The sequence below is a fragment of the Marininema mesophilum genome, from assembly GCF_900106775.1.
GTDB lineage: Bacteria > Bacillota > Bacilli > Thermoactinomycetales > DSM-45169 > Marininema > Marininema mesophilum.
Genome location: NZ_FNNQ01000016.1, coordinates 1 through 57322 on the forward strand (window position 1 = coordinate 1; position 57322 = coordinate 57322).

60 protein-coding genes (1 of these 60 cut by a window edge) are annotated in these 57322 nt (G+C 44.0%); 42 read left to right on the top strand and 18 right to left on the bottom strand.

The features are described 5' to 3' along the window. The 13 genes from BLV90_RS13585 to BLV90_RS13640 all read left to right on the top strand — a co-directional run. On the top strand, window positions 1–129 hold a 129-nt coding region (locus BLV90_RS13585; protein WP_143035061.1), incomplete at its 5' end, for a zinc ribbon domain-containing protein. Window positions 130–322: 193 nt separating this feature from the next. Beyond that, the gene (locus BLV90_RS13590; RefSeq protein ID WP_143035062.1) at window positions 323–706 is read left to right on the top strand and encodes a hypothetical protein; all 384 of its coding nucleotides are present in this window, start codon (window positions 323–325) and stop codon (window positions 704–706) included. 94 nt (window positions 707–800) lie between these two features. After that, on the top strand, window positions 801–1802 hold the full coding sequence (locus BLV90_RS13595) for an acrylyl-CoA reductase family protein (protein ID WP_177168074.1): 1002 nt from the start codon (window positions 801–803) through the stop codon (window positions 1800–1802). Between the two features lie 191 nt (window positions 1803–1993). Further along, window positions 1994–2758: a hypothetical protein gene (locus BLV90_RS13600; protein ID WP_091742153.1), complete on the top strand. Its 765-nt coding sequence runs from the start codon at window positions 1994–1996 to the stop codon at window positions 2756–2758. A gap of 460 nt (window positions 2759–3218) precedes the next feature. Then, the gene (locus BLV90_RS13605) at window positions 3219–3986 is read left to right on the top strand and encodes an ABC transporter ATP-binding protein (protein ID WP_091742341.1); all 768 of its coding nucleotides are present in this window, start codon (window positions 3219–3221) and stop codon (window positions 3984–3986) included. Beyond that, the gene (locus tag BLV90_RS13610) at window positions 3958–5898 is read left to right on the top strand and encodes an FtsX-like permease family protein (RefSeq protein ID WP_177168075.1); all 1941 of its coding nucleotides are present in this window, start codon (window positions 3958–3960) and stop codon (window positions 5896–5898) included. Before BLV90_RS13605 ends, BLV90_RS13610 begins: the two co-directional genes overlap by 29 nt. A 231-nt stretch (window positions 5899–6129) precedes the next feature. Then, complete coding sequence (locus tag BLV90_RS13615) at window positions 6130–6981, top strand: ComEC/Rec2 family competence protein (protein WP_245726363.1); 852 nt, start codon at window positions 6130–6132, stop codon at window positions 6979–6981. 290 nt (window positions 6982–7271) lie between these two features. Next, window positions 7272–7406 carry a hypothetical protein gene (locus tag BLV90_RS16720; RefSeq protein WP_281242042.1) on the top strand — a complete coding sequence of 45 codons (135 nt, stop codon included), beginning with the start codon at window positions 7272–7274 and terminating at the stop codon, window positions 7404–7406. A 210-nt stretch (window positions 7407–7616) separates the two neighbouring features. After that, on the top strand, window positions 7617–7994 hold the full coding sequence (locus tag BLV90_RS13620; protein WP_091742159.1) for a hypothetical protein: 378 nt from the start codon (window positions 7617–7619) through the stop codon (window positions 7992–7994). 413 nt (window positions 7995–8407) lie between these two features. Next, complete coding sequence (locus tag BLV90_RS13625) at window positions 8408–8980, top strand: RNA polymerase sigma factor SigX (protein ID WP_245726367.1); 573 nt, start codon at window positions 8408–8410, stop codon at window positions 8978–8980. Beyond that, window positions 8941–10104, top strand: a complete 1164-nt coding sequence (locus BLV90_RS13630) for a DUF4367 domain-containing protein (RefSeq protein ID WP_091742161.1) — start codon at window positions 8941–8943, stop codon at window positions 10102–10104. Before BLV90_RS13625 ends, BLV90_RS13630 begins: the two co-directional genes overlap by 40 nt. Window positions 10105–10165: 61 nt before the next feature. After that, on the top strand, window positions 10166–11104 hold the full coding sequence (locus BLV90_RS13635) for an ABC transporter ATP-binding protein (RefSeq protein ID WP_091742164.1): 939 nt from the start codon (window positions 10166–10168) through the stop codon (window positions 11102–11104). Next, entirely contained in the window at window positions 11101–11952 is an 852-nt protein-coding gene (locus BLV90_RS13640; protein ID WP_091742166.1) for an ABC transporter permease, read from the top strand. Before BLV90_RS13635 ends, BLV90_RS13640 begins: the two co-directional genes overlap by 4 nt. Before the next feature lie 352 nt (window positions 11953–12304). Here BLV90_RS13640 and BLV90_RS13645 read toward each other — a convergent pair whose 3' ends face one another. Both BLV90_RS13645 and rraA read right to left on the bottom strand, forming a co-directional pair. Then, window positions 12305–13054, bottom strand: a complete 750-nt coding sequence (locus tag BLV90_RS13645; RefSeq protein WP_091742349.1) for a TylF/MycF family methyltransferase — start codon at window positions 13052–13054, stop codon at window positions 12305–12307. Between the two features lie 399 nt (window positions 13055–13453). Then, window positions 13454–13933 carry a ribonuclease E activity regulator RraA gene (rraA, locus tag BLV90_RS13650; RefSeq protein WP_245726364.1) on the bottom strand — a complete coding sequence of 160 codons (480 nt, stop codon included), beginning with the start codon at window positions 13931–13933 and terminating at the stop codon, window positions 13454–13456. 175 nt (window positions 13934–14108) lie between these two features. On the opposite strand from rraA, the gene BLV90_RS13655 reads away from it, so the two are divergent. From BLV90_RS13655 to BLV90_RS13665, 3 genes are all read left to right on the top strand, one after another. Continuing rightward, window positions 14109–14801 carry a uracil-DNA glycosylase gene (locus tag BLV90_RS13655; RefSeq protein ID WP_091742169.1) on the top strand — a complete coding sequence of 231 codons (693 nt, stop codon included), beginning with the start codon at window positions 14109–14111 and terminating at the stop codon, window positions 14799–14801. Window positions 14802–14917: 116 nt separating this feature from the next. Further along, a complete protein-coding gene (locus BLV90_RS13660) occupies window positions 14918–15487 on the top strand; it encodes a DUF420 domain-containing protein (RefSeq protein WP_091742173.1) in 570 nt (189 codons plus the stop codon). Window positions 15488–15577: 90 nt separating this feature from the next. Further along, a complete protein-coding gene (locus tag BLV90_RS13665) occupies window positions 15578–16183 on the top strand; it encodes a class I SAM-dependent methyltransferase (protein ID WP_091742176.1) in 606 nt (201 codons plus the stop codon). A 57-nt stretch (window positions 16184–16240) separates the two neighbouring features. On the opposite strand, the gene BLV90_RS16305 is transcribed toward BLV90_RS13665, so the two are convergent. Further along, on the bottom strand, window positions 16241–16417 hold the full coding sequence (locus BLV90_RS16305) for a hypothetical protein (protein ID WP_177168076.1): 177 nt from the start codon (window positions 16415–16417) through the stop codon (window positions 16241–16243). A gap of 233 nt (window positions 16418–16650) precedes the next feature. Here BLV90_RS16305 and BLV90_RS13670 point away from each other — a divergent pair, with 233 nt between their 5' ends. Further along, window positions 16651–17520 carry a gamma-glutamylcyclotransferase family protein gene (locus BLV90_RS13670; RefSeq protein WP_091742179.1) on the top strand — a complete coding sequence of 290 codons (870 nt, stop codon included), beginning with the start codon at window positions 16651–16653 and terminating at the stop codon, window positions 17518–17520. 8 nt (window positions 17521–17528) lie between these two features. On the opposite strand, the gene BLV90_RS13675 is transcribed toward BLV90_RS13670, so the two are convergent. The 3 genes from BLV90_RS13675 to BLV90_RS13685 all read right to left on the bottom strand — a co-directional run bounded on the left by BLV90_RS13675 (window position 17529) and on the right by BLV90_RS13685 (window position 21163). Next, a complete protein-coding gene (locus BLV90_RS13675) occupies window positions 17529–18242 on the bottom strand; it encodes a hypothetical protein (RefSeq protein WP_091742182.1) in 714 nt (237 codons plus the stop codon). A gap of 170 nt (window positions 18243–18412) precedes the next feature. After that, entirely contained in the window at window positions 18413–19360 is a 948-nt protein-coding gene (gene manA, locus BLV90_RS13680; protein ID WP_091742185.1) for a mannose-6-phosphate isomerase, class I, read from the bottom strand. A 477-nt stretch (window positions 19361–19837) separates the two neighbouring features. Next, the gene (locus tag BLV90_RS13685; RefSeq protein ID WP_091742188.1) at window positions 19838–21163 is read right to left on the bottom strand and encodes a helix-turn-helix domain-containing protein; all 1326 of its coding nucleotides are present in this window, start codon (window positions 21161–21163) and stop codon (window positions 19838–19840) included. 592 nt (window positions 21164–21755) lie between these two features. Here BLV90_RS13685 and tpx point away from each other — a divergent pair. The 9 genes from tpx (at window position 21756) to BLV90_RS13735 (ending at window position 28536) form a co-directional block, all read left to right on the top strand. Beyond that, window positions 21756–22274 carry a thiol peroxidase gene (tpx, locus tag BLV90_RS13690; protein ID WP_091742191.1) on the top strand — a complete coding sequence of 173 codons (519 nt, stop codon included), beginning with the start codon at window positions 21756–21758 and terminating at the stop codon, window positions 22272–22274. 189 nt (window positions 22275–22463) lie between these two features. Then, window positions 22464–23033: an RNA 2',3'-cyclic phosphodiesterase gene (gene thpR, locus BLV90_RS13695; RefSeq protein WP_091742194.1), complete on the top strand. Its 570-nt coding sequence runs from the start codon at window positions 22464–22466 to the stop codon at window positions 23031–23033. A 221-nt stretch (window positions 23034–23254) separates the two neighbouring features. Further along, window positions 23255–23731 carry a 6-carboxytetrahydropterin synthase QueD gene (gene queD / locus BLV90_RS13705; protein WP_091742356.1) on the top strand — a complete coding sequence of 159 codons (477 nt, stop codon included), beginning with the start codon at window positions 23255–23257 and terminating at the stop codon, window positions 23729–23731. Continuing rightward, window positions 23724–24452 carry a 7-carboxy-7-deazaguanine synthase QueE gene (locus tag BLV90_RS13710; protein WP_091742200.1) on the top strand — a complete coding sequence of 243 codons (729 nt, stop codon included), beginning with the start codon at window positions 23724–23726 and terminating at the stop codon, window positions 24450–24452. The genes queD and BLV90_RS13710 overlap by 8 nt, the downstream gene beginning before the upstream one ends. Before the next feature lies 1 nt (window position 24453). Then, window positions 24454–25131 (top strand): 7-cyano-7-deazaguanine synthase QueC, encoded by a 678-nt coding sequence (queC, locus tag BLV90_RS13715; protein WP_091742203.1) that lies wholly within the window; start codon window positions 24454–24456, stop codon window positions 25129–25131. A gap of 156 nt (window positions 25132–25287) precedes the next feature. Continuing rightward, window positions 25288–25488 carry a hypothetical protein gene (locus BLV90_RS13720; RefSeq protein ID WP_091742206.1) on the top strand — a complete coding sequence of 67 codons (201 nt, stop codon included), beginning with the start codon at window positions 25288–25290 and terminating at the stop codon, window positions 25486–25488. Beyond that, a complete protein-coding gene (locus BLV90_RS13725; protein WP_091742210.1) occupies window positions 25485–26090 on the top strand; it encodes a Fic/DOC family protein in 606 nt (201 codons plus the stop codon). Before BLV90_RS13720 ends, BLV90_RS13725 begins: the two co-directional genes overlap by 4 nt. Window positions 26091–26287: 197 nt before the next feature. Then, the gene (gene pabB, locus BLV90_RS13730; protein WP_091742213.1) at window positions 26288–27667 is read left to right on the top strand and encodes an aminodeoxychorismate synthase component I; all 1380 of its coding nucleotides are present in this window, start codon (window positions 26288–26290) and stop codon (window positions 27665–27667) included. A 5-nt stretch (window positions 27668–27672) separates the two neighbouring features. Further along, window positions 27673–28536 (top strand): aminotransferase class IV, encoded by an 864-nt coding sequence (locus tag BLV90_RS13735; protein WP_245726369.1) that lies wholly within the window; start codon window positions 27673–27675, stop codon window positions 28534–28536. A 4-nt stretch (window positions 28537–28540) separates the two neighbouring features. Here BLV90_RS13735 and BLV90_RS13740 read toward each other — a convergent pair whose 3' ends face one another. Further along, on the bottom strand, window positions 28541–29032 hold the full coding sequence (locus tag BLV90_RS13740; protein WP_091742220.1) for a GNAT family N-acetyltransferase: 492 nt from the start codon (window positions 29030–29032) through the stop codon (window positions 28541–28543). 127 nt (window positions 29033–29159) lie between these two features. On the opposite strand from BLV90_RS13740, the gene BLV90_RS13745 reads away from it, so the two are divergent. The 4 genes from BLV90_RS13745 to BLV90_RS13760 all read left to right on the top strand — a co-directional run bounded on the left by BLV90_RS13745 (window position 29160) and on the right by BLV90_RS13760 (window position 32051). Beyond that, complete coding sequence (locus tag BLV90_RS13745) at window positions 29160–29750, top strand: DeoR family transcriptional regulator (RefSeq protein WP_177168078.1); 591 nt, start codon at window positions 29160–29162, stop codon at window positions 29748–29750. 46 nt (window positions 29751–29796) lie between these two features. Continuing rightward, complete coding sequence (locus tag BLV90_RS13750) at window positions 29797–30237, top strand: FixH family protein (protein WP_177168079.1); 441 nt, start codon at window positions 29797–29799, stop codon at window positions 30235–30237. 35 nt (window positions 30238–30272) lie between these two features. Next, on the top strand, window positions 30273–30923 hold the full coding sequence (locus BLV90_RS13755) for an SCO family protein (RefSeq protein WP_091742225.1): 651 nt from the start codon (window positions 30273–30275) through the stop codon (window positions 30921–30923). 225 nt (window positions 30924–31148) lie between these two features. Beyond that, window positions 31149–32051 carry a metal ABC transporter solute-binding protein, Zn/Mn family gene (locus tag BLV90_RS13760; protein ID WP_091742227.1) on the top strand — a complete coding sequence of 301 codons (903 nt, stop codon included), beginning with the start codon at window positions 31149–31151 and terminating at the stop codon, window positions 32049–32051. 50 nt (window positions 32052–32101) lie between these two features. Here the strand turns inward: BLV90_RS13760 and BLV90_RS13765 are convergent, their stop codons facing one another. Beyond that, window positions 32102–33388: an NCS2 family permease gene (locus tag BLV90_RS13765; RefSeq protein WP_091742229.1), complete on the bottom strand. Its 1287-nt coding sequence runs from the start codon at window positions 33386–33388 to the stop codon at window positions 32102–32104. A 685-nt stretch (window positions 33389–34073) separates the two neighbouring features. On the opposite strand from BLV90_RS13765, the gene BLV90_RS13770 reads away from it, so the two are divergent. Then, window positions 34074–34949 (top strand): lipoate--protein ligase family protein, encoded by an 876-nt coding sequence (locus BLV90_RS13770; RefSeq protein WP_091742231.1) that lies wholly within the window; start codon window positions 34074–34076, stop codon window positions 34947–34949. A gap of 102 nt (window positions 34950–35051) precedes the next feature. On the opposite strand, the gene BLV90_RS13775 is transcribed toward BLV90_RS13770, so the two are convergent. Beyond that, entirely contained in the window at window positions 35052–35456 is a 405-nt protein-coding gene (locus BLV90_RS13775; RefSeq protein ID WP_091742233.1) for an acyl-CoA thioesterase, read from the bottom strand. A gap of 227 nt (window positions 35457–35683) precedes the next feature. Here BLV90_RS13775 and BLV90_RS13780 point away from each other — a divergent pair, with 227 nt between their 5' ends. After that, window positions 35684–36337, top strand: coding sequence for a GOLPH3/VPS74 family protein (locus BLV90_RS13780; RefSeq protein WP_177168080.1), 654 nt, complete (start codon window positions 35684–35686; stop codon window positions 36335–36337). 161 nt (window positions 36338–36498) lie between these two features. Here BLV90_RS13780 and thiC read toward each other — a convergent pair whose 3' ends face one another. Next, entirely contained in the window at window positions 36499–38259 is a 1761-nt protein-coding gene (gene thiC / locus BLV90_RS13785; protein ID WP_091742239.1) for a phosphomethylpyrimidine synthase ThiC, read from the bottom strand. A 455-nt stretch (window positions 38260–38714) separates the two neighbouring features. On the opposite strand from thiC, the gene BLV90_RS13790 reads away from it, so the two are divergent. Together BLV90_RS13790 and BLV90_RS13795 are read left to right on the top strand one after the other, a co-directional pair. After that, window positions 38715–39536 (top strand): ATP-binding cassette domain-containing protein, encoded by an 822-nt coding sequence (locus BLV90_RS13790; protein ID WP_091742261.1) that lies wholly within the window; start codon window positions 38715–38717, stop codon window positions 39534–39536. Between the two features lie 188 nt (window positions 39537–39724). After that, window positions 39725–40648 (top strand): sulfite exporter TauE/SafE family protein, encoded by a 924-nt coding sequence (locus tag BLV90_RS13795; protein WP_091742264.1) that lies wholly within the window; start codon window positions 39725–39727, stop codon window positions 40646–40648. 93 nt (window positions 40649–40741) lie between these two features. Here BLV90_RS13795 and BLV90_RS13800 read toward each other — a convergent pair whose 3' ends face one another. Continuing rightward, window positions 40742–41107 carry a VOC family protein gene (locus BLV90_RS13800; protein WP_091742362.1) on the bottom strand — a complete coding sequence of 122 codons (366 nt, stop codon included), beginning with the start codon at window positions 41105–41107 and terminating at the stop codon, window positions 40742–40744. Between the two features lie 3 nt (window positions 41108–41110). After that, on the bottom strand, window positions 41111–43828 hold the full coding sequence (gene acnA / locus BLV90_RS13805) for an aconitate hydratase AcnA (protein WP_091742267.1): 2718 nt from the start codon (window positions 43826–43828) through the stop codon (window positions 41111–41113). Between the two features lie 275 nt (window positions 43829–44103). Between acnA and BLV90_RS13810 the strand changes: the two genes are divergently transcribed. The 3 genes from BLV90_RS13810 (at window position 44104) to BLV90_RS13825 (ending at window position 46165) form a co-directional block, all read left to right on the top strand. Beyond that, on the top strand, window positions 44104–44865 hold the full coding sequence (locus BLV90_RS13810; RefSeq protein ID WP_091742270.1) for an IclR family transcriptional regulator: 762 nt from the start codon (window positions 44104–44106) through the stop codon (window positions 44863–44865). 62 nt (window positions 44866–44927) lie between these two features. Further along, a complete protein-coding gene (gene msrB, locus BLV90_RS13815) occupies window positions 44928–45386 on the top strand; it encodes a peptide-methionine (R)-S-oxide reductase MsrB (protein WP_091742273.1) in 459 nt (152 codons plus the stop codon). Window positions 45387–45754: 368 nt separating this feature from the next. Further along, the gene (locus BLV90_RS13825) at window positions 45755–46165 is read left to right on the top strand and encodes a CHRD domain-containing protein (protein ID WP_245726365.1); all 411 of its coding nucleotides are present in this window, start codon (window positions 45755–45757) and stop codon (window positions 46163–46165) included. Window positions 46166–46193: 28 nt separating this feature from the next. On the opposite strand, the gene BLV90_RS13830 is transcribed toward BLV90_RS13825, so the two are convergent. From BLV90_RS13830 to BLV90_RS13845, 4 genes are all read right to left on the bottom strand, one after another. Continuing rightward, window positions 46194–46907: an MBL fold metallo-hydrolase gene (locus tag BLV90_RS13830; RefSeq protein WP_091742279.1), complete on the bottom strand. Its 714-nt coding sequence runs from the start codon at window positions 46905–46907 to the stop codon at window positions 46194–46196. A 120-nt stretch (window positions 46908–47027) separates the two neighbouring features. Beyond that, window positions 47028–48977 (bottom strand): glucose-specific PTS transporter subunit IIBC, encoded by a 1950-nt coding sequence (gene ptsG / locus BLV90_RS13835; protein WP_091742281.1) that lies wholly within the window; start codon window positions 48975–48977, stop codon window positions 47028–47030. 146 nt (window positions 48978–49123) lie between these two features. After that, window positions 49124–49423 (bottom strand): cytochrome C oxidase subunit IV family protein, encoded by a 300-nt coding sequence (locus BLV90_RS13840; protein ID WP_091742284.1) that lies wholly within the window; start codon window positions 49421–49423, stop codon window positions 49124–49126. 121 nt (window positions 49424–49544) lie between these two features. Beyond that, window positions 49545–50273, bottom strand: coding sequence for an arylamine N-acetyltransferase family protein (locus tag BLV90_RS13845; RefSeq protein WP_177168081.1), 729 nt, complete (start codon window positions 50271–50273; stop codon window positions 49545–49547). A gap of 108 nt (window positions 50274–50381) precedes the next feature. Between BLV90_RS13845 and BLV90_RS13850 the strand changes: the two genes are divergently transcribed. The 3 genes from BLV90_RS13850 (at window position 50382) to BLV90_RS13860 (ending at window position 52632) form a co-directional block, all read left to right on the top strand. After that, window positions 50382–50822: a BrxA/BrxB family bacilliredoxin gene (locus BLV90_RS13850; RefSeq protein WP_091742293.1), complete on the top strand. Its 441-nt coding sequence runs from the start codon at window positions 50382–50384 to the stop codon at window positions 50820–50822. Between the two features lie 91 nt (window positions 50823–50913). Then, window positions 50914–51576: an AIM24 family protein gene (locus BLV90_RS13855; protein ID WP_091742296.1), complete on the top strand. Its 663-nt coding sequence runs from the start codon at window positions 50914–50916 to the stop codon at window positions 51574–51576. 339 nt (window positions 51577–51915) lie between these two features. Beyond that, window positions 51916–52632: a Gmad2 immunoglobulin-like domain-containing protein gene (locus tag BLV90_RS13860; RefSeq protein WP_091742299.1), complete on the top strand. Its 717-nt coding sequence runs from the start codon at window positions 51916–51918 to the stop codon at window positions 52630–52632. Between the two features lie 60 nt (window positions 52633–52692). On the opposite strand, the gene BLV90_RS13865 is transcribed toward BLV90_RS13860, so the two are convergent. Next, window positions 52693–53421, bottom strand: a complete 729-nt coding sequence (locus BLV90_RS13865; RefSeq protein ID WP_091742302.1) for an alpha/beta hydrolase — start codon at window positions 53419–53421, stop codon at window positions 52693–52695. A 64-nt stretch (window positions 53422–53485) separates the two neighbouring features. Beyond that, entirely contained in the window at window positions 53486–54184 is a 699-nt protein-coding gene (locus BLV90_RS13870; protein ID WP_091742305.1) for a peptidase E, read from the bottom strand. 214 nt (window positions 54185–54398) lie between these two features. On the opposite strand from BLV90_RS13870, the gene BLV90_RS13875 reads away from it, so the two are divergent. Then, window positions 54399–56339 carry an AMP-binding protein gene (locus tag BLV90_RS13875; protein ID WP_091742308.1) on the top strand — a complete coding sequence of 647 codons (1941 nt, stop codon included), beginning with the start codon at window positions 54399–54401 and terminating at the stop codon, window positions 56337–56339. A 332-nt stretch (window positions 56340–56671) separates the two neighbouring features. Next, window positions 56672–57322, top strand: the 5' portion of a protein-coding gene (locus tag BLV90_RS13880; protein ID WP_091742311.1) for a sigma factor. Its footprint extends 105 nt past the window's final position; the window shows 651 of its 756 coding nt (coding positions 1–651); its start codon is at window positions 56672–56674; the stop codon falls past the right edge of the window.

A 57322-nucleotide genomic window follows, 5' to 3' on the forward strand; every position in this document is an offset into this window, starting at 1 on the left:
GTGAAGAACCTGAATCTTCGCTCATGGATATGCCCTACGTGCCACTCTCACCATGACCGAGACATCAATGCATCCAAGAACATCTTGCAAGAAGGACTAAAGATTTTTGCGGTTGGGCAGACCGTTTAAGCTTGGAGTATATCCTGTCAGTAGACGGGAGTTCCCAAGAATCCCACTGCTTCAGCTGTGGGAGTGTCAAAAGCAAGTCTATGTAGTTTGGAAGGGTGGGCAGGGGTTCGTGGATGTGAAAAAAAAGCAGTTATTTAGACTGCAGCTTTGATAGAAAGGAACGGTCTTCACGGTGTTCAGTGAGAAAACATTGTTGGCAAATGAGCGGTTTGCGCCGATGGATGCCGACACTTTCGACGACCGGGGCCCGTATTGGCAAGAATGTGCAGGAGATTACTGTACCCGTTCGCTAGTGTTGGAGAAGGGTTGGTATACGGTTACTTGGTCTCTAATAACTATGGAAGATCATGAGGATATACCCATATTTCGAACTAAACTTTTCGGCGAAGATGGACAGCTAGTGATGGGGTTGCCCTTAGACGAGGATAGTGAGGCAGTTGGCTATCATACGATGACGGTAAACGTACCCGCAGATGGTTTCTATTTTTTTCAAATACATGCGGAGAATGTTACTTGGAAGCTGGCTCTTTTGCGTATCCCTGTTCGGAATAGCATCAGCAATGATCCTGATAGATAATTCTCGAGGAACTCCCTTTCAGGAGGGGGTTTTTTTGTGTCATGGTACAATGGTTAAGGTGGTCTAGAATTTTGCTACTGAGGAGGACTTGATCATGGTGGAGCAATTTCGTGGATATATGGTAGAAAAGCATGAAGATTCATTTTCTAAAGGAATTAAGGAATTGAATATGGATCAACTTCCGCAGGGTGAAGTCATGGTGCGAGTTGCTTGGTCAGGAGTAAATTTTAAAGATGGGTTAGCAAGTACCCCTACTGGTCGAATTATAGAATCTTACCCTATGATTCCTGGGGTCGATCTAACAGGAACAGTGATCCAATCAGATGATCCCCGATTTGCTAAAGGGGATGAAGTGATTGTAGCGAGTGCGGAACTAGGTGTTTCCCATTTTGGTGGTTTTAGTGAGTATGCCCGTGTGCCAGCAGATTGGATCATTCCGCTTCCGGATGGACTCACTTTACGTGAAGCAATGATCCTTGGTACAGCTGGATTTACCGCCGCTATGTCCATTCAACGAATGGAGGAAAATGGACTAACCCCTGATGCAGGGAAAGTTCTTGTAACAGGCGCTACCGGGGGAGTGGGAAGTACCGCTGTAGCCATGCTGGCGCAACAAGGGTATCGTGTTGCCGCAGGGACAGGGAAAGCATTGGAACATGATTATTTAAATAAACTAGGTGCAACAGAAATTCTAGCACGAGAAGAACTACTTAATCCAAATAAACGGCCGCTTTTGAAAACACGTTGGGCAGGTGCAGTAGATCCTGTTGGTGGAGATATTCTTTCTTACCTACTTTCCACTGTCTCCTTTGGTGGCTCTATTGCTCTGAGTGGCTTAACGGGAGGAGCTAGTTTTTCATCGACTGTTTATCCTTTTATTCTACGAGGGATCAATTTGCTTGGTATTGATTCAGCTCATATTAGCAATGAGTATCGAAGGCAAGTATGGAAGAGGTTAGCTACCGATTTAAAACCAGAAACTCTTTTGGAAAGCATCGGTAGTACAGAAATCACCTTAGACGAGTTGCCTCATGCGTTGAAGAGGATTTTACAGGGTGGTGTGCGAGGGCGCATCCTGGTGAACCTACAAGGGTAATGAGATTGGGGTCGTGACTGTAAGGAAGTCCTGGTGAGAAGTAGTTTCTTAAGATTCTGCTTCCTTAAGTGAATCTATCATGATATTTGTCTAGTGATAGTTTGTGTGACAATATTAAGATATACTTATTTAGAGAATAACGGAAATAAGAGGGGAAAGATGAAGGAAATAAAAAAGAGGAGCGTGGTAGAGTGAATCTATGGATACGAAGTGGAGTTGGTCTGCTCTTAGGGGTTTTGCTATTGACGGGATGTCAATCCGCTGATGGTGATAATGCGGAAAAACGAGCCAAAATGGCGAAGGAAGAAAAGGCCGCAAAAAAGGAAGAAAAAGAATCCCTACGTGTTGCGGTCAATGAAGAAACAAGTAAAGCCTGGCGAGATAAGAAGGGAAAAGTGAAGGCCATCGGTGCGGCTGCAATTCGTAATACGGGAAAAAAAGCGGTGGAATTGGACTCGGTTCAGCTTTATTTCCTAAGCAAAGACAAGAAACTACTAGCCAAAAAGGAAGTACTAGCTGTTGTACCTAAAATACTGAAACCCGGTGAGACTGCTTATGTAGGTGGTGTCCATGAGCTAACTTCCCTAAAGGAACCAGATGAGCTGGACCGAGTCTCTGTGAAGCCTCATGTGATTCCTGCTCTTAAATCAGTACCAGAGATAAAGTTGGTAGATATCAAGGGGGATAAGGATCGTAAAGGGAAGGTAAGTGTGAAGGGTACTGTTAAAAATGAGAGTACAAAAGAGATGAAAGATATACTTTTATCCGCGGTACTTAAGGATAAACAGGGAAGATTACTTGCGGTTTTACACGATTATCTCAATGTGAAGATTCCAGGAGGAAAGAGCGCCTCCTTTACTGCGGAAGATCATACATTACCGAAGGAATTAATGAAACAGGTGGATGTCAATCAATCAGAGGTAGAAGCATACCCACTAGTGAGTGGTAAGCAGTAATAAATAGTGTGCAGTAGACCTCCTAGGTAGATTCTTTCCATGCCTGCCTTTACAGATCTAGGCTCATTTTCTTGCGTAATAAAGAGCTGCAATTCTCTTTTATGAGATTGTAGCTCTTTATTTAAAAAGTCCATACCCTATAAATGCTTCTGTGTCCCTTCTTATATCTTTTGTTTGATCAGATGTGTAGGATGGTAATTCGGCTTACCATATTTCCCCTTTGTATCATATTCGTTAAAATAAGTTTCCGCAAAACCCGCAAAACCTTCATCCAATACTGGATTACAGCATTCCGCAAATAAGCAGGTATTTAGGGAAGCCCTGCGTTGTAGTCTTACAAAAATGTAAGGTTTATGTAAGGTAAATACATAGAAGGAGACCGATTCATCCAGTAAAGTATGAATCAAAGAGATCTGTTGGTCTAACTTACATGAATGAAGGGAGACATAGCACAGTGGAAATGTTAAAAGTACAAGGATTAAGTAAATTATATGCAGGGAAAGTATCGACGCGTGCTTTAACCGATATTCAGTTGAGTGTGGAACAAGGGGAGTTTGTTGGGATTATGGGTCCCTCGGGTAGTGGAAAAACCACTCTTCTCAATATGGTAGCCACCGTGGATACCCCGACTTCCGGAGAAATCATTATTAATGGTAAAAATCCTCATACCTTTAAGAAAAATAAATTAGCGAAGTTTAGACGAAGACATCTCGGTTTTGTATTTCAAGACTTCAACTTACTAGATACCCTAACGATTGCCGAAAATATTGTCTTGCCCCTTACTTTAGACAAGGAAAGTGTCAAAGAAATGGATCGGAAATTAAACGCCGTAGCAGAGAAATTAGGAATCGTCGAGATTCTAAAGAAACGAACCTATGAAGTCTCGGGAGGACAACAACAACGGGCGGCTATTGCACGTGCTGTGATTCACTCGCCGTCTCTTTTATTAGCGGATGAACCGACTGGGGCTTTGGATTCTAAATCGTCTCGTACCGTTATGGAAATGATCGAGATGATTAACGAAACGGAAGGAACCACTACTTTGCTGGTGACGCATGATGCACAGGCTGCTAGTTATTGTCACCGAGTGGTTTTTATTAAGGATGGCCAATTACACAGCGAAATTCATCGTGGATCCAATCGGCAAGCATTTTTCCAAGAAATTATCGATATGCTTTCTTTTTTAGGAGGGAATGATCATGAACTTTCGTCAGTTCGCGTTAAATAACGTCAGACGAAATGCACGGGCTTACTCCGCCTATTTCTTAAGTAGTGCCTTTGCGGTCATGATCTTTTTTACCTATGCGGTCTTTATCTTTCACCCTGATATAGTTAATAATCCTATGGGTACGACAATTAAACGAGGAATGAATGTTGCCGAGTATGTGATTTTTGCGTTTTCCTTTCTTTTTGTGCTCTACTCCATTAGTGCATTCCTTAAAGTCCGGAAAAAAGAGTTTGGCATTTTAAGTATCTTAGGTTCAGAAGGCAAGCAGTTAAATTGGCTGATCTTTTTGGAAAACATGCTCATTGGTATAGCTTCCATCCTTATAGGACTCGCTAGTGGACTGCTTCTGTCTAAATTATTCCTGCTAATTGGGGCTCGGGTGGCGGAGATGAAGGAACTTTCCTTTTATTTACCATGGAAAGCGATGGCACTGACTACGATTTGTTTTTTGGCACTCTTTTTCGTGATTTCTTTGCTGACCTTATTCCTCGTGCGTCAAAACCGAGTCCTTGAATTAATACAAGGATCGAGTAAGCCAAAATCAGAACCCAAAGCCTCCGTCTGGCTCTCTTTCTTATCCATGGCTTGTTTTGTTGGAGCTTTCTATTTGATGAAGCAAAAATTTGACCCTGACAATTTGATTTTCATTGTACTGTTAGGGACGATTGCGACTTACTTCTTTTTTACACAGCTCAGTATTTTTATCATTCGTTTATTAAAGAAGAATCGGCCCTTCTTTTGGCGGGGGACCAATCTTCTCTGGGTTTCGGAAATGGCGTATAAAGTCAAAGATAATGCGCGGATGTTTTTTATGATTACTATTGTTATCGCCATGTCATGCTCGGTGATAGGAATCATTCTTAACGTAAATGGGCAGATGGCGCAAGCATTTAAGAAGAGTGAATTTGCCTATAATTATGTGACATCTCAGGATGATAAGTGGAAATTCGACTTCACTCAAATAAAAAAAGATACCACGAAAATAGACCAAGAGTTGAAGAAAGCAGGTATCAAATATAAAAAAATAAGGTATTCTACGCTCAGTCCAGGTACCAAAGAAATCGAGGGCTCTACAGAAGTGATGAAAGTATCTAGCTTTAATCGTTTAGCAGATATATACGATGTACCCAAAGTTTCCTCATTACAGTCGAATGAAACCCTATTAATTCGAAATCCACTTTCTGCAGATAAGGAAAAAATAAAAAAAGTAAAAAATCTTACGATGGCAAAAGGTAAAGCGTCATTTATTGCAATAAAACAATTCGAAAAAAAGCTAGTTCCTTACGGTCACCTAGCTGTGATCTCAGATTCAGCCTACGCACAGCTGAAGAAAAAAATGCCATCAGCTGCAAGAGAGGATATTAGTACCTCTTATTACATTCCTGAATGGTCCAAGAATCAACTGCCTGATTCCTTAGAAACAAAGATTGGGAAAAAATTTGTAAATTTGTCTAGGGAAAACGCGAAGACCCAGGAAGACAGTATTGTTATTTTTCAGTCTCGTGCATATGACTATGTAATGATAAAGCAAGCGATGAATATCGCAAGCTTTATAGGCGTATTTATTGCAGCGATCTTCTCACTCTCTACAGCTAGCTTCTTATACTTTAAGCTGTATACAGACTTAAACCAAGACCGTTATCTTGTCTATAGCCTTTCTAGAATGGGGTTAAGCACTAAAGAGATGAAGAGATCTGCGACGATTCAAATTGCGGCGTTGTTCTTTATCCCCCTTGTTGTAGCAGGATTGGAAACACTGATTGCTTTATCTTTATTAAATAAGCAGCTTGGTCTAGGGGATTCCTTGATCCCTACCCTGATGGGAATTGGTAGTTTCTTTACCGTACAATTGATCTACTTCTTTATTGTGAGGTCTCGTTATCTAACTCAGCTTAAACGAGTCATGGTTTAACGATTTGCGATGAAGCAGGAGAAGCTGATGACGAGTACTCGATTTTTGAAGGAGAGCATTCGGCATGCGCCGGGTGCTCCTTTTTGCCTGAGAGCTGTGAAGTGTTTTAAGGATTTTTATTAATAAATCGATTGGGTGTAGTTGGCTTGTAACAACCAGTTCCTTGGCGAAAGGTAGCGACGACGAAGAGATAATAAAACTGTGAATGAGTTATGAAAGGATTGATCTAATGTGCAAAAAAATAAAAGGATTGTGCCGTTGTTTTTAGTGGCTATGCTCGTTGCTACTGTTATGGTTCCCTTTGAAACACAAGCGGAAAGTAAAAAGTTGATCGTCCGTTTTATAGATGTTGGGCAAGGTGATAGCGCTCTTATACAATTTCCCTCTGGGAAAACGATGCTGATCGATGGCGGGGAAAAGGAAGAGGGTTCTAGTCTCGTAAAAAAACTAAAGAAGTGGAAAATCAAAAAAATTGATATTCTAGTGGCAACACATCCCCATCCAGATCACATTGGTGGGCTTATCTCCGTGTTAAGTAGCATTTCTGTAAACAGTGTTTATGCTCCCAAGGTGAGTGATAATACGGATACCTATAGGGAGTTTTTGAAAAGGGTGAAGAGTAAGCGATTGACCATTAAAACAGCAAAGGCTAATATCACTCTGTCAGTTGGTAAGGATGCTACAGCAAAGATGATCGCACCTGTGAAGGCATACATAAACGGTAGGATAAACGACTGGAGTGCTGTAGTAAAAGTGACTCATGGGAAAAATAGCTTCCTCTTTACAGGGGACGCAGAATCAAAAGCTGAAAGTGATATGGTTAACAGCAAGCAACCTTTGACAGCTAATGTCTTGAAAGTTGCACACCATGGGGCAAAGTCTTCCTCTACAACAGCTTTTTTAAATAAGGCAAAACCAAAGTACGCGATTATCTCTGTAGGGAAAAATTCCTACGGTCATCCTGATAATGGTGTACTGGAACGATTGAAAAAGGCAGGTGCCACGGTTTACCGAACGGATAACAAAGGAGATATCATAGTCTCTAGTGATCAGAAAAGGGTCAAGTTTTCAAGTGCTCGATGATCTGGTGTGGTTTATGTTGGAAATTTCAGTATTGGCCATAGAGGCTTGAAGTCTCTCAGCTGGTCACTGCTGTCTATCTTGTAAATCATCTGCTGCAAAGTAGACAATGCCTATTATCTTAAGCAAGTCTATTAGTGACACAAGCGGTTCTAGATTCATTGGCCACTCACGGGCTGGATCAGTATTTATCATTTTTAACACTCGTTTTTTAGCATCGCGATTGGAAGCGGTTGTCTCATTTTAAGATCCAACAAATCGTCCTCAATAGTACAAAAGCTGGAAGTGTTATCTTGTTCCACTCAGGTGGGGGAGATCGTTCCCGTACTGTAGCTACTTTACCAAGACTGATCGATAAGTTGAGACAACATGGGTATCAATTTACGACAGTAGATCGTCTTATCGGAGTTTCTTCCTACCGGAACTAAGTGGAACTACATTGGTATATCATACAATGATATGTATATAATTTATCATTATGGGTTGATTTAATTAGTATATAAAAATAAAAATTTGCCCCTATTTTTTAGAGTTTAATAACAAATGAACTTATGTTTGAAATTGCCATCATATGGAGCTGGTTAAGCGAGCGAATGATTACTATAATGGTGGGTAAGATCATTTAAGGAGTGAATATCTTGCAAAACATTCGCCATTTCCCCCCTTTTATGGGTGCGTTTGCGCTATTTTTCGCTCTCTTTACCCCGGCGGCTTTTGCAAGTGGAGATGAACTTGTCGTAACAGCCAAAGAACAACAACAGTATCCTATCCTTGAGTCAACAGGTGCTAAAGTAGATCAGATCCTCAAGTCAACAGGTGCTAAAGTAGACCACTTTCTTAAGTCAACAGGTGCTAAAGTTGATCGCATCTTTTCGACAACAGGCGCTAAAGCAGGTAAAGATCGCGTCCTTACGGCAACAGGCTCTAAAGTAGTCAATCGTGTCTATAGGGCCATGGGAGCTATAGTAGATCGCGTCCATAGGGCAATGGGCGCTATAGTAAATATCCGTTCATAAGCAAGGCAATGAGTGAAAGAAAAAATAGAGTTAAGAGCGTCAAGTTAGGACGCTCCGGCTCAGTAAAATCCGGAATATTATGATCAATCGTTTGAATAGATATAGATGTAATTGAACCAGAACCCTGATATATAAGAACTATTATTTGTGAAGAAGGTACCACTGCTTTATGGTACCTTCTTTTTTTAAAATCTATCTTGAGGCGCACAAAGGCTGATATGATAGATTTAAGATTCAGGGAAGTGGATATTCTTAATATACATTATAGGGTAATACCAGCGTAGCTGGATTCAATGAGAACGAGAAGTTCGCCATTTTTAATGCTATATTTCAAAGTTCTCTGTCACAAAAAAGATCATTCCGGTGTCTATAAAGTGGAGAATCGGGAGTGGGGGGATGAAATGGTGGGGGTTATGAGCATTGGAGAAGATGAGGCTTCCACTTCGGAGGTGGAAGGGTTTGAGGGTATTTTTAAGCGTTACTATTCCTATGTGGTTCGGCAAGTAATGCGCATCATTCCTGCACAGTCCGTAGCCGAAGATATTGCTCAGGAGATCTTTATTCGTCTCTATCATGTGGATCGGTCGGAAATCGAGAATATAGAAGCTTGGCTTGCTAAATCAGCTACCAATGGAGCATATAATTATATACGGTCTGAGAAACGCCATAGAGCACGAATAGAAAAAGAGCGTCAACAGGCAGAAAAAATATCACAATCAGCGGAAATCCATTGGATTAATCAAGAGGAGATTGAGTCTGTTAGAAAAGCTTTAATCCTGCTAAGTGAGAGAGATCGAAATTTGCTTCTTTTAAAGTTTGAAGGATTTAACTACGAGGAGTTGGCACAAATCATTCAGGTTAAGAAAGAGTCAGTAGGTACTCTATTGACAAGGGCAAAAGAACGCTTCCGATCCCTCTACTTCCAGCGAAAGGAGGAGGAACAAGATTGCACTGTTACGAGCAAGGAACGCTACAAGCTTACATAGATGGAGAACTATCTCGAGATAAGCGAAAAGGGTTGGCTCTTCATTTAGAACAATGTAAGTCTTGTCACGATGTGCTCTCTCACCTGAAAGAGTTAAATGATTGGACGACCGTAGTGATGGCAGAAAGCTGCTCAGAGTCGGAAGCAAATCTTAGAATCGATGTAAACAAGGCTTGGAATCAATTGAATCAGCGGCTTCACAGCATCAATGAAGAAGAAGTGAAATCTATAGGCCATTTAACAAAATGGAAGAGAGGAATGAAAAGTATGGATAAAAAGAAAAAATGGTGGATGGGTGGAATTGCAGTGGTTACAGCTATGGCAGTCACTTTCAGCATCCCCCAAGCTCAAGCAGCAGCTAGTAAATTGTTATCTGTTTTTCGGGTAGATAAGGTAGAGTATATAAAAGTTAACCAAGAAGATATAGAAGAGATGAAGGACTTTCTTTCTTCTAGAAAAGTAGGTAACTATGAACTTCAAGGACTTGCAAAAGTGAACGCGAAACGACAAGGGAAGGATCAGACGTATAAAAGTGTGGAGGAGGCGAAAAAGGCTGGATATGATCTCCCATCCTTCCCAAAAAGATATCGTTTATCAAAAATGACAGTGTATGCTCCTGTAACAATGCACGTAGAACTAAATGCTGAGAAGATTAACAGACTATTAAACCAACTGCAAGTGGGTGAAAAATTAGATCAAGGGATGGATGGAAAACGATTTACCTTACGAAGTTACCCCGAAGTAAATATGGAATTAGCTACAAACTCTTTTGACGGTCAAATTTACTACACAGCTCAAAAAATAACACAAATTAAGACAGACAATGTAAAGCAAGTAGAGAAGTTACAAAAGACCCTTCTTTCACTACCTTTTATCCCGGAAAATATTCGTGGGCAATTAAGAGAGTTAAAGGACTGGCGTCGCACCCTTCCTATTCCAGTAATGGAAGAAAAGAATGCTAAAGAAATATCGGTTAATGGAGGAAAAGGAATCTTGTGGGGAGGAGAAAATAAAGACCAAATAACATTGATGTGGCAAAAAGGAGATATCATCCATCGTTTAAATGGTATTGGTGGAAAGATTTCAGAAAAAGAACTGATCACCATAGCTGAATCTATCGAATAGTGGTATATATAAAAAGGTGGCTTCCGATGGAGGCCACTTTCCTACATGGAGGAGTGATAAGATGAGTGTGTTTGCAATAGAAACAAAGGGGTTAACAAAACTACACTCGAAAAACCGGGGGTGTCGCAACATCACCCTTCAAGTACAGAAGGGAAGTGTATTTGGCTTTTTAGGACCTAATGGGGCTGGGAAGAGTACCTTTGTCCGTACGCTGCTGAGTTTAATCCACCCTACGGAGGGAGAAGGGTACATCTTGGGTCATTCTATTCGAGAGATTGCTGCTCGTAATCGTGTGGGCTATCTTCCGGAGCTATTTCGTTACCCAGACTGGCTTACAGGAAGGCAACTGTTAGATCTTCATGGAGATTTATGTAACCTCTCCCACAGAGTAAAGAAAAAACGAATCGATAAACTAATCGATCGTGTCGGTCTAGCAGGACGAGGGGATGAAAAGATTAAAGGATATTCCAAGGGAATGCAACAACGTATTGGACTGGCTAGTGCCCTTCTTTCTGACCCAGAAGTTATTTTTTTGGATGAGCCAACCTCCGCTCTGGACCCAATTGGCAGAAAAGAAGTGCGGGACTTGATTTGCGAACTTCGTGATGCGGGAAAGACCGTTTTCTTAAATAGCCATTTGCTCAGTGAGGCAGAAACTATCTGTAGCCATATAGGGATTATTAATCATGGAAAGCTGATTGTCCAAGGAAAAAAACAGGATTTATCATCGATTCATTCACAAGTGCTGATTACGTTGGTAGGTAAAGAGGAAGCCTGGTGGAAATCTGCTCCTTCTTGGCTGACTCATTGTGAAAAAAGACAGAGGGAAGGGGGGCGAACCACGTGGGTCGTCACTCTCAATCATCTGGATAACGTGCCTGACCTGGTCTCCTACTTGGCAGAGAAGGGGTTAGCAGTTTATCAAGTTACCCCTCAAGCACCCATGCTAGAAGATATCTTTATGTACTGGGTGAATCGGAAAGGAGATGAAAAGGTATGATAGCTATCATGAAACTAACCATGAGAGAAATTTTATATAAACGCATCTTTCATGTCATACTTATCCTTACATCAATTTTCCTCATCACCTATGCTATAGGTACCTATTATGTAGATCATGATCTAGATGTTAGTAATGGGATGGATCCTTTAACCAAGCCCTTTTTGTCGACTCAGTTATTGGGCATGGGGCTGTACTTCGCTGCTTTCATTGTGTCTCTCCTCGCTATTTTTAGTAGTGTAGGTAGTATCTCAAAAGAGATTGAGAGCAAGCAGATTGATCCCATTCTCTCTCGTCCCCTTTCGCGTAGCTCTTTTATATGGGGGCGCTTTATCGGGATGAGTATCTTACTTGCTGTCTATGCTTTCTTTCTCTTTTTGTGTATTACCATGATTAATCAATGGCTGGGTGGGGGCTTAAAAGTTGTTGTTTCAGGGATGCAACTACTTTCTGCCTTAGCGTTATTTGTTTTTCAACCTATTCTTCTAGTAGCCATTTCCCTTGCGCTTAGTGCACGATTTTCGAGCCTCAATTGTGGTATAACCATGGTAATGCTCTATGTATTAGGCATGATCAGTGGCTTTATTGAACAGATTGGGGCAATGGCAAAGTCGACAACGATGATTAACATTGGAATAATATCTAGTTTAATATTTCCGCTAGATTCCCTGTTCCGGAAAATGACCATCTTTCTTTTTGATTCAGCTGATGATCCACTTTCCTTCGCCACGCAAGGCATTTTTGGGAGCATGTCAGTGCCTAGCAATGCGATGCTCATCTATGCAGTAATCTATGGTTTGGTCGCTCTAGCAATAGCGATGCAAATCTTTGCCAAGCGTGATGTGTAGAGAATTGCTGAAAAAAGGGCCCCATCAAGGTAAGTTGTGATGGTTAAACTGCAAACTATTATTTATTTAATTATAGAGCGGATCGGTTATATAAACCTCTAACTAGGAGAACGAGCTATGGTGTATCTAAAAAGCGTAGAAGTAATAAGGAAAGATCACTCTTCTTCCGTCTCGTGAATATTTTTTTACGATACCTTCTATTCAGTCCCTAAGCCGCTTAGAATTTGTATCGCCTGTTACGGGCAGAGTCCTTTTATCATTTTGCTAATAACATTGCTAGATGAGTAGATATGCTCTTTTGATTCTCTTAATTAAGGGGTACGAAGGGGTTCTGTATTTTTAATTAGAACCCTTAAATTCTCTTCGTTTCCTTGGATTTTTTCCAATAGACTCCTGTCCAGTCAATTTTAACGATCGGTTCTTTGATACCATGTTCCTTTCTAAAATCGTGAACGGCCGTAGAGCAATTTGGGATGGAGAAATCATCGATAATGACATAGCCGCCGGGAGACACCTTGGCGTATAAGCTGTTCAGTGCGTCTATCGTAGAGGAATACATATCTCCATCTAGTCTTGCAATCGCTATTTTTTCAATCGGTGCGGTTGGTAAGGTATCCTTAAACCAGCCCTTTAAAAACTTCACCTGATCATCTAATAGATCATATTTTTCGAAGTTTTTCTTTACTTCCTCCAGTGATATTTTCAACCGTTCAAGCGTATGACAAAGGCTACTTGCGTCCATTGGATACTTACTATCTGGTTTTGGTAGTCCCTCAAAGGAATCGGCAACCCAAACCAGCCGATCGGTTACTTCACAAGCCTTAAAAAAACCCCTCATGAATATGCAAGCTCCTCCTCGCCACACCCCAGTTTCGATCACATCTCCCTCGATGTTCTCTTCAATAATGTTTGTCAAACACGTCTGCAAATGATTCATTCGCTCTCGGCCGATCATGCTATGCGCTGCAGCCGGCCAGTCTCTCCCTTGATGGCGGGAAATTATATTGGCATCGGGTTCATATTCAAGGTAAATCTCATTTAAAATAGACTTCTTCAACAATTCCAAATATAATTCCCTAGATACATTGACGCTATTATTCATTTCTCTACCCCTTTTAAAATAAATATTATCCTGAACCGCATTGATGAAGGTTATCCATATATCCTTTAAATGAGCAGGGATTCCATCCATTGTAAAAATTGTTTACCCTTCTTCTTAAGGGTTGCGGCAACGATTTACAAAGTAAGCTATTGGGCGTTTTCCGCGATACTTTATATTTAGGGTGGGGTTTTATTATTATGCAGGTCCTTTATCACAAAACTTCAGGGATCGCTTGAATCCTCTTACGGAGTTTCGTGTTGCTGAAGCAACGGTTAGGATATAAAGGGACATCCCCCAACAGACCTTTGGCTGGGGGATGTCCCTTTATATCCTATCAAATTACCAAATGGAAATCGGCTAAGATAGATGTATACGGTAAGGCTTTCGTTAATCTCCAACTCACAGTTGTAATGGTCTCTCTGATACTACGATGCCATCTTCATCTATATAGGCCCAGTGACCAGGAGTCCAAGTAACACCTGCGAAGGTAACTGGGACATCCCGTTCTCCTTTTCCTTCTTTGCGACTTTTTTTGGGCATGGGTGCTAGAGCGAGTATACCTACATTCATCGTAGCTAGATCCGCTGTATCCCGTACACAACCGTGAACGATGATGCCGGAGAGACCTCTTGTGACAGCGATTCCTGCTAAGCGATCACCTAGTAAGGCACAGGCCATCGAGCCTTCTCCATCCACGACGAGGATGCTCCCTTCGGGTACTGTTTCAAGGGCCTCAACCACCAATACGTTATCTTCTTTCACCTTGACGGTAGCGATAGGGCCAGAGAAGAGGGATTTACCGCCAAAATAAGTAAAAAGGGGCTCGGCAATTTGCAATTCTTCTGAATACTGATCACACAAGTCAGTAGTTCTTAGCACTTTAACCTCTCCTTTACAGTATCTATACTCATGATACGGAAAAGAGGGAGATTGGACAAGGTGAAGTAGATGGGAGTTCCCAAAGAATCCCCTGCCTTCAGGCATGGGGAGTGTCAATAGTGGATTCTTTTTTGGTAAACTAAGAAGAATACTATGGTTCCTTTGGAGGTAACACATGACATTTTCCCTACCCAATGACTGGAATGATACTCTTTCTCCTGAATTGTACCAGCCGTATATGCAGAAGCTACGACAATTTTTAGAAGAGGAACGACAGGAATATACGATATATCCCCCAGAGGAGGATCTGTTTTCTGCGTTTAAGTTTACCTCCTATCAAAATGTGAAAGTCTTGATTCTTGGCCAGGATCCGTATCATGGGGAAGGCCAAGCCCATGGACTTTCTTTTTCTGTACGTCCAGGTGTACGCCTACCCCCTTCCTTGCGCAATATGATGAAAGAATTAGAGCATGATCTTGGCTATCCTCCAATAACAAATGGGAACTTGGAAGCCTGGGCTCATCAGGGTGTTCTTTTGTTAAATGCTGTAATGACAGTGAGAGCAGGTAAAGCCAATTCTCATAAAAATAAAGGTTGGGAGAAGTTTACCGATGCGATTATTCGTACGGTGAACGAAAAGAAAGAACGAGTTGTTTTCGTTCTCTGGGGCAATTATGCACAAAAGAAGAAGCAGTGGATTGATACCTCGCGTCATACCGTCATACAATCCGTTCACCCGTCGCCATTGTCCGCTCGGGGTGGTTTTTTCAATAGCCGTCCCTACTCAGCGATCAATCGGGCTCTTTTAGAAGGAGGACGTGAGGAGATCGATTGGCGCTTGGATGAGAAACATGTATGGTTCCATTGAAAACTTCTATTTGTAAGAGATTATTGCCACGGAATCGTGATACTCCTTTGTTTGATAGGGTGAGATGGGTGCTATACTGGGGAGGAAGAATCATTCCCTAGGTAGGTGAATTAAAGATGGCAGATCAATCAAATGAGAATCCGTATGAAAAATATGGACCATCCAAAAATGGAAACTATACTCCGTGGGTCGTCATACTTTCAATCGCGATCAATTTGATCGTGACGATTCTCTTCTTTATGCCAGAGTTAGGCGGGTTTGACCATGTTGACCTGACGATTTTACCCATGCTAAATGCTATTTTTAACAGTTTTACTACGGTGTTCTTGTTGGCAGCTCTCATCTTTATCCTGAAAAAAAATGTGACGATGCATAAGCGATTTATCTATGCTGCATTTACAACGACCACGTTATTTCTTGTTACTTACCTTACCTATCACGCAATGGCACCCAGTACTCCTTATGGTGGCGAAGGTCCACTAAAGTATATCTATTACTTTTTTCTCTTGACCCATATTGTACTCGCTGTCGTGATTGTACCCTTAGCACTGATTACTTTTTTCCGTGGGATTAACTTTAAAGTAGAGAAGCATCGGAGGATTGCACGGTGGACGATGCCTCTTTGGTTATATGTCAGCATTACTGGCGTCATTGTTTATCTCATGATTTCTCCCTATTACAATTAATTGAGAGGATCAAAATAAATCGGCAGGTATGGATGATCATTCTGGAAAATAAATAGAAAGGAGGTTGAATAATAAAGGGAGGCTGAACCGATGCAAGAACAATTTGAAGCGATGTACACCAGTGGTGAATTTCGTGAGAAGTGGGACTATGTCCATCCATCCGCAGAATTAATCTCATTTATCGCTACAGCAAAGATTCCTGAGGGAGCACAGGTGTTGGATGTAGGGTGTGGCGCTGGACGAGAAGCGGTCTTCTTGGCTTCCCAGAATTATAAAGCGATAGGCGTTGATTTTAGTAAAGAAGCGTTAAAGATTGCTGAGACCCGTGCGCGAGAAGCCGAAGTGACAGTCGATTGGCGTCAGGGGGATGTGTTGGATCTACCAGTGGAGACGGGTAGTATCGACTTTGTGAATGACCGTGGTTGTTTTCATGTGATATCGGAGGATCAGCGAGGACAGTACGCAAGTGAACTCAGCCGGGTATTGCGACCTGGAGGAAGAATTCTGTTACGTGGATGTCGAGAACATCAATCAGGGTTGGATTGGTTTACGTTGGTTACACCGGAAGCGATTGACCGTCACTTTAGTGAAGATTTTACTTACGGTCCAGTTCTGGCTCTCTCCATCATCTCAGATGCGAGTAGAGAAGAAGGACAAGGACTGAAGTCCAATTTAGTGGTGTTGGAAAAAAAGTGAACATAAAATAGCCGCCGGATATATCCGGCGGCATTGAAGCCCTATTGGGGCTTTTTGTTAGTTAACCCTTTTGATCATGTCCTCTTCCTCACTGGGAGTTCTTGATGAGAAGGTTTGTAGTCGGTGACGGATTCGGTCAATGATTTTTTCAATCATAATGGCGCCAAAGTAAGACAAGAGAGCACCGACGACAAAAAACGAAACGATGATTATCTGTGGCTGCCATTCCTCCATATGATATGGACCCTCTTTCTTTGCAATCTCTCTGTTCCATATATATACGACAGTGAAATTCCCAACCCTCTTTCTTTATGAAGAAAAGGAAAAAATGAGATGAGGATAGTGTCGTTATCCAATTTGGGTAGGTCAACAATGTTGATGAATGGGGAAATGAGGGTAAATAACAGGCACAGATGTAGGATCTTAGTTCCAATGAATCTGCAAAAAATATAAGGAGGAGGAGAGGAATGGAACAGAAAAAAACCCTACTATTTGTTTATGGGTCCCTAAGAAAAGGGGAAGAAGTGGATCATTATCTGAAGGATGCTGAACCGGTTGCCTTGCAGGCATGGATTGAAGGCACGCTAGTCGACATGGGAGGAAAGTATCCGGGACTAATACTTTCATCAAATAAGAGAGTGTATGGTGAGGTCTACAGGGTTACAGAAGAGCAGTTGACCATCGTCGATCAGTGGGAGGATTATCTCCCAGGTCGTGAAGATAATTTATTTGAACGAAAGGTAGTTAAAGTAGGGACGGATCGAGGAGAGGTCGAGGCTGAGGTCTATGTTTATGCGAGACCGAGTGAGAAGTGGATGAAAGCCATACCTAGTGGAGACTGGCGATCCCGTTTACTAAGAGGAAATGAATTTCTCTATTTTGCTTATGGATCGTGTATGGACGATGAGCGCTTCACTACCCAGGGTGTTGCGGATGAATTTCTCAGCATGGAGGGGTGTGGTGTACTCAAGGGGTATGCCATGCGGTATACACTTCCTTTTGCGGATGGTGGACGCGCTGATATTGTGGAGGATGACGATATAGTGGAGGGGAAAGTATATCGGATTAATGGCAAAGGGCTTGAATACCTGCTGTGGAGAGAGGGTGTTCAACAACAAACTTATCGACCGGTTTGGTTGCCGATTCAGTTAAATGGTGAACTCGTATCAGATGTGCTTAGCTTTACTGTTGTAGATAAACAAGAGGAAGTAGCCCCCCCTGAACATTATGCACGGGAAATTTTGCGTGGGGCCAAAGGAACGGTTACAGAGGCCTATCATGAGCGTCTACGTAGAGATCTGGAGCAAAAATTTGCGATGAATGTATCGATCGATTAGTCCGGTTTTTAGCGGAATAATTTCTTTAAAAAATTGATTTCACTCGGTGAACTTCCTTTTTGTAGCAACAGTTTCAGCTCATTTGAGCTAAGTGGTGAAGAGGAGATGGTTGGAATGTGGTGGGCGGATGTTAGCTGGTTCACTCGTTGCAGATCAGTGAGATTCATACCGCCTGAGTTCCAAATTTCCAATTGTGTATCATCTGCAAAGTAAAGGGTATATTTCCCTAATAATATCTCACCTTCTGCATCAAGACGATGACTCACTGAGATCCATTGAACATCCTTCCAAGTATGGGTGACTTCTTTACCTATGCTATTCATAGGCGATTGGACGATCCGCTCGGGTCCGATCATGAGATAAGAATCAAAGGCGAAGAATAGAAGAGGAAGCGCACAGATGGCTAGAAGGCCAAAAAAGCGGATCGATTTCTGAATATCTCGCCATCCGTTTTGCAGAACGCGGATACAAAGAAATAGAAGTGCTAAAATCAATAAGAGAGAGACCGTACTAAAAGCTGTGTCAGAATAAGAGTTAAAATAGATCGCATCTTTTTCACTAAATATCCAGTTTTGTGCTAGATTAAATCCTTGGATGGTAAGGAGGATTGGAAGCACAAGAACAAGCAGATTCAAGAAAACGAATTTACCACCACGCAGAATTTTAAGTAAGAATGGAGTTCCTCTCCAAGGTACTTGTGGGGTCGGCTGAAGTGTAGCCATAGGTGACCTCCTATTGTGAATCGTTTTGTCAAAATGAGTTAATAAAATAATACTTAAGTACTAGTCAAAAAGCCACTACGGAAGCATTACAATTTGGTGTTTTTTTCGGTTTTATAAAGTTAAAAGAAGCGCTATCCATCGATTCCGTGGATAGCGCTTCTTTTAACAGATCAGACGTGAGAGACAATCCATTCTGTTTTGCCGTTGATGCGGAATGTATCTAACTCATGGGGAAGGATGAGATGATCCCCCTTCTGGAAAGGAAAACTTCCCTCAAATGTTTCGATTTCCCCTGCACCATCTAACACACTAGCTAATAGGAAGGGTTGTTCTTGATCAATTGATAACACTCCATCTACCTGCCAACGGTGAACAGTAAAATATTCGGAAGTGACATATGTGGTCCACTCACCATCACCTAGATGACGGATTTGACGGTCGGGAATGTCATTGTAGTGGGGGATCGTAGTTACATCAAGGGCTTTATCTAGATGGAGCTCCCGCTTGTTTCCTGAATCATCTTTTCGGTCGTAATCGTATACCCGGTAAGTGGTGTCCGAACTTTGCTGTGTTTCAAGAACCAATGTTCCTGATCCCAATGCATGGATCGTTCCACTCGGGACGTAGAAGAAATCTCCAGGTTTAATACGGAGTCGTTGGAGAAGGGTATCCCACTCTCCTCGTTCCATCTTTTCCTGTAATTCTTCACGATTCTGGGCATGATGACCGTAGATTAATTCAGCACCTGGTTTGCAATCGATGATATACCAACACTCGGTTTTTCCACGCTCACTATTTTCATGGTGGTACGCAAATGTATCGTCAGGGTGTACCTGAACAGAAAGATCCGTATTCGCATCCAGTATCTTTGTCAGTAAAGGGAAGGTTTTCCCGGGAAAATGGCCAAATAATTCGGGGTGTTGTGTCCACAAGAGATCCAGGGGAATTCCTTTATAGAGACCGTCTCGTACGATACTGGGTCCATGGGGGTGAGCCGAGATCGCCCAGCATTCTCCAGTATGATCAGAGGGGATATCATAGCCAAAACGATCACGAAGGGAAGTGCCTCCCCAGATGCGCTCCTGAAAAATCGGCTGCAAAAATATAGGCTGTTGCATGGTTTTTTATACTCCTTACTAAGGTGAGGTATCCGTAAAGCTGAAAACAGTCTATCCGCTTAAGTGTCAAAACACAAGGCAAAGGCGCATTAAAAAGACAAGCAAGGTGAGATTTATTTTTCTACACGGTCTGATTATCAAGAACACCGGGCGCATACGATTTTATCACCTAGTATGCTACCATCTACACTATAGTGAATTAATCTAAATATATACTTATATTTTATATTCGACGAAATATGGTTAAAAATATATTATATTAAAACATTTATAAAATAAATAAAAATAAATTTATGAAAAAATAAAAAACCGCCAAATAGACGGTTCAAAGTTCATCTTTATTAACCACCTGTCGGCGCACCAATATCTTGTCCAGAGTTTATTGTTAAATTCTCTGTTTTTTCTATATCACTCATAATTCCGACATTAAATATAGAAAAAACATAAATAATTGAAACTATATAAAAAATTGATCTGCTACTCTTTTTCAAGAATATCATCCCTTCCTTTTTTTAATTCCAAGTGTGTTTTATATATATTCAGTAGGGACTTTTCAAATTCCTTCTGATCATTATCCTCGTAGCACTGGGAGAGACGTATGTGCAATTGGCTTTCGGCTCGTTTATGATTGATTTTTTGAGCTAATTCTAGGGCTCGTTCATAGTAGGGGACAGCCTCTAATTTTGTGCCATTATCTTTCAAGAGATCTCCCATTACTCGTAGAGCATATGTAAGTTTGGGAGCATCAGTGTGATTTTCTGCATTTGTTATGGCTTGTTGAAACAAACTTTTCGCCTCATCCATCTTCTTCTGTTGAGCTTTCAGTATTCCAAGGCCAATATAATTATCTGTGAGGGATTCTTCATTCTTTAAGTGACGACTCGCTAGGCTGTTATTGAAACAATGTTCTGCCTTTTTCCATTGCTCTTTAGTAGTGTACAGGTTGCCTAGTACGGTCAGCAAGTCAAAGATTGCTATATAATGTTTGTTCATCCTAGCTAGTCGCAAGCCTTCCTTCGCGAAGTGAATAGCTTCGTCTACTAGTTCTACTTTTCTAAGAAGTTCAGCTCTCATAGCGTAGAAAGTTAAAATAGTATCCGTATCTTGTCCTCCTTCCAATGTGTCCCACACGTCCTGAATCACTTTTAAACCTTCTACATTTTTCCCTAATCTCTCTAGGAAGATGACCTTATTTCTAAGCAATTTAAACTTTACATATTGGCGATCATCATCCTCATAAAATGCATCTAAGCCACTATTAACAAACTCTAAGGCTTTTTCCATTTCATTTTGAAAGTAACAACACATACTTAAATCAAGGAAAGAAATCGCTTCCATGTTGTCTTTATCGTTATTTTGATTGCTAAGACTTATGGCCAATCCATAACACCTTTCTGCTTTCTTCCAGTTTTGTTCATAACGATAGTGTTTCCCTTTGATGTATTGTAAAAGCGCAGCATAGACATGACTATCTTCGAGTTCAATCTGATTCAACTGGGCTAAGATTGTTACTGAATCTCCCTCTAGCTCAATTAAGGTTTCAATGGAGTCTAAAGTGAATCTAAGTTCATTTAATTCGTCCTGCTGTTCCAGCAGAAGAAAGGGAATTTCGCTCATGCTTACCCCTAGTTTTTCGACAATATAGTAAACTTTAGACACATTGACATGAGTAATCCCCCGTTCGATGTTACTGATGGTAGCTGGAGATATATTTTCGTCTGCCAAATCTTCCAGTCGAAGGCCCTTGGACTTCCGTACTCTTCTAATAGCTTCACCAACATCTTTAATTTTCGATGGTTCCATTTCGACACTCCTTTACCTTTTATGCGTAATTACCCCTTATTCTACACTACATTTACTCAAAATGGGGATGATTAAAAATCATTGTTATTTTAATTTCGATATTGAATGGAAGACGAAAATAAATTGTTTTATTTCCAGTAGAAAGCACTTATTTGATATCCTTTCTATTAAAAATAATTTTACTAATTTCGGACATTTCTCCTCGTGTATAGTTGCCATTTTAACAGCCACTTTTTCGGCAAATATAGACAAAAATACCATGTTCAAACTAGTTCTTTTAGACTATATTTGTCTGAATATACAAAATACAGACTATAACCATCTACTAATAATTAGGATAGAGGTGGTTTGTTTAATTTTTTATGGAATGTGGTTGGTAAGAAGGGATCGTGTTTTATCCCATCGTCGCCATGTTGCGTAGTCAATGCAAGATCCGGCATGAGGTAATTAATTCTCATGGTGTGAGGAAATTAGGCGCGGGCTTTCGACCTGGAGCCTGGGTTTCTATAGTTTCTCTGTGGCCAGGATGTCCGTATCGCCTAGAAAGTATGTTAGAATACGAGGTGTAAAAGATGAAGGAGGGAAATTTCCCATGGTAGCTGAGCGTCAAGGTGCAATCACCTTTAAACAAAATCCCGTTACATTACTGGGGTCGGAGTTGAAAGTAGGAGATACCGCTCCTGAATTTACCGTATTAGCAAATGACTTAAGTCCAGTGAAACTGGCGGATAGCGCAAAGTCTGTGCGAATCATCAGTGTAGTGCCATCCCTAGATACTGGTGTTTGTGATGCTCAGACCCGTCGTTTTAATGAAGAGGCCGTAGCGCTTGGCGATAATGCAAAGGTGTTAACCATTTCAGTGGATCTTCCCTTTGCTCAAAAACGTTGGTGTGGAGCAACAGGAATTGATCGTGTGCAAACACTTTCCGATCACCGGGATCTATCCTTTGGTACCGCCTTTGGCGTAGCGATTAAGGAACTGCGCCTTTTAGCTCGGGCCGTTTTTGTAATTGATGCAGAGGATAAAGTGGTCTATACAGAAGTGGTTCCAGAAGCAACCGATCACCCAAACTACGAAGCAGCTGTTGAAGCGGCCAAAAAAGCACTATAATCACAAACATAACCCCTCTAAGAACAGTTACAGCACCAAGGAGATCACTTGGATGTCAACTGTAGTTTTAGAGGGGGTTTCTTTTTCGGGCGATGGCTAGGGTCAATTAGCGATCTTTGGACATCTTATATTAAAAGGCCTTCATGGTTGGATTGTAGGATGGCCAGATCGTAAAGGTAGGTGCAAGTGATGAGTTCTAATCCCTTGTATCGTTTATTTATCGCGATTCCTCTTCCTGATTATCAACGGCTCGCTTTATCACGCTGGAGTGAATCGATGCAAAAAGAACTACCCTTTCAGCGGTGGGTACATCCCTCTGACTATCACATCACCCTACAATTTCTGGGAGCGTGTACTTTTAAGCAAGCTCGTGAAGTTAAACGGGAGTTAAAACAGATTGTTGCACAGGAGGAACCCTTTCATCTTCATATCGACACTATCGGATTTTTTGGTGTCCCTACCCATCCTCGCGTCTTATGGGCGGGTCTTGGAGGAGACGTAGAGCGTTTGCTCACCCTTTATGAAACGGTGGCAAACAAGATTGAGCCCCTAGGTTTCACTAAAGAGAAGCGAGCCTATAAACCCCATATCACCCTAGCCAAAAAGTACTGGCGGAATGATTTTCCCTATGATCGCTTGGGAGAGTTGTCCCCAATCCATGGAGAGTTGTATTGGACAGTCGATGAATTAATCCTCTATCAAACCCATCAGTTTCGCTCACCGATGTATCATCCCATGGCTCAATTTGGGTTGGGTTGAGTTAATGACGATGAATAAATGACCCGCAAGGGTCGTTTTTTATTTAACATCAGGTATGGGAATTTGCCGTAAGTCACTTCCCGTGATAGATTTAAAAGAGGTAAGAGTGTCGTAAACCCACCACTCTTTAAAAACAAAACTAGGGAACCTATACGGATGGTGCTTTCTTTTCGAGGAGGCTTTTTCATCGTGGTTCCCCCTTTTTGAAAGGGGTATTTTTAATGGAGTTTAAAATACCAGATCGGGTTGAGCGACTTGGTGTGGATATTAAACAGTCAGAATTGCGTTACCATCGCAAGCGAGTGGCAGTGACCAAGTCCTTTACCTTTGATGCGGCTCATCATCTTCATGCATATGAAGGAAAGTGCAAAAATCTCCACGGTCACACCTATCAACTAACGGTGATGATGAGTGGACTGACGGATGAAGTAGGGATCGCCGTTGATTTTGGTGACATAAAACAAATGTTTAAAGAGGAAATCGATGCCCGATTAGATCATCGCTACTTGAACGAAGTGTTGCCTAATATGAATACATCTGCGGAAAATATGATCGTATGGATTTGGGAACAATTTGATGCTCGTTTGGAACGGGACGGATTAAAAGCGCGTGGACATCGTTTGGAAGAGATTGTGCTTCATGAAACTCCTACGAGTTGGGCGACGATGAAGCGAGAATGGATGGAAGAGAATGAGTAAGGGCTGGGATTTGTCGAAGCCGGATATCTATGAGCAGTGGAAACTGCCTATGGTAGAAGTATTTGAAACAGTGGAGGGGGAAGGGAGTGGAGCGGGGTTTCCCACCATCTTTGTTCGTGTGTTTCACTGTAATTTACGGTGTACTTGGTGTGACACCCCCTATAGTTATGCACCAGCTAAACCCGAGTATGAGGCGTCAGTAAAAGAGATCGCGGCTTCGGCTCATCGCTTTGCGAGCCAGCGGATTTGCTTTACAGGAGGAGAGCCTCTGATGCATCAGGAAAAATCTGCGGCATTACTTATGGCTCTGGCTATGCCAAACCATATTCAGGATGTGCATATTGAGACGAATGGAGCGATTGACCTCACTCCCTACGATGCGTTGCGTAAGCAACAACCATGGGGGGAGAAGGTCCGTTTTGTCATGGACTATAAATTACCTGCTTCAGGTGAAGCAGAGAAGATGGTTCAAAGCAATTTTGATCGGCTCACGGATCGGGATGAAATAAAGTTTGTGATTGGAAACGAGGAAGATTTTCGTATAGCTGTCGATGTGATTCGCCGTTTTCATAAACGGGGACAGATATTGTTTAGCCCTGTATTTGAGACCCTTCCTCCGCGGAAATTGGTAGAGTGGGTATTGGCACATTCCCTTTCCAAGGTGCGGGTTAGTTTACAACTCCACAAATTTATCTGGAATCCAGCAGAGAGGGGCGTCTAAGGTGGCAAAAAAAGCGGTTATTGTGTTATCGGGTGGCTTGGATAGTACGACATGTATGGGATTGGCGAAGAAGACAGGATATGAGCTATATCCGATCACCTTTAGTTATGGTCAGCGCCATGATCGTGAGGTGACCCAAGCAAAGGAAGTAGCTCAATTCTATGAAGTGCCTGAGCATCGGATTGTGGATATTAGCTTTTTGAGTCAAATTGGTGGCAGTGCCTTGACGGAGGAGAGCATCGAAGTACCGACGGAGGCTAAAGAAGGAATTCCCTCTACTTATGTCCCTGCAAGAAATTTAATCTTCCTTTCTCTGGCGGCGGCCTATGCGGAAGTGATCGGGGCAGAGGCTGTCTACACAGGGGTATCTGCTGTTGATTATAGTGGGTATCCCGATTGTCGACCAGAATTTATCGCTCATTTGGAAGAAACGATTCACTTGGCAACAAAAACAGGGGTTGAGGGTGGCAAAATCCATCTAGCGACTCCGTTGATTCATTGGAGTAAGGGAGAAACGATTCAAGAAGGTTTACGTTTGGGAGTACCCTATCATTTGACGACGTCCTGTTATCAAGGGGACGAAGAGGCTTGTGGAGAGTGTGATAGCTGTCGCTTACGTCTGAAGGGCTTTGCCGATGCAGGAGCAACGGACCCTATTTCCTATGGTGTAAAAAAGTAAGTTGAGATGATCCTTGAGCTAAAGAGGTTTTCCGCTCAAGGATTTTTGTTGGTATTATCGTTTGAATACGCTAAAAATAGGCGTGTGCAGGGATGAACATAAGCCAGTTTAAAGTATAATATGGATGAAAAAGTGGCCTGAGGAGGGAGTCGGTTCATGCGCAAGAAGAATTTGGTGAAGCGTAAATTGAAAGAAGCCAAAGGTTCCCTAGCAGTAGAAGGGCTGTATACGACAAAAACAGAAGATCAATTAATTAAACGAAGGTTAATGGGTGAAATTACGGAAAAAGAGTTCCTTCGACGTGCTAAAGAACTAGCTTCCCTTTCCCCTAAAAAGATGAAAGATGAGGATCGGTGACATCGGGTAAGTCGTCATATCTTTATCCAGGTACGGAAGTTCTAATTAACCTTGCAGATATTAAAAATCAGGCAGAACTGACCCGTTATGAGAGTATCGTCACTGCGCAATCCTTGGCCGAATTAAAAATTGAGCCTATCGATGGGGATTTTGATGGTGAGCATTTACGGCAGATTCATTATCATATTTTTAAAAATGTTTACCCTTTTGCAGGAGAATTTCGCCAAGTAGACATCTCTAAAGATCATACCTACTTCTGTAAAGTGAAGCATATTGAGTATGAGTTAGAGAAGTTATTTAGCAAACTAAAGGCTGAGAAATTGTTGCAAGGATTGAGTCTCGAAGAATTTGCTCGAAGGTCTGCTTATTACTTTGGTGAATTAAATATGATTCACCCTTTCCGTGAGGGTAATGGGCGTGTACAACGAGAATTTATTCGCTGTTTGGGGTTAAATACTGGCTATTTGATTAACTGGGATCTGATTATTTCTAAACTTATGGTCGATGCTTCGATCCAATCGGCTTTTGTAGATAATGTAGGCTTAGAAAATGTGGTGCGTTCTTGTATCATTCCACATCCATCTGATTCAGAAGAAAAGTAATCGATACAAAAGGAATAGGTTCACAGCTTGTAGTTACAGATCCTTGAAGGGAGAGCAATCTTCCACCGGGGATTTTTTTAATGGATCAAAGTTTGTCGGATGAAGGGGTTGCTTAGGATGATGGAATTTTGGACTTAAGAAGGTTTGCGCTACAATAAGAGGTAATAAGAAATCAAGAGTGGACAGAGGTGGAGTGGATGCGCGTCGCTTGGAGGAGAGTGGAAGAAAAGAGAGAGGGGACGAGCTTATTTGCCCATTTTATCGGTGGTTCTCAAATAGGAATCTATTTGGATAGTTGTGAGAAGGGTCGATATGATGTAATCGCATGGGAACCTGTAAGAAGCCGGAAGCTTAATCATGGTGAAGGGGATTCTCCGTTTTCTGTATTGGATGAGTTAGTTTCCCAGATTCCAACCGTAGAGGATACACCGGTAGATGCGCCTCCCTTTTTGTTTGGAGTACTCGGATATTTTTCCTATGAAGCGGCATGGGATGAAGAATGGATCGGCCTGCCAAAGGAACGGCTTGATCCTGTTCATGATGTTTACTTCATGATACCTGGTAAAGTAATTGTGCTCGATCATGAGGCTGAGGAAATGTGGCTGGTCGTTACTACTTTGGAAGAAGATCCTGATCCATCACTCGATTCATTAGTAGCGGAAGTATTACACCTCTCACAGAAGAAACTTCACCCTCAAGGAGGAGAGTTGGTCAGTCCATTGACTGCTGAAATCGATGTAACAACCTATCGCGAGCGTCTGGGTCGTGTACAGGAGTATATTGCTCGTGGAGATATCTATCAAGCCAATCTTTCCTATCAGGTGGAAGGAAGAGTTGCAGGAGACTCATGGGATTTATACTGTGTACTGAGGAAAACAAACCCTGGGGCCTATGCAGCCTATATTCGTATGCCGACATATGCCATCCTATCCTCTTCCCCTGAACAATTTATCCGTCGTCAAGGCGATATGATTAAGACACGTCCTATTAAAGGTACACGTCCCCGAGGTGCGACAGAGGAGGAAGATGAGCAGTATCGAGATGAGCTAGCAGGAAGTGAGAAGGACCAAGCGGAGTTGGTTATGATCGTGGATTTGGAGCGGAATGATTTTGGCCGTGTCTGTGCGATGGGATCTGTAGAGGTAACCGATTTATTCGCCATCGATCCTCATCCGACGGTTTGGCATCAATCCGCTCAGGTGACGGGTAGGTTGCCGGAGGGGACAAGCATGGGGGAAGTATTACGGATGGCGTTCCCGGGGGGATCGATTACAGGAGCACCTAAGATTCGTTCGATGCAGGTGATCCATGAATTGGAGAACCAGCGACGTGGAATCTATACTGGCTCCATCGGTTATGTAGATCCGCGAGGATCATCAGAGTGGAACATCGCGATTCGTACGATGACTTGGGTAGGAGGAGAAGGAAGGCTGTCCTATCGTGTAGGCGGAGGCATTGTAGCCGATTCAGATCCTGATCTGGAATTTGCAGAAACCTTGGCCAAAGGGCAGGGGATGGTTCGAGCGATCGAAGAATGGACAGCGACTCCAGCGATGAGGAGGTTGTCCCAATCGTGAAAACCATGTTTGTAGTAAACGGGAAGCTGGTTTCTATGAAACAAGCGACATTGTCTCTGATGGATCGAGGCGCCCGCTTTGGAGATGGATTGTTTGAGACTCTACGGGTGGAAAAGGGGGTGCCTCTTTTTTTAGAAGCCCATCTGACTCGTATGGAAGAAGGGGCAAAACACTTGTATTTTGCCAAGATCCCGCGCCATGAAGAATGGATCGAGGGAATAAAGGGTGTGATTGAGGCCAATAGGGTGACAGCAGGATATCTTCGTTTGAACCTAACTCGTGGTCAAGGGGGATTTGGCGTACCTCTCTTAAGCCTGTCGGACCCTGTTTGGTGGGTAGAGGCGCATCATCATATCCTTGACCCCAAACGTTATGACCAAGGAATTCGTGCGATCACGGTTTCGATACGAAAAAACCCTCTTCCCCCCCTCTCACGTGTGAAATCCCTTAATTATTTAGAGAGCATTCTAGCACGAGAAGAGGCTGTAATAGAAGGGGCAGAAGAGGGAATTATGCTTACACCAGAAGGAAAGTTATGTGAAGGTGCGTCTGCCAATATTTTTTTGATTAAGCGGGGAGCCTTGCATACTCCTTCCCTTGCCAGCGGACCCTTGCCTGGAACCGTGCGAACTTGGGTGATACAACAGGCGATGGATCTTGGGATTCATGTAGAGATACGCGAGATCGACCCCGAAGAATGGCATGAGGCAGAAGAAGCTTTTTTTACCAATTCAACGTGGGGACCGTTTCCGTGCGTTCAGATAGGCGAACAAATCCTTGCTGATGGAAAGCCGGGGTGGATGACCCGAACGTTTATGGATGCATGGAAGAAAGCTGTGGAAGAGGAGATCCAGTCATCCCCTCTCTAAGAACCTATGTAGATATCTCATCGGTCTTCAACTCCCGTTGAAATACCACGCGATCATTTCCCAGTCCATCGTAATCGGTGTGTACGGGTATACCATCCCTGAGGACGTCTCCTGTTAGAAGTTGAAAGCCCATGCTTCTGTGAAAAAGGATGGAGTTTTTGTTGATAGGTGAAGTGATGCAGCGTACCATTGTACAATTTTGTGCTGAGATAAATGCAAAAAAGTGTTTGTATAATCTACGTCCGAGTCCTAGGCGTCGGTATTCAGGATGAATGCCGACAAAATGAATATAGCCTTGTTGTTGATGGACAGGAGAGATAAATCCGATCAGAAAAGCGACTAATCGATCCTCTTCTTCCACAACAAAGCTAGTATTGTGGAAGTGGTCAAAGTATAGCTTTGGGAGCATATCGACCATCTTTCTGCCTCCCCACCATTCGTCGATAACTCTGATAATGGTCGTGTAATCTTTTGGACTAAGATTTCGGATATTCATATAAAAGCGCTCCTTAAGGATAGATTGCAATCATACAAGATTATATTTGAAACAACGATAGAAGAGAAGTAGACTGAGAGGGAGAATGTGAAAAGGTGTGGTAACTTTACAAAAGGAGGATTGCACTTTGTTGCCTCATGAACGTCAGGAACGGATTAGAGAGCGTATTCGGGAACTGGGACAAGTGAAGATTTCCCAACTGAGCGCAGAGTTAGCCGTTTCGGAAATGACGATTTACCGGGATATCCAACCCCTTTTACAAGAAGGATGGGCGCACAAAGTATACGGTGGGATTGCCCTTACCAGGCAAGAAGAGGGTTCCTCCTTAGTTGCAGATGGGAAATGTATGCTCTGTGGTAGGTCAGTAGATTCACGATTGGCGTATCGGCTCATTCTACCTGATCGGGTAGAAACGGCGTGTTGTAGCCACTGTGGGTTGCTACGTTTTAGTCAGCTGAATCGGTCGGATATTCAAGCGTTGTGCCAGGATTTTTTCACGAATACGACGATCAATGCGCAAATGGCTTGGTATGTACTAAATGGAGTGGTTGATGTAGGATGTTGTCGCCCTCAGCTTCTCTGTTTTGAGCAGGAGAGGATTGCTAGGGGATTTGTCAAAGGGTTAGGTGGAGAAGTGCTTTCTTTTAGTGATGCGATTCTACGAGTAACGAGTGCCATGGATGGAGCTCATGGATGTGGATGCACATCTCAGGAATAATCAGGACAGGTTTGCCATACATCATAACAGAAAGGACAAGATACTTATGGTACGGAGTGAATGGAAGCGGTGGGGTACCCTCTGTCTGATCGCCACAGGGCTTTTGCTTTTAACAGCCTGTGGTTCGGCACAAGATACCAAGGAGAAGGACCAATCAAAAGATCAGAAACAGATGAAGCAGGATAATAAACTTCAAGTAGATCTGATGACCAACCCGGAAAAGATAAAAGCAGGTAAACCGGCACAGGTCCATGCGATGATCATGCAAAAGGGCAAGCCAGTCAATGATGCCGATAGGGTTCGCTTTGATATCTGGCCGAAGGGTGAAGACGGAAAAAAGGAATCCCTGAAGACGAAACGGATGGATGATGGCATGTATGTCGCCAAAAAAACCTTTAAAAAGGCGGGCAAATATGAGGTAATGTACCATGTTACTGCCCGTGGTGCCCATGCGATGGATAGCAAAACCATAACCGTTCGTCCATAAACCCTTCCTCCGACCGGAAAGGGGATAGGGATTGTATGTCTGGGGAGAGAAGAGGCATTTTTTCTATCAAGCCGCTCACACTTATTATCGCGGTAGCACTAGTCGCAGGTGTGGGATGGTGGAGCTGGGGGAATGATGAAAAACCGGCATTGCCCTCCGCTTCAGACAAGATCGGTGTAAACAGCCTTCCAGTACCACAGTTCATTTATCGGGATCAAGATGGAAAAGCCTTTGGTATGAAGGAGTTAAAAGGGAAGGTCTGGCTAGCGGATATGATTTTCACTCGTTGTCCCGATATATGCTCTCCGATGACTGCCAATATGTCTCGGCTACAGAAAAAGCTGAGAGAATCGGGAATGAAGGATGTTCAATTGGTCAGTTTTAGTGTGGATCCATTGCATGATACATCCCCTGTGTTAAAACGGTACGGGAAGAACCTACGGGCAGATTTTAAAAATTGGACCTTTCTCACCCATGATAGTGAAGCACAAATGGAGCGCTTTTTGAAAATGGCCTTTGGTTCACCCATTGTACGTAAGGAGTCTCGTTCCTCTGATGAACCGCTGGTAATTAACCATCCGGCACGCTTTTATTTGATGGATAAAGAAGGAAAGATCATGGCCAAATATAACGCGATGCAACCTGATTATCAGCGTATCGTTGAGGACGTCCGCTCTATTCAATAGCGTTTATGCTTGTTAAGCCCTTTCAGAGGGCTTCTTTATATTTAGAATAATGGAAAGGAGGAAGGTTCTCGATGTGATCGACATACCTGATCTATTATCAAATCGTAAAGATTTCGATTTACATCCGGAGGATAACCATTTATAATTGGGTGAAAGCTGAGAAAACCAGCATGATGATACGTCTTGTCTGGGAATATAACAATACCGTTGTCGGAGGTGTAAGAGTTGTCTCGTTCGCGGTTAGCGTTCTTATTGTGCTTTATTAGCGTTCTAATGATTTCAGGGTGTTCCTCCTCAGGAATGGGAAATGTGGATAAAAAGGGGAAAGTGTTAGTGTACACAAGCTTCTATTCCCTTGCGGATTTTGCAAAAAAAATTGGTGGAAAGCATGTCATCGTAAAAAATATGGTGCCTCCAGGGGTTGAACCCCATGATTTTGAACCCAAGATCAGAGAGATGGCTCCTTTGAGTAAGGCTGATGTGTTTATCTATAATGGGATTGGGATGGAGTCTTGGATTAATCAAGCCAAACCGATGCTCGAGGATGGGAATGCAAAGGTAGTGAATGCCTCTCAAAGAATTGAGGCTAAAGTGAACCATAAGAAAGACCCCCATGTGTGGTTAGATCCGATGAAGGCGAAGCAGCAAGCCAAAGCGATTGAACAGGCTCTTATTAAAAAAGATCCAAGGCATAAGAAGGAGTATGAAAAGAACTATGCTTTACTTTCTAAGCGATTCGATGCGTTGGATCAAAAGTTTAAAGGGATCGTAAAAGGAAGTAAACAACGTACCTTTATCACTTCTCATGCTGCCTTTGGACATCTAGCGGATCGTTATGGTCTTACTCAGGTAGCGGTATCCGGCTTGTCACCATCCGATGAACCAAGTGCTAAGGAATTACAAGCAGTGGTTCAAAAAGCCCGTAAATACAAGGTACACACGATTTATTTTGAGGAGCTAGTTAGCGGCAAGGTAGCAGAGACCGTTCGAGAAGAAGTAGGGGCAAGGGCACTTACCCTTAGTACTTTAGAGGGACTTACACAAAAACAAAAAGAAGCTGGTGAAGATTACTTTAGCCTGATGGACAAAAACGTCGAGAATCTGGCTAAAGGTCTAAACGCAAACTAAAGAGAAAATAAATAACCTTCCTGCTTGTAAGAAGCAGGAAGGTTATTTATTTAATGAGAAGTCAGTGCCATTGCGATCAGATTAATGAGGAACATGCTTGCAATTACATAAACAAGTGAAGGCACCTGTTTCCAGCGACCAAGGGCTACTTTTAGAAGGGGATAAGCAATAAATCCAAAAGCAAGGCCATCAGCAATACTGGAGGTAAGAGGAATGCCCGCGATGATGAGAAAGGCTGGGAATCCTTCGGAGAAATCAGAGAAGGAGATATGGGCCACACTCTGCATCATCAATGCACCGACAATGAGGAGAACGGGTGCGGCAGCATTGTTGGGGATCATTCCCAGAACCGGCAGGCTGAACGTAGCACCTATAAAGAGAACACCAGCTACGAGGGCTGGAATACCTGTTCGTCCACCTTCAGCAATTCCCGATGCGCTTTCCGCCGATGCGATGGTTGGGCTCGTTCCAAAAAATCCAGCAGCCAAGGAGGTAACCGCCGTTACTCGATAGGAAGAGGAGAAACGGTCCATGTTGGGCAACATCCCAGCTAGCAGACCCATGTTTTCAAAAACGACAATCATCGTTAAGGAAAATACCGCGATCCAGAAGGAAAGCGAAGCAAGTGGGTACTCAGCCGCAAAGAAGACCTGGCTATAATCGGCAAAGTTGGTATCATTCAGACCGCCCGTAGAATGGGTACCAGTCAAAATGGAAGCTAATGTGATAAACAAAATGCCTATGAGAAAACTTCCTTTTACATTACGCACATAGAGGATGAGGGTAAATAGCAGACCAGCAAGTGTAATTAATGCGACTGGGCTGGTGAAATCCCCTAGTGAGACAAAACTCTTCGTACTGGGTACAATCAGAGCCCCCTTTTGCAGGCCAATAAAGGCGAGAAATAAGCCAATCCCAGCTGTGATTCCATGTTTTAATGAGGAGGGAACTGCATGGGATAACTTCTCTCCTAATGGTGTTATGGCGGCAATTAAGAAGAAGAGACCAGAGACAACGATGGCTCCTAACCCAGCCTGCCATGAGAGGCCGAGAGATTGTACGATGGTAAAGGTAAAAAAGGCATTGATCCCCATCCCAGGAATCAAGATAATCGGTGCCCGCGCCCAAAAGGCCATCAGCAAGCAGCCAAAGACCGATACAGCTACGGTGGCCATAACTCCTGCCCCGAGGGGAATTCCTGCATCACGCAGAATCAGGGGATTGACCACCAAGATATAAGCAGCAGTGAAAAACGAGGTTAATCCAGCGGTCAGCTCTTTCTTCCAGGAAGAACCCTCTGCCGCTGGGTTAAACCATTTTTGTAGTTGTTGCAACATCCTTTATCACTTCAATTGTTAATAGCCCTCGCCCACCCTCTATACCAAAAGTATAGCTATCCTATTATAAAGCCAGTATGTCTTTTTGTACATAGGTGAAATAATGGAAAATCGAAATAGAAAAGGAAAACCGTGATGGGTACAATCCATCACGGTAGGTTACGCGCTTTAATTTCATTGCATCCGTTTGGTGGAGGATCAATCAGAGGATGAGGCTAATAGCATAGGCAATACCCAACCAAACGGGAATGCTGAGTACCGTTGCATTGAAGAGACCAATTGCCGTCTGATTCATGATCCATCCACCCCTAAGTATTGTCGTTGAGTTTATTATACACAGGATTTCCCCGTTGTAGAGGGGTTTTGGCTATTTGTAAACAACGCTTAATATTCAAGTAGCCTAAGGGAAGATATAGCTACCCAGTGAACATAGCAAAAAGTCATGTATTCCTTGGTCTAACAAGGTTACGCATGTGGGATGGGTAAATATTTGGTTGATGTTATGTTACAGAAATAAGACAACCTGTCATGGTGCATTGGCCTCTCTGTGAGTTTAGGAATGGATTGAGCTATAATATAATAGTATGGGACCGTAGTATAAAGATCGGCATATAGGAAAGTGTCATGTAGTTGCTAGATAGTGATAAAGCCATATAGAGATGGGTTCATTCAGGAGGAACGAAGGATGAGTGAGATCGAGGAACAGAAAATGTTAGCAAAAGCAGCTTCTATCTATCAAGAAATCAAAGAGTGGCGTGTGATTGACGAATCCTTCGCTGAGCCTACTCCATTATCCTATGCGATAGAAGAGGCGATTGGTGAAGCAGTTGCCCATGGTGAAGTGCCGGCTACTCTTCGTATCTGGCAAGGACCGCAAGGACTAGTTGTCGCAAAAAAGGATATTCGTACCCAGCAAGGGTTGAATGCGGCATTGATGATGAAGGGTGTAGACTGGCCCGTTTATGTTCGTCAAAGTGGTGGCACGGCAGTTCCCCATGGACCAGGAACGCTCAATTTTTCTCTATTTCTTCCTCGTCCTCAGGAGGCTACATGGACGATTGATGATATTTATCGCATGCTCGGTTTGCCCTTGATGAAGATGATTGAAACGACATGGGGGCTTGACTCCTATTTTGGTGAAGTGCCCGGTTCTTTTTGTGATGGGCGCTATAACGTAGTAATCCGTGGCAAGAAAGTGGTGGGTACATCACAGGTGTGGAAAGGGGGACCAGCAGGTCTTTCTTCCAAGCGCCCGGGGTATGTACTCGCCCATGGGACCCTCCTTGTACATGCGGATCGGGAACAAGCCGTGTCGGCACTTAATGCTTTTTACGAAATGGCAGATGGAGATCGACCTGTCTATATAGACACGGTGGCTACATTGGATTCCTTCACCTCCATGCCGAAAGAGAAGTTAGAGAGAGAAGTTCGTAAAGGATTAGTAGAGGCGATTCAAGAGTTAACTGGTAGTGCAAGGGTACGACAAACGGTTTCTACCAAAGAATACGAGCGTGCTCCTGCATTTTTGGAAGCATGTTGGCCACAGTTTTATCAGAAGTGATAGAGCTGGACTCTTATTGTTAGAAGAAGGTTTCTTGTGACATAAGGAAAGGTCTGGCGAAGGTGAGTATCGTCAGACCTTTTTGTTTAATTAGGTACTAAATTACTGAGGTAGAGAAAGGGATTGTAATGTTTTAATCATCAAAGGGGTCAGCTGATTGCTCTTTTGCTCCTGATAATTAAAGTGAACCAATACAGCTCGTCCGATGGCAATCAGTTCTTCTGTTTGCCGATCTAGTATTTGATGACGGACAGTGAAACTACTGGTGCCAATTTTTTCGATCTCGGTGGTGACCGTCAGCCACTGACAAAAGGAAGCTTGGGCCTTGTATTCGCAACTTGTAGACACAACAATTAGTTTCCAGTTGTTGAGGTCCATCTCCGGATCAAGGAGTTGAAAGAGCTCCGTTCGAGCGGCTTCCATGTATGTGTAATAGACTGCATTATTCACGTGTCCAAGGCCATCACATTCATTAAAGCGGACTTGGAGTGTGGTGTTAAGTGTCATCTGTGATCCCTCCGAATGGTGATATCCCTAAAATGATGATCCGGGTTCTCCTTACTTTTCGTGAATGGTTGGATGGATTCCTGTTCGCGAGGATATCCGCCGTAAAAATCATCTGTGAAAGGGCGACTGTTCATTTTTTTTCCTCAGATTCTTCAAGATTGTGGACAAAGTGAATATGATAGAATCGAGGTATAAAAAATGAGATGATCAGTTGAGGAGTGAAGGTTTTGCTTACAATCGCAGAAGAATTATTGTTACTTTGTTTGAACGAGAGGACTTGTGAAACACGGTCTGTTTGTGAGCGGCCTCTACCATATGGGCTATCAGGTGCGCTTCTTCTCGAACTGGTTGTGCAGAAGAGGATAGAGTTACGGGGGAAGAAAGTTGTGGTTATTGACGAGAAACCCACTGGGGATAAAGTATTAGATGAGGTGCTTAAGTCGACAATTCCTGACTCGGGTAATTTGGAAGCTTCGCATTGGATTCGAAAACTAGGTGATTCGGATATTTACAGTCGATTGAAAGAGCGGTTGGTACACCGAGGAATTTTACAAAAAGAGAAACAGCGTAAATGGGGCATGTTTTCTTCTACCTCATGGTCTATTAAGGATCGGGAACGAGTAGAATCCCTACAAGAAAAAATCCGTTCTCTCCCAAAGGATACCAGAGTCCCAGACGAACGTACCTTGGTGTTGGCCAGTGTGGCACTGAAGTGCAACTTGGTTCGTGTGTTATTCCCAGAGGAAGAGCAATCGAGGGCTCGTCGCCGATTAAGGGAGTTAAGTCGGGGTGAGATCTACAAGGAAGCTGTATCCGATACCATTGTAGGAATGCAAGCGGCTGCGACAGTTGCCGCTGTGGCTACTGTGACCGATATGTAATCAAGTGGATGAATAAAAAACACTGCTGGATTGGATTACATCTGTGGATTCGATCCATTGTGGGATAAAGACGTACAGGGAAAAACCGCCACTCGGTTAATCGAGTGGCGGTTTTGATGATGTCTAACACGTTACCTGTCGTCTATTTCTTTTCAGATTGGTTACCCTTTATTTGCGGTGTGATAAATTTGACTTCCTTTTTCACGGAATTCTGCTGCCTTTTCACGAAGTCCTTCTTCTTTAGCATCGGTAACGGGAAGTTGTTGTTCTTCGGCATATCGGCGAATATCCTGGGTGATTCGCATACTACAAAACTTGGGTCCGCACATGGAGCAAAAGTGTGCAGTTTTGGCTGGTTCAGCTGGTAGGGTCTCATCATGATAGGATCGAGCGCGATCAGGATCAAGGGAGAGATTGAACTGATCCTCCCAGCGGAATTCAAAGCGCGCTTTCGATACAGCATCATCCCGTTGTTGTGCCCGGGGGTGTGCCTTTGCCAAGTCGGCGGCGTGAGCAGCAATTTTATAAGCGATGACGCCGTCTTTTACGTCTTCACGGTTGGGTAATCCCAGGTGTTCTTTTGGTGTGACATAACAGAGCATCGCTGTTCCATGCCAGCCGATAAAGGCGGCACCGATAGCCGAAGTGATATGGTCGTATCCAGGAGCGATATCTGTAGTCAACGGCCCAAGTGTGTAGAAGGGTGCCTCATGACAAATTTCCTGTTCAAGGTCAACGTTTTCTTTAATCTGATGAAGGGGGACATGTCCAGGCCCTTCGATCATTACCTGTACATCGTATTCCCAGGCGATTTTCGTTAGCTCACCCAGGGTACGCAATTCGGCAAATTGAGCTTCATCGTTTGCATCGGCGATGGAACCAGGACGTAAGCCATCTCCAAGAGAGAAGGCGATATCATAGGTGCGCATGATTTCGCAGATCTCACGGAAGTGGGTAAAAAGGAAACTTTCCTGGTGATGGGCAAGACACCAAGCGGCCATAATGGAGCCGCCACGGGAGACGATCCCAGTCATACGATTAACGGTGAGAGGGATGTAACGAAGGAGTACGCCCGCATGGATTGTAAAATAATCGACGCCTTGTTCCGCCTGTTCGATCAGGGTATCACGATAGAGTTCCCAAGTGAGGTCAGCAGGTTCCCCGCCTGCTTTCTCCAATGCTTGATAGAGAGGAACGGTACCTACAGGAACGGGGGAATTACGAATAATCCACTCCCGTGTTGTATGGATATCCTGCCCTGTTGAGAGGTCCATAATGTTGTCTGCACCCCACCGGGTTGCCCAAACCATCTTTTCCACTTCTTCTTCAATGGAAGAGGTGACGGCGGAGTTACCGATGTTGGCGTTAATTTTTACATGAAAGTTTTTACCGATGATCATCGGTTCACTTTCTGGATGGTTGATATTGGAGGGGATGATAGCGCGTCCACTTGCTACTTCCTCCCGTACAAACTCAGAATCATAACCTTCACGGATGGCGATAAACTCCATCTCAGGGGTGATGATCCCTTTACGAGCATAATGCATTTGGGTGACATTTTGGCCGGCCTTTGCCCGAAGTGGGCGACGGGCAAGGGTGCCTGGAATTTCCGAACCTGATACGTTTTTTCGGCCATTATCTATTGGCTGGATTTGGCGACCTTCATATTCATCTACATCGCCTCGAGCAAGAATCCATTCCTTACGGTTTGGTGCAAGTCCTTTATGGATATCGATGGTGGCATTTGGGTCCGTATAAGGACCACTACTGTCGTAAACACGGATGGGTTCATTAGGTCGTTCACCATTGTCATCCTTTGTCGGGGTCAGCGCAATCTCTCTCATCGGTACGCGGACATTTGCCCTTGAATCGGTCACATACACTTTCTTGCTGTTGGGGAAAGCCCCTTGGCTGATTTCCATTGAAGTGCCCTCCTCAATTAATTGTTGGTCCACAAGAAAGGATGGGGCGGTTAGCAGCGTTTCCATTGGATAGAAAAAGGACCGTATCAGCGTACGGTCCTTCAATCCACCCGATGGTGGAAAAAAGACAGGGAGAAACCCTGGTTCCTACGCTGGCATTACCCAGATCAGGTGTTACGGTCGGCGTAGAATTTCCCCGCCCTCTCAGCCTGGCTCCTCCAAGCTCCCGTTTCTATGCGGTTACCGAGTTCACCATATCATAACTTCTCCATTGCCGCAATTGTAAAAATGGACTATAAAGGAAATTTTATGTTGATGGTAGGAAAGATTTCAAGTGAAACGATTAAACAATATGGTGAATCCCACTGCTTAGTATGGGAATATGAAGGAATTCAGCATTGAAAGTTTAGTTTTTTAGGTTATGCTTAATGTAGGTGGGTGGGTTAGATGAAAGGATGAGCCTTGTGTATATCGAATGGTCCCATGTGAATAAGCGGTTTCATGATTCCGCTAAGGTTCCTAGCCACCGACCGTATCGCATGGAATTCCGTCTTGGGCTCCTCGATTTCACTTCTACAGTAAGAAATGGCATCACGGCTGTTCTTGGTCCACAGGGTTCGGGTAAAACTACGCTGTTACGGATGACAGCCGGTGCACTGGTGCCCGATGACGGTCGGATAACCTATCATATCGGTCCAAATGAAGTCCGAGGATGGTCCCGGAGCGTCGCGGCGATAGGAAATGCCTCCTCCGCTGATGAGTTACGCAAACGGATTGGCTATGTACCTAGTAAAAAACGCTCTCGTCGGGAATGGACATTGGAAGAGTCTTTGTATGATATCGCTGAAGCTTGTGGCCACCTTCGTCCGAAAGTGAAAGTGGCAGAGATGATGGCTAAATGGGGATTGGCGGCGCACCGAAAACAACTGGTGAAAAACCTTCCAGAAGGAGTGTCATCCCGGTATATCGTCTCCCAGAGCTTAATGGCCGAGCCACCAATTTGGCTCTTGGATGAACCAACCGAAAGTTTGGATGAGTTGGGTTTGAAACTTTTGCATGAGGAGATCGCTGAACGTCGTCATAAAGGAATTATTTTGATTGCTACGAATGATCTCCAATTGGCAGAAGTGGCGGACTATCTTCTTCTTATGGAAGGCGGTTCTTGCCGTCGCTTAGGGCAACGAAGGTTGCTAACGGCAGGTGTTCCTGATGGGAGAGTCTCCTCTTGGTACAATTCCATGCAAACCTTTGCGCAGGTGCGCACACGGTTTAAGTGAGTGGTAATTGCAAATCTGTTTTGATAAAAACGCCCAGATAAGGGCGTTTTTATGTGCGCATTTTTTCTGGCTAGGAAAGGTACCCGTGTAAGGGGAGTGACATACATTGGATTAGCGAAAAAGTCGACGGATCTAATCAGCATTAAGTTGAAAAAGGTTCGTAGAATGGAAAGTAAGGAGAGTGTTGCATGCAAAAGCTAATGATACTCGCTCTAATTGGTCTAGCAGCACAGCTGGTGGACGGTTCCCTAGGAATGGCGTATGGTGCTACATCGGCTTCTTTGTTGTTAGCTTATGGAGTTGCTCCGGCAGTTGCGTCTGCTTCGGTACACATTGCAGAGCTTGTCACAACAGCAGCATCGGGTTATTCTCATTGGCGTTTTGGTAATGTGGATCGGAGCATTGTCCGGGGGTTAATCATTCCAGGGGCGATTGGAGCATTTGGAGGGGCTTGTTTTTTAAGTAGTTTGTCGGGTGATGTAGTGAAGCCCTATATTGCTGGATTCTTATTTTTATTAGGAGTATATGTTTTTGTTCGCTTTTTGTTCGTTAAACAAAATAGTGTCTCTCAAAAAACAGATCCGCCGAAGCGCCGATTTCTTATCCCATTAGGTTTGGTTGCAGGGTTTGCTGATGCCACGGGGGGTGGAGGGTGGGGGCCTTTGACGACCCCTACATTGTTAGCGCGAAAGGGTGCTCAACCACGAAAAGTAGTCGGTTCAGTAGATACCAGTGAATTTGCGATTGCCCTTGCGGCAACGGTAGGATTTTTGATTTCGTTGGGATGGAGCCAAGTGAGTTGGTCTTGGGTGATTGCTCTGATGGCAGGGGGTGTGATCGCCGCTCCCATTGCAGCTTGGTTGGTAAGAATAATTCCAGGGCCTTTGTTGGGTGTTTTGGTGGGCGGATTGATTGTGATCACCAATGCAAAAACTCTGATAGGTAATTTCGACTTGGTTACACCTTTGGGGGAAGGGCTTGTTTATACCGGATTAATCGTGATTTGGGCTGTTGGGATTACCTTTATCATATGGAAACTGGTAAAGGAGAAGAAAGTGACGCTGGATGGTGGTGAGGCGGTTAGCATGGAACAAAAGCCAGAAGAGAGATAAAGAGTAAACTGAGGAGTTATCCAAAGTTTTCAACCCTTCCATGGGTTTTCACATAAAAAAATCCCCCTTCGTAATCATTACGAAGGGGGATTTTTAAATACGTTCGATCAGTTCCAAGCGGTTACCGAAGGGGTCACGAAGCTCAAAGCGGTCATATCCTGGAATCGGAATCGAATCGAGGATGACTGCGCCTGCTTGCTCTAGCTTCTCCCGCCAGGATGAGAGCTCCTTCACTTCATATGCGAGGTGAACTTTCGTCTGCTGACGGTTAACACCATCTTCTGTACCGACGTGGATCTCCACATCTCCGAGAAGGAGCCAAAAACCACCGCGTCCAGCGAGGGAGTCTGGCTTGGAAACTTCGGTGAGTCCGAGGACGCTGCAATAAAAGCGACGAGCTTCCTCCTCAGTACCTTTTGGAACAGTGATCTGAACGTGATGAAGTCGCAGAGGCTTCATCACTTACGCATTCACTTCTTCTTTGTCGCTCAGGATCTGACGGAGTACCGTTTGCAGGATACCACCGTTTTTGTAGTAATGAACATCTACTTGGCTGTCCAAGCGGACGATGGCATCAAAATCTACTTTGGAACCATCATTTTTGGTAGCGGTAACGTGTACTTTTTCAAAGGGTTGGATCGCATCGGAGAGGCCTGTGATGTCGAAGGACTCTTCACCAGTCAATCCGAGGGATTTCCAGCTTTGTCCGTCTTCAAATTGAAGTGGCATTACACCCATACCAACCAAGTTAGAACGGTGGATACGCTCAAAGGACTCAGCGATTACTGCTTTAACACCGAGGAGGTTGGTACCTTTTGCTGCCCAATCACGAGAGGAACCAGTACCATACTCTTTACCAGCGAGTACAACCAATGGTGTGTTTTCTTCTTGGTATTTCATTGCAGCATCATAAATCGCCATCGTTTCACCTGAGGGGATGTGCTTGGTGAAGCCACCCTCTACGCCAGAAAGCATCTGGTTACGGATCCGGATGTTAGCGAAGGTACCACGGGTCATGATGCGGTCATTACCACGACGAGAACCATAGGAGTTGAAGTCGCGAGGTTTTACGCCATGCTCCTTCAGGAACTTCCCAGCTGGGCTACTTGGAGCGATGGAACCCGCTGGGGAGATATGGTCCGTGGTGACAGAGTCAGCCAATAGGGCTAGCGCACGAGCACCTTTTACTTCTTGCACCGGCTCCAGCTCAGCGGAGAGGTCTACGAAGAAAGGAGGCTCTTGAATGTAGGTGGACTCATCATCCCAACCATACAGGTCGCCTTTAGGGAACTCAATTTGGTTCCAGCGTTCATTTGCGTCAAATACTTGACCATACTGTTCACGGAACTGATCAGCGTTCATGGAAGCGGCGACGGTTTGTTTTACTTCTTCGTTGCTTGGCCAGATGTCTTTGAAGAAGACAGCATTGCCATCTTTGTCGTGACCGATTGGGTCTTTTTCAAGGTCGATATCAACAGTACCAGCAAGAGCGTAAGCCACAACGAGCGGCGGAGAAGCTAGGTAATTGGCTTTTACGTCAGGGTGGATACGGCCTTCAAAGTTTCGGTTACCAGAGAGTACGGAAGCTACGGTCAAACCGTTATCGTTGATTGCCTGGGAAATTTCCTCATGTAGCGGGCCACTGTTACCGATACAGGTAGCACAACCATAGCCAGCTAGGGTGAAGCCTAGTTTAGCGAGGGAGTCCATCATACCGGATTTGTTCAGGTACTCGGTTACCACTTTGGAACCAGGGGTTAAACTGGTTTTTACATAAGGCTTTACGGTCAAGCCTTTTTGTACCGCTTTATGAGCAACCAACGCAGCACCTAGCATTACGCTTGGGTTGGAGGTGTTGGTACAGGAAGTGATTGCAGCAATGACTACAGAGCCATTGTCTAGCTCGAAGGATTTGCCGTCCATTTCCACTTTCACTTTTTTGTTTGGGTCGGTCTCGCCGAAACCGCCCTCTTCGAGAGGTTTGGACAAGGTTTCTACCCAGGTTTTCTTCATATCAGTTAATTCGATTCGATCTTGCGGACGGCGAGGACCTGCAAGGCTCGGTTTTACATCGCTGAGGTCGAGCTCAATAGTATCGGTGAAAACAGGATCCTTGATATCGTCGGTACGGAACATGCCCTGAGCGATGTAGTATTCTTTTACCAAGTCGATCAAGGAGTCGTCACGACCAGTGTTTCGCATGTAGTTAAGGGACTCGTCATCTACAGGGAAGAAGCCCATGGTAGCGCCATATTCAGGAGCCATGTTAGCAACGGTTGCCCGGTCAGCTAAGCTGATGTTGGAGAGGCCGGATCCGTAGAACTCAACAAATTTACCCACAACGCCTTTTTTACGAAGCATTTCTGTAACGGTAAGTGCCAAGTCTGTAGCCGTTGCACCTTCAGAAAGTCCACCAGTCAGCTTGAAGCCGATAACTTCAGGTGTGAGGAAGTAGAGAGGCTGTCCGAGCATCCCTGCTTCTGCTTCGATTCCACCAACGCCCCAACCGGTTACACCGAGACCGTTGATCATGGTGGTGTGGGAGTCGGTACCTACGAGAGAGTCTGGGAATACTTGAGTTTCACCATCGACTTCGCGGGTTTGTGCTACTTTGGCAAGGTATTCCAAGTTTACTTGGTGGACAATCCCTGTTGCAGGAGGAACTGCTTGGAAGTTGTTGAAAGCTTCCTTTGCCCAGCGGAGCAAGCGATAACGCTCTTCGTTTCGCTCAAACTCTAGGTTCATGTTGTACTCAAGAGAATCCGCAGTCCCCGCTTTATCCACCATAACAGAATGGTCGATAACGAGATCCACAGGAATGAGTGGGTTGATCCGTTTTGGATTACCACCTACGCGGTCCATAGCGGAACGAAGAGCTGCCAAGTCTACAACTGCTGGTACACCAGTGAAGTCTTGTAGTACGATACGAGCGGGTTTGAAAGCTACTTCATTCTTGGTAGGTTTGTCTGCCCAGTTAGAAAGCTGTTCTATGTGTTCTTTGGTGACAGCTACACCGTCATATTGGCGGACAGCTGCTTCTAGAAGTACTTTAATAGAGAAAGGAAGGCGGGATACATTGCCGACGCCTTGTTCCTCAAGACCGGCTAGTCGGAAATAGGTATAGTCTTTGCCGCTAGAAGTTAGTGTGCTCTTCACGCCGAAGAGATCTTTGTTAGACATACGGAAAACCTCCTTATAGAAGTGAGTGTGTGCATTTTCTGTTTCATCTGCCGAAACGTGGTTTTGAAATTCCGGTATCATTATACAATGTTACACCACTCTTTGTATACCCTGAATTTGTCCTTTGCTCCCCTTTTTTGCAAGAAATAGCTTGATTGAGAAGGGTTATCAATTAGATGGGTCGAAATGGAAAAGGATCACAGGGAAAGATCTTGCTTGCGTTCCATGTCTGTCCTTTCTATAATGGGAATTGAAAATCATTTTCACTCTATGCAATGGAAGGAGGTTCCGCTTTGGAAGGAAAAAAGACGGTTCGTGCCGCTGAGCGAGCACTAGATATTCTGCTCTGTTTTACTCGCCAACCGACGCTCTCCTTAACAGAGATCTCTCATATGACCGAATTGAACAAAAGCACTGTCTATCGGTTGTTGGCTACCTGTGAGGAAAAGGGATTCCTCATTCGTGACCCGGATACGGACAAGTACCGGCTTGGGTTTCGCGTGTGGGAATTATCTGCGAACCTTTCCCGTACGGATGACATGGCGGTCCTCTTTCTGCAGGAGATGGAACGCCTCCGGGATCAAATTGATGAAACGGTGAGTTTATATGTACGGGATGGCTTTGAGAGGGTGCGTGTGCAGGCGGTAGAAAGCCTACAGGCGATTCGCCGAGTAGCGCCTATCGGTAGCCGGATGCCGCTGGCCGTTGGAGCCTCCAGCAAAGTGCTTGCAGCTTTTGCTACTCCTTCGGATCAGGCGATGATCTTAGGAGATCCCACCTGGCCGGAGTCAGTGGATCGGGTATCTTATCTTACCCAATTACAGGAAATTAAAAAGCATGGGTATGCGACAAGTAGTGAAGAGCGGGAGGCAGGTACGAGCGCTATCGCGGTTCCAGTTATGAATCCCAACCAGGAAGTAGTCGCAGCCCTCGCTGTCTCAGGGCCAGTGGGTCGGCTGACAATGGAACGGATGAATGAGGTGGCTGCCCCTGCATTAGAGGCGGCGGATCGGATGGGAAAAATGTTGAAAAAATAATCTTTTACTGGATAAACAATCAGGGAAGAACACATAAAGAACTAGACAGCAGGAGGGATCCGATGGTGAATCGTAAACCGAGTGATGAGGAGCTTAAAAAGAAGCTAACTCCTTTGCAATATGATGTTACCCAGAAGGATGCTACAGAGTCCCCCTTTCACAATGAATTTTGGAATAATAAAGAAGAGGGTATCTATGTCGATATCGTCTCAGGTGAGCCACTCTTTAGTTCTCAGGATCAGTATGATGCAGGGTGTGGATGGCCAAGCTTTACCAAGCCGATTATGAGGGAAGAGATTCAAGAGCGCGAAGACCGAAAGTTCGGCATGATTCGCACAGAGGTGCGGAGCAAAACAGCCGACTCACACCTTGGTCACGTTTTTAATGATGGCCCCGGTCCTGAAGGCCTTCGCTACTGTATCAACTCTGCTGCAATGCGCTTTATTCCAAAGGAGCAGCTGGAGAAGGAAGGATACGGGGAGTATCAAAAATTGTTTGACACGGAAAGGGAAGATGGGTAGTACAAGTACCTGTATAGGAAAACACCATCACCAAAATTGGTGACGGTCAAAGTGTGGAGAAAGTACCCTTTCGTTGAGAAAGAGGTGCTTTCTCTTATTTATAGGGTACAGATCGGTCACCCCTTATTTTTACATTTTAATACCCATATTCTTACTAAAAGAGAGACCAAAGGAGAGTATCTCCTTGGTCTCTCTGTGCGTAGAAATCCGATATTTTTTATTCCTGCCCTTCCTTTTTCCATATAGCTCTTGCCTGTCCTTGGGAGATAGAGGGTGATTTTTGTGTAGTTTTCCATTTGTGCCGTTTCAAAAGAAAAATTCATAGAATAGAGTATTTCATCACAAATATCTTTTTAAGGATGATGATAATGAGTAGGTTTACCGCTAATTTAGTAGGCAGAGAGGAAGTTCCTCCTGTTAAGACCAAGACTACTGGAGTGCTCAATCTGAAGGTAAATCAAAGCGAGACTCTCATTTGCTATCGACTAAGGGTGTTTAACATTAAAAAGCTCACCCAAGCCCACCTTCATCTAGCACCTCGAGGCGAAAATGGACCTGTTGTGGCGTTTCTTTTTGGACCCACTACTCCAGGGATTAGTACTCCTGAAGGTACCATCACAGGTACTATTCGAAGTGCTGACCTAGTCGGTCCCCTTAAAAACAAAACCATTGCCGACTTGATCACTCAAATTCGCCAGGGTAACATCTATGCGAATGTACACAACGAGCGTTTTCCGAATGGTGTCATCCGGGGGCAAGTACGTAGATTGATAAAATAAATCAAGGAGATATAGGGACTCCTCTTTTTTAATAAGTAAAGGGAAGGTGGGCGGTTGCTTGGCTAATGGCGTGATCGATGGCGACGAGTGGTTGTTTCAACATCTGACCATGTCCTGATGCAAGAAGGGAGGGTGTACATTCACGAATATGACGTGCACTTTCCACTGCCTTCTCTTTATTCCATGTGGCAAGGGCTGGGAAGGGAAAGAGTGGCCGAAGTGTACCGGAGACAGCCATTCCACCCCGAGTATGAAAAGCATCTCCGACAATCATGGCATCATTGCGGGTATCGATAAAGGCCATGGAACCAGGTGTATGGCCCGGGGTAGCAATGGCGAGTAAAGAGCCAATACGTGTTCCTTCCTGTAAAAGGATGTCTGGTGTAGTTGTTAAGGTAGTGAACCCACCTTGGATGGGTGTTTTTGGCTCATCTTCATCCAGTGTGCGATCACCAGAGAGGAGACGGGCTTCTCGATGGGAGATATAGACTGGTGCGTGAGGGAGCGCTTTTTTTAGTGTATCAAGTGAACCAACGTGGTCTGAGTGGGCATGGGTTAAGCAGATCCGTAAAATTGATTTACCCATCTGTTTTGCTGCTTTGAGAATACCCTTTGCACTGTAAGGGAGTGCCGTATCGATCAGAGTCAAGCCATCCTCTTCTTCGACAAGATAACAGTTCACTGGGAATAGCCGAGGAAGAAAGGTTAGTTGAATCACAGACATCTCACGCTGGATACGCATGGGTTACCCTCCATTTCAAGAATTAAATAACAGGATTAGCTTTATTGAAACTAATCCTGTTAGTTTTTGCAAGTATTACATAAAAAAAGACCGGCAAATGCCGATCTTTTGATTCCTTCTTTATGAGGATTGAATGGCAATAATCCCTGTCTCACCTTGTTGAATAGTGTCCCCTTCACGGAGAATTTCCAGCTTTTCTCCCTCAGTCATATTGGTAACCACAACCGGGGTGATTATCGACTTGGCTTTGTTTTTAATGATATCGAGGTCGACGGTGAGTAGCTTTTGCCCTTTCGTGACATGGTCGTCCTGTTTCACAAAGAGTTCAAACCCTTCACCATCCAATTGGACGGTATCGATTCCCACATGGAGAAGGATTTCCATACCATTATCTGCTTGGATTCCAATGGCATGTTTGGTGGGGAAGACATTCACGATTTTTCCATCCACTGGGGAGACGACTGTACCATCGGTAGGTTCAATGGCAAATCCATCCCCCATCATCTTGCCAGCAAAAACTTCATCGGGGACATCGGAGATGGAGAGTATCTTTCCATTCATGGGAGCAGCGATTTCATCACGACCATCTGTAACCTTTACCACAGGATCATCTCCTTTTGAACTCATTTTCACTTCTTGCGGAGATTCTCCACGCATAATGCTTTTCATCTGTTCTTTGAGGGCATCTGATTGGGTGCCGAAGATAGCTTGTACATTTGTACCGTATACCAAGACACCACTTGCGCCAAGGCGTTTTAAACGATCTTTATTTACCTTATCCGCATCATTTACTTGAATACGCAGACGTGTGATACAGGCATCCAATTTATCCAGGTTATCCTTTCCGCCAAAAGCATCGAGCACCTCATATGCGAGCCCATTCGAGGAGGTTTTTTTGTCGTCGTGATCTACCTCCTCCTCGGTATCATCCTCGCGACCAGGGGTTTTTAGATTAAATTTACGGATGGCGAAACGGAAACCGAAGTAGTAAATAACTGCAAAGGCAATACCTACTGGAATGATAAGTAAGGGACGTGTGTCCTGTTTAAAGAAGAGGAAATAATCGATGACCCCTCCGGAAAAGGTAAGCCCGGCTTTGACACCAAGCAGATCCAACACCATAAAGGAGATCCCTGCAAAAACCGCATGAATCGCAAAAAGCACCGGAGCAACAAAGAGGAAGCTGAATTCGATGGGTTCAGTGATCCCGGTAAGAAAGCTGGTAAGAGCGGCAGAGAGCATGATACCACCGATAAGCTTTTTCTTCTCAGGACGTGCCTCCTGATAAATTGCCAATGCTGCAGCGGGGAGTCCAAACATCATGAAGGGAAATTTCCCGCCAAGGAAGGTACCCGCAGTTGGATCCCCAGCAAAGAAGCGTGCCTGATCTCCCTTTATGATGTCACCTGCGGCAGTTTTAAAGGTGCCCAATTCATACCAGAAGGGAGCATAAAAGATATGGTGTAGACCAAAGGGAATCAAGGATCGTTCGATTACGCCAAAGACAAAAGCAGCCAGGGCTGTATTTTGCTGAGTGACGACGACCGAGAAGGAATCGATGACGCCCTGGATAGGTGGCCATACATAGAAAAAGATAATACCAAGTAAAAAGGCCGTGATAGCGGTTACGATTGGGACAAACCGGCGTCCACTGAAAAAGCCAAGTACTTGGGGGAGTTCAATATTGTGAAACCGTCGATGTAGCATGGCAGCGACCCAGCCTATGAGAACACCACCAAATACTCCCATGTTAACGGTTTTAATACCAAGTACCATATCTGTCTTCACATCTGTTCCTTGAGCCAATATCCCCATGGTTTGCGACATGATCAAAAAGCCGATAACCGCAGCTACCCCTGCACTCCCTTCGTTGTCGGCTAGCCCTACCGCAACTCCGATAGCAAATATGAGTGCAAGATTTGCAAAAATGATTCCTCCGGCTTCTTTCATCAAGGGGATTTCGGCGGCATTACCAATCCCTAGCAATAGACCAGCAGCTGGTAAAATAGCCACTGGTAACATCAAAGAACGGCCGATCTGTTGTAGATTTCCAAAGGTTCGCTTCAACAAGGTGATCTCCTCCTAGAGATGTAATGAAGAAGTGGTTAGGCAACGCCTCTGCTATCCTGCGGCGTACTTTAGATAGCGAGGAGTATATACCCGTTTTTTGTGTGGGAGGAACGGGAATAGAAAATAAAATAACTAGTAAAATTTAACTACCCCTTTAACCACCACATACCAACGGCGATGATGATACTAAAGCCGATCCCACTAGTCAAGAAGAGAATGGTAAGTTGTTGCCGTCGATCCAGATGCATAAAAGAGACCAACTGAATAAGAAACTGGATGAAAGCAAGGACGAGTATCAGCGCAAAGGTAACACGGGGAGAAAATCGTTCGAGGCTGACCAAGGCAAAAGAAACCGCAGTAAAGAGAAGCATCCAACCAAAGGAAATCAGATGTCTACCTGCTGTTTCTCGTGGACGATGTTGTTTATGTTGATTAGATTGGGTCACAAAATCTCCCCCTTTATTAAAAATCTCATTGTTTCGAGGATGTGCTCTAGCACCTGGAATTATGCAAGAGGAGAAACTTAAAAGCCCAGGTGGATGACCTGGGCTTTTAAGAATCAACAGTTTAATAGTTCATGCGAAACCAGTATTGGATAATGTCTCGTCTCTTCTCAATGGAATTAATTGGTATCTTTTGCACCTTACCTCGTTCTGTAATGGTAAAGTGATGATCAGAAACGGTAAGTCGTCCCCCGGGAGTAGCGATAGTACATAGGAATTTTTGCCGGAAAATCGAGGTTGGAGAGGTTTGCTGATGGATGCACATTCCTTCAAATTCCTCGAGCCGTCGTTCTTGCGTTGTAAAAAGATATTCTGGTAACCAACGTCGCCCTTTACGCTTTTCTAGAGCATAAATATTGGGATGAGTACGAAGCCGAATTCGGTACCAGCCACTAACATCCTTTCGCTTCGCACCAGAGATGGGGAGAGGATAGCGAAAGCTGTCTCCAAATCCAACATCCACTAGGTAGTCCTGATCTAACCGAACAAGAAGGGCCATATGGTCAGTTGATGTACGGACTCGTCCGGAAAGGAGTGAGACTTGATAGCCCAGTTCTTTGAGGAGATTAGCAAATGCACTATTTAACTCATAGCAGAAACCACCCCGTCGATGGTTAATGATCTTTTGAGCAATTTCGTCTGGGTGCAAGTGAATGGGCTTTCCCTCATGAATATCGATGTTTTCAAAGGGAACGGTGTAGAGGTGGTGTTGGATCAGTTTTGTGAGGGTAGGTAAGTCAGAAGACGTTACCCTTGGGGCGCCGATTCTGGCAAGATATGTTTTTGCGTCCACGAGGGTGCCTCCTTTTTGTATGGTGTATTAGTATGGTTAGGATCCGTTTTGTAAAGTAGACGCAGGGTTTCCTGATAGGTTACAATTAAAATTGAAGGAGGGATTCCAATGGCTCAGGATTTTTATATTCAACAGATGCAAATGATGGTGCAACCCATGCGAGACGAATTAACTCAAATTGGTGTAAAGGAATTAACGACCCCTGAAGAAGTTACAGAAGCAATAGAAGGTGAAGGAGCTAAGGGATTGACCCTTGTAGTTGTTAACTCCGTATGTGGCTGTGCTGCTGGTTTGGCTCGTCCAGCTGTAGCTCACTCCTTGGAAGCTGAGAAAAAACCAGATCATTTGTACACTGTTTTTGCAGGACAAGATCGTGAGGCGACTGAAAAAGCACGGGAATACTTTACAGGTTACCAGCCTTCCTCCCCTTCTTTTGCACTATTGAAAGAGGGACAATTGGTACACATGGTGCAACGCCATGAAATTGAAGGGCGTAGCTTGGAGGAAATTTCCGCTAACCTGACTAGTGCATACGAAAAATATTGCTAATTTGTACAAATGATAGATCGACCGTCTTAACCTGCCAAAAATATTAACAAATGAGGCTGCGATTTCTTAAATATTTTTTAAGGAGGCCCCTATGGCAGAAAGTTTGAATAACTTATTGGAAAAAGCAGAAGAAGTATCTGCTACAGAGTCTTTTGTACTACAAAACTCTCGTGCATTGAAAATTCATGTGACCGACTCCGTATACTGTCGAGCGGGTAGTATGATCGCTTATCAAGGAGATATCTCCTTTACCAGTACATCAGGTGGGATCGGAAAATGGATTAAGAAGAAATTAACTGGTGAAGGCTTTCCACTGATGAAAGCAGAAGGAACCGGTGATCTTTTCTTAGCGGACAATGCCGCTGATGTAACCATCTTAAAATTGAATGGAGAATCCTTATTTATAGAAGGACGCCATCTCCTTGCCTTTGAAAATACGATTGAGTGGAATATTTCTGTGCTGCGCGGTGCTGGAATTGCCTCAGGGGGCATGTTTACTTGTCAATTATCTGGACATGGTTATGTTGCCATCAGTTCACACGGTACCCCCATCGCGCTCGATTCCCCGGTCATAGTGGACCCCAACGCAGTCATTGGCTGGACGGATAATCTCTCTCCAAAAATGAAGACGGATATTAACTTAAAAACCCTAATCGGCAAGTCTTCGGGAGAAACCTTCCAACTTTCCTTTAACGGAGCAGGTAAAGTCCTTATTCAACCTGCTGAATTACATTCTTTCGGTAGTGAAGAGTAAAATTCCAAAGGATATTGCGGCTTGCTAAAATATAAAATACGAAGGCTTGAGAAATGATATGGATATCATTTAATCTCATCCCTTCGTATTTTATTTTTAATTTGATGCCTGATACCAGCGGGATGGGCAACGCTCACACGTTACTATATCAAAACCTGTTGCTTATAACATCCCCTAAAAAGTAGGGATAAGAGACCCTTCAAAAATGGTTATTATAAAAAAAAGTGTCCTTTTATTTTGCTGAAAAACTTGATATATTTGAATTGTTATTGTTGTGATGAATCGACAGAGAATTTTCTGATCGGTAAATCATGCCAAGATATTGGAGGAGGCTAATCAATGGTTCGTTTTTTTCGTGTTGGGATGTTGGCTCTGATGATGGTAGCTGTAGTGGGCTTGACTTTTGGAGTCAACGGAGCTTCAGCAAAGGATACGAGTGCTTTTCGTAAGGTGACTAAAGGAAGTCCATCGGTGGAGTATGTAGTTAGCGGAAAGGCGAGCGTTTGGGAAGCTACCTATAGTTTTCGTGTGAAAGATGGAAGTAAAACAGTTAGCAAAGGGTTTGGAATAGCTTCCACGGGTGCACCAAACTGGGGGGATTTTAAGCAGGTTATCAAATTGCCCAAAAGCGCCTCTGCGTTAAAGAAGACCTTGAAGGTTGAGTTATACGAAGAGTCCGCGAAAGATGGTTCCGAGATAAATAAAATCGTTTTTCCTTTGAAAAAAGGAAAATTTAGTGGGAAGAACATCTCCTTTAAAGATATATCGATTGCTGATCCGAAGGTAAAGTATTCATTTAAGGGAGAAGCTCAAGTATCAAAAGGTGTGTACCACTATGTTATCGGTGATGGTCATGACTATGTAGCGGTAGGGAGCGGGAAGGCTTCTGCTGACGCACCGAAATGGGGCAAGTTCAGTAAAAGTGTGAGCATCCCACTGAGTGATGTCCCAGTCAATGGTACATTGATGTTGGAGTTGTATGAAAAAAGCCCTAAAGATGGTCAACCGATTCACGGTTATTTAACGCCCTTGGATCAATTACCCTGGACGAAGTGACAATTCGAATAGAAGTGCAAACAACACCCCGATCCAATTGGACCGGGGTGTTGTTTATAGTTACTTTTCAAAGAAAAATTTCAACGCAATAGGCAAGTCTCGTTGCCAAAATCCCCAGGTGTGATCCCCTTCTTGCTCAGAGTACTCCACATCTGCATCTCTTTCCGAGAGAGCACGGTGAACCTCACGGTTACGGGCAAGTAGATCAAGGTTTCCTAAATGGGTAGGGACAGCCGTTTCCGACTTCCCGATCGTTTGATAGATCTCTAGGTAACCGAGGGAACCTGATTGGCCAATCTTATCCAAGGTTTGCTCTAAAAAAGCACCTGATTGGGAGAGGATGCGTTGGAATTTTTGCGGATATTGTAGTGCTAGATGTAAAGAAACGGTGCCGCCAAGGGAAGAACCGCCAAGAACCCGCTCATCGGGGTGGGTAGAGACAGGGAAATTCTCTTCTACAGCAGGTATTAGCTCCTCTGCGAAAAATTGTAGGTATCTATCAAAGCGTTCGCCGATGGGAGCATACTCCGAGGTGCGCTTTGCTTTATCTACTGGAAGGGCAACTGCAACAAAGGGGTGAATCTCATTATCCAGGATCAGTTGATTTGCTTGGGTAGCTAGACGTCCCAAATTGAAGTAATCATCGCCATCCTGCAGATACAGAACAGGGTAGGATTCACTTTCATCGTGTTCTGGAGGGAGATAGACCTGAAAGGGTCTTGTTTCACCCAGGTGCTGGCTCTCCACTTCTCTTTTTAATATGGTTCGTTTTAGATATCGCTTATCCATCACCAGCACACCGTCCTTTTCTTTCTGTGTTCCTTATTGTACCCCATTCCATAGTCTAGTACTACTATATCCAACCTCCTACGCAGCCCTTTGATGGCATAGAATAAATGGCTCCATGTTTTATATACCAAGCTCCTTTGGTGTCACTCCTTGTTAGAAGCTGAAATTGATCATCGATAATCGCCAATCCACAATCGTCTTCTAAGGCGAGTCCTTCTGTCCCCATTTTTGAAAGGGAGAGAAAGGCCTGTCTTCGATCTGTTTGGTTAAAATGAGGACAAATAGTTGTAGGGATTATTCCCCAGCCCTCGCTAAGGATATATTCTCCCTCATGCTCATAATTTGAACGCAATCCCTTCTCAAACCAACATATGGCTCCTGCGCTGATACCAACGATGACTTTCCCTTTTTTCCACGCTTCCTGGATCAGTGAATCCACCCGATGTTTCTGCCAAAAGGCCAGCATCTTGATATAGTTACCCCCACCAAGGTAAAGTAAATCAGCGTCTAAGATCGTCTTCCGTAGCGAATATTCTCGATCAGCAATGTCAGAAGAGCGCAGTACTTCTGTATGACAACCCAATTTTGCGCCATATAGGTTATGAAAACTTGTGATATATTCTTCTTCATCCCCACTGGCTGTAGGAATAAACAAGGCGAGTGGGGATTTTTTATTCGTTAGTTTAACAGCATAGGAATCGATTGCTTTGGTGCTGCCACTTTCCAACCATCCACCACCAATCAATATTAATTTCCTTTGCATAGTTATTTCCTCCTCAATTGATTTAAATAAAATAAGTATACTATTTAATCAATATCATAGAATAGTAGGTTGAATAGCTAATGTGAAAAGAAGTAAGCTCATTACTGGAATCACGCTTATATAGGTTCTCGATCAGTGTAACGTTTTGACCTAAGCGAGTAGGCCAATTAAAATAGAAGAGGTAGATGAAACTTCAGTTAAACGGGGTGGGCCGATGCATAAAGTAGCGTGGTTTCCTGAGGATGAACAAATCCACAAGATGCGAATGCACCGATTAATGACGAAAAATGAAATAACAGACTATGATGAATTATATCAACGTTCAGTAGAGGATCCTGCTTGGTTTTGGGATGAAGTGGTGAAGGATCTCCATTTGAAGTGGGATCAACCCTACTCGAAGGTGCTAGATCTTTCTAAAGGGGCTGCCTGGCCTCAGTGGTTTGTGGATGGCAAGATGAATGTGGCAACCAATTGCCTCGACCGTTGGGCAGATGACCCACACTCCCAGAATCGGTTGGCCATCATCACCGAGGGGGATGGTGGGGATGTTCAGCGGTGGACCTACCATGAACTTCGGGAAGAAGTAGCAGGTTTTGCCCAGGGTCTTATCGATATCGGTGTAATGCCTGGGGATCGGATTGCTATCTATTTGCCAATGGTAGTAGAAAATGTGATTGCGATGCTAGCAATAGCACGGATCGGTGCAATATTTACGCCTTGTTTCTCTGGCTATGGAGCGGAAGCGGTGGCTACCCGCCTGAGGGATTGTGAGGCAAAGTTACTCATTACGGCGGATGGTTTTTGGCGTCGTGGTAAAGTGGTGAAAATGAAGGAAGAGGCTGATCGGGCTGCTGAGCTTTCCCCAAGTGTAGAGAAAGTGATTGTCGTCCGTCGTATAGGAAGAGATGTCCCTTCCCATGAAAGGGATATCGAATGGGCTGAATTGGGCCGGAATAAGAAAGCGCTTTCAAGTGTGAAAACGAATGCAAATACTCCTTTTATGATCATCTACACCTCCGGTACAACAGGACGACCAAAGGGTACGGTTCATGTTCATGCAGGCTTTCCGATCAAAGCGGCTTTTGACGCTGGATATGGGATGGATTTGCGCCAAGAGGATACCCTTTTTTGGATGACGGATATGGGCTGGATGATGGGACCGTGGATGGTATTTGGAGCCCTCCTCAACGGAAGTACTATGGTTCTTTTCGAAGGGACGCCGGACTATCCACAACCCGACCGACTATGGGAGTTGGTAGAGAAGCATCGTATCAGTCACTTAGGTATTTCGCCGACTGTGATTCGTACATTAATGAAGTTTGGCGAAGAGTGGGTAGAAAAGCACGATCAATCCTCATTAAAAGTGTTTGCTTCTACGGGGGAACCTTGGAATCCAGAGCCTTGGTATTGGTTATTTGATCGTGTTGGTAAAGGACGAGTCCCGATTTGTAACTACTCAGGTGGCACAGAGATTTCGGGAGGAATTTTGTTTAGTAATTTGATGAAGCCCATCGCTCCATGTTCCTTTAGTGGACCCATGCCAGGAATGGATGCAGAGGTTGTGGATGAACAAGGGCAACCGGTTCGTGGTAAAGTAGGTGAACTTGTGATGAAACAACCCTGGGTAGGAATGACGCAAGGATTCTGGAAAGATCCAAAGCGATATGAAAAAGCGTATTGGAGTCGCTGGGAGGGAATCTGGGTTCATGGAGACTGGGTGCATGCAGAAGACGGGGGCTTCTGGTACATCACGGGTCGCTCGGATGATACATTAAAAATTGCAGGGAAACGGTTAGGTCCAGCTGAGATGGAATCTGTTCTTGTGGGCCATCCCTCAGTTATAGAAGCAGCCACGATTGGCGTTCCTGATGCTGTGAAAGGAGAGGCAGCAGTCTGTTTTGCTGTTTTAAAGCCGGGAGTTACAGGGAATGAAGAGTTGAAAAGTGAATTAGTCATGTTGGTTGGTGAACATTTGGGTAAGGCCTTACGACCACGGGAAATCCATTTTGTCTCGGAGTTACCTAAGACACGAAATGGGAAAATCCTACGTCGGGTCATCAAATCGGCTTATACGGGTCAAGATGCTGGGGATCTATCGGCACTGGAAAACCCAGCTGCATTGGAGGAATTGCGTAGAGAAAAGGGATCTACCTGATGGAATCCAGGTCAATAATTTACTTATACCATTTACTTTAATTGTAAAAGCCTGTATCCAAAAGGATGGGGGCTTTTTTTCTTAGGAAATCCTTTCTATTGATTTATTTGCGACTTATAATAAGAGGATAGGCTTCCCTGCCCTGGGATTAAGAAAGTAAATAATTTGCAAAATTTATCCTTATTATTAATTATCTTACATCTTCATAAGTCATGGTTTTATCGGTGGATATCATGACCACATAGGTTGTCTACCAAGAAAAAGTTCTTTCTAAATAACGGACAGAAAAAACGTAGGTGCTACGAATTATAGAGTAGGGAGAGGTGTCGGCATTGCATCCGGGGGACGGTGATCGAGACCAACATAGAGAAATGATAGAAAAACGTGTGCTGTTAGCTCAATCCGATCCATCATCGGGGGAGCGGGAAAGTTTATTAAGTGAGTACAGTTTATACGTCACTAAAATTGCTTCCCGCATCTGTCACAGACAGATTACGGTCCAGGATGATGAGTATTCGATCGCATTATCAGGTTTTGATGAGGCGATTACACGTTTTGAAGAGGGGCGACAATCTACCTTCCTTTCTTTTTCTTACATGGTCATACAGCGGCGCTTAACGGATTTTTACAGGCGGGAGAAAAAGCATACTCAGCAGTTAGCCATAGCACATAGTGGAACAACAGAGAGCGAATCGATCAGTCCAGAAGTAGTAAAACATTCTGTTGACCAATATAGAGAAGATGAGAGACGGAATATGACTCGCTTGGAAGTTGTTCAGTTTTCGCAGTTTCTCGAACGCTATGAAATAAAGCTAACTGACTTGGTTAAGTCTTCTCCCAAGCATAATGATACCCGCCGTGACATGTTAAGTGTGGCAAAGAGAATTGTTGCAGATGCAGAGCTTTATGAGGTATTTATGAACAAAAAGAAGACAGGGAAAGATTTTGCGGAACGAGTGGGTTGTCATCCACGGACATTAAAA

Bases quoted from the DNA above. Each gene is read 5' to 3' on its own strand.
- BLV90_RS13635 (WP_091742164.1), top strand. From the start codon at position 10,166: ATGAGTGTGTTTGCAATAGAAACAAAGGGGTTAACAAAACTACACTCG.
- BLV90_RS13740 (WP_091742220.1), bottom strand. From the start codon at position 29,032: ATGAATATCCGAAATCTTAGTCCAAAAGATTACACGACCATTATCAGA.
- BLV90_RS13605 (WP_091742341.1), top strand. From the start codon at position 3,219: ATGTTAAAAGTACAAGGATTAAGTAAATTATATGCAGGGAAAGTATCG.
- BLV90_RS13655 (WP_091742169.1), top strand. From the start codon at position 14,109: ATGACATTTTCCCTACCCAATGACTGGAATGATACTCTTTCTCCTGAA.
- BLV90_RS13795 (WP_091742264.1), top strand. From the start codon at position 39,725: ATGCAAAAGCTAATGATACTCGCTCTAATTGGTCTAGCAGCACAGCTG.
- BLV90_RS13710 (WP_091742200.1), top strand. From the start codon at position 23,724: ATGAGTAAGGGCTGGGATTTGTCGAAGCCGGATATCTATGAGCAGTGG.
- thpR (WP_091742194.1), top strand. From the start codon at position 22,464: ATGAGTTCTAATCCCTTGTATCGTTTATTTATCGCGATTCCTCTTCCT.
- BLV90_RS13735 (WP_245726369.1), top strand. From the start codon at position 27,673: ATGTTTGTAGTAAACGGGAAGCTGGTTTCTATGAAACAAGCGACATTG.
- BLV90_RS13640 (WP_091742166.1), top strand. From the start codon at position 11,101: ATGATAGCTATCATGAAACTAACCATGAGAGAAATTTTATATAAACGC.
- BLV90_RS13875 (WP_091742308.1), top strand. From the start codon at position 54,399: ATGCATAAAGTAGCGTGGTTTCCTGAGGATGAACAAATCCACAAGATG.
- BLV90_RS13865 (WP_091742302.1), bottom strand. From the start codon at position 53,421: ATGGATAAGCGATATCTAAAACGAACCATATTAAAAAGAGAAGTGGAG.
- BLV90_RS13770 (WP_091742231.1), top strand. From the start codon at position 34,074: ATGAGTGAGATCGAGGAACAGAAAATGTTAGCAAAAGCAGCTTCTATC.
- BLV90_RS13750 (WP_177168079.1), top strand. From the start codon at position 29,797: ATGGTACGGAGTGAATGGAAGCGGTGGGGTACCCTCTGTCTGATCGCC.
- BLV90_RS13625 (WP_245726367.1), top strand. From the start codon at position 8,408: ATGAGCATTGGAGAAGATGAGGCTTCCACTTCGGAGGTGGAAGGGTTT.
- msrB (WP_091742273.1), top strand. From the start codon at position 44,928: ATGGTGAATCGTAAACCGAGTGATGAGGAGCTTAAAAAGAAGCTAACT.
- acnA (WP_091742267.1), bottom strand. From the start codon at position 43,828: ATGTCTAACAAAGATCTCTTCGGCGTGAAGAGCACACTAACTTCTAGC.
- BLV90_RS13825 (WP_245726365.1), top strand. From the start codon at position 45,755: ATGAGTAGGTTTACCGCTAATTTAGTAGGCAGAGAGGAAGTTCCTCCT.
- BLV90_RS13670 (WP_091742179.1), top strand. From the start codon at position 16,651: ATGGAACAGAAAAAAACCCTACTATTTGTTTATGGGTCCCTAAGAAAA.
- BLV90_RS13830 (WP_091742279.1), bottom strand. From the start codon at position 46,907: ATGCGTATCCAGCGTGAGATGTCTGTGATTCAACTAACCTTTCTTCCT.
- BLV90_RS13775 (WP_091742233.1), bottom strand. From the start codon at position 35,456: ATGACACTTAACACCACACTCCAAGTCCGCTTTAATGAATGTGATGGC.
- thiC (WP_091742239.1), bottom strand. From the start codon at position 38,259: ATGGAAATCAGCCAAGGGGCTTTCCCCAACAGCAAGAAAGTGTATGTG.
- BLV90_RS13675 (WP_091742182.1), bottom strand. From the start codon at position 18,242: ATGGCTACACTTCAGCCGACCCCACAAGTACCTTGGAGAGGAACTCCA.
- BLV90_RS13860 (WP_091742299.1), top strand. From the start codon at position 51,916: ATGGTTCGTTTTTTTCGTGTTGGGATGTTGGCTCTGATGATGGTAGCT.
- BLV90_RS13610 (WP_177168075.1), top strand. From the start codon at position 3,958: ATGAACTTTCGTCAGTTCGCGTTAAATAACGTCAGACGAAATGCACGG.
- BLV90_RS13800 (WP_091742362.1), bottom strand. From the start codon at position 41,107: ATGAAGCCTCTGCGACTTCATCACGTTCAGATCACTGTTCCAAAAGGT.
- BLV90_RS16305 (WP_177168076.1), bottom strand. From the start codon at position 16,417: ATGGAGGAATGGCAGCCACAGATAATCATCGTTTCGTTTTTTGTCGTC.
- BLV90_RS13665 (WP_091742176.1), top strand. From the start codon at position 15,578: ATGCAAGAACAATTTGAAGCGATGTACACCAGTGGTGAATTTCGTGAG.
- BLV90_RS13765 (WP_091742229.1), bottom strand. From the start codon at position 33,388: ATGTTGCAACAACTACAAAAATGGTTTAACCCAGCGGCAGAGGGTTCT.
- BLV90_RS13755 (WP_091742225.1), top strand. From the start codon at position 30,273: ATGTCTGGGGAGAGAAGAGGCATTTTTTCTATCAAGCCGCTCACACTT.
- tpx (WP_091742191.1), top strand. From the start codon at position 21,756: ATGGTAGCTGAGCGTCAAGGTGCAATCACCTTTAAACAAAATCCCGTT.
- pabB (WP_091742213.1), top strand. From the start codon at position 26,288: ATGCGCGTCGCTTGGAGGAGAGTGGAAGAAAAGAGAGAGGGGACGAGC.
- manA (WP_091742185.1), bottom strand. From the start codon at position 19,360: ATGCAACAGCCTATATTTTTGCAGCCGATTTTTCAGGAGCGCATCTGG.
- queD (WP_091742356.1), top strand. From the start codon at position 23,255: ATGGAGTTTAAAATACCAGATCGGGTTGAGCGACTTGGTGTGGATATT.
- BLV90_RS13660 (WP_091742173.1), top strand. From the start codon at position 14,918: ATGGCAGATCAATCAAATGAGAATCCGTATGAAAAATATGGACCATCC.
- BLV90_RS13685 (WP_091742188.1), bottom strand. From the start codon at position 21,163: ATGGAACCATCGAAAATTAAAGATGTTGGTGAAGCTATTAGAAGAGTA.
- BLV90_RS13850 (WP_091742293.1), top strand. From the start codon at position 50,382: ATGGCTCAGGATTTTTATATTCAACAGATGCAAATGATGGTGCAACCC.
- BLV90_RS13595 (WP_177168074.1), top strand. From the start codon at position 801: ATGGTGGAGCAATTTCGTGGATATATGGTAGAAAAGCATGAAGATTCA.
- BLV90_RS13855 (WP_091742296.1), top strand. From the start codon at position 50,914: ATGGCAGAAAGTTTGAATAACTTATTGGAAAAAGCAGAAGAAGTATCT.
- BLV90_RS13870 (WP_091742305.1), bottom strand. From the start codon at position 54,184: ATGCAAAGGAAATTAATATTGATTGGTGGTGGATGGTTGGAAAGTGGC.
- BLV90_RS13810 (WP_091742270.1), top strand. From the start codon at position 44,104: ATGGAAGGAGGTTCCGCTTTGGAAGGAAAAAAGACGGTTCGTGCCGCT.
- BLV90_RS13720 (WP_091742206.1), top strand. From the start codon at position 25,288: ATGCGCAAGAAGAATTTGGTGAAGCGTAAATTGAAAGAAGCCAAAGGT.
- BLV90_RS13790 (WP_091742261.1), top strand. From the start codon at position 38,715: ATGAGCCTTGTGTATATCGAATGGTCCCATGTGAATAAGCGGTTTCAT.
- BLV90_RS13645 (WP_091742349.1), bottom strand. From the start codon at position 13,054: ATGAATAATAGCGTCAATGTATCTAGGGAATTATATTTGGAATTGTTG.